Annotated in this window: 48 protein-coding genes, 3 tRNA genes, 1 pseudogene and 1 CRISPR repeat array (2 of these 53 only partly in view); of the genes and pseudogenes, 30 read left to right on the top strand and 22 right to left on the bottom strand. The window is 63.8% G+C overall.

Annotated features, from left to right (window positions below; translation table 11 throughout):
* Positions 1–420: the 3' portion of a c-type cytochrome gene (locus ABS761_RS00770; protein ID WP_350406005.1), read on the top strand. The gene continues 60 nt to the left of window position 1, outside the view; only the last 420 of its 480 coding nucleotides appear in the window; its start codon lies off the left edge, out of view; the stop codon is at positions 418–420.
* Between the two features lie 103 nt (positions 421–523).
* Here the strand turns inward: ABS761_RS00770 and ABS761_RS00765 are convergent, their stop codons facing one another.
* From ABS761_RS00765 to ABS761_RS00725, 9 genes and pseudogenes are all read right to left on the bottom strand, one after another.
* Positions 524–760, bottom strand: coding sequence for a hypothetical protein (locus ABS761_RS00765; RefSeq protein ID WP_350406004.1), 237 nt, complete (start codon positions 758–760; stop codon positions 524–526).
* Between the two features lie 83 nt (positions 761–843).
* Positions 844–1,089, bottom strand: coding sequence for a hypothetical protein (locus ABS761_RS00760; protein WP_350406003.1), 246 nt, complete (start codon positions 1,087–1,089; stop codon positions 844–846).
* Between the two features lie 483 nt (positions 1,090–1,572).
* A CRISPR array of direct repeats spans positions 1,573–4,804; the repeat unit is 32 nt; unit sequence GTTTCAATCCACGCGCCCGCGAAGGGCGCGAC.
* 117 nt (positions 4,805–4,921) lie between these two features.
* Positions 4,922–5,278, bottom strand: coding sequence for a CRISPR-associated endonuclease Cas2 (gene cas2 / locus ABS761_RS00755; RefSeq protein WP_350406001.1), 357 nt, complete (start codon positions 5,276–5,278; stop codon positions 4,922–4,924).
* 9 nt (positions 5,279–5,287) lie between these two features.
* Positions 5,288–6,154 (bottom strand): annotated as a pseudogene (gene cas1c, locus ABS761_RS00750) (type I-C CRISPR-associated endonuclease Cas1c).
* 164 nt (positions 6,155–6,318) lie between these two features.
* The gene (gene cas4 / locus ABS761_RS00745) at positions 6,319–6,948 is read right to left on the bottom strand and encodes a CRISPR-associated protein Cas4 (RefSeq protein ID WP_350405999.1); all 630 of its coding nucleotides are present in this window, start codon (positions 6,946–6,948) and stop codon (positions 6,319–6,321) included.
* 14 nt (positions 6,949–6,962) lie between these two features.
* Entirely contained in the window at positions 6,963–7,814 is an 852-nt protein-coding gene (cas7c, locus tag ABS761_RS00740) for a type I-C CRISPR-associated protein Cas7/Csd2 (protein WP_350405998.1), read from the bottom strand.
* An 18-nt stretch (positions 7,815–7,832) separates the two neighbouring features.
* A complete protein-coding gene (gene cas8c, locus ABS761_RS00735) occupies positions 7,833–9,740 on the bottom strand; it encodes a type I-C CRISPR-associated protein Cas8c/Csd1 (protein WP_350405997.1) in 1,908 nt (635 codons plus the stop codon).
* Positions 9,737–10,459 (bottom strand): type I-C CRISPR-associated protein Cas5c, encoded by a 723-nt coding sequence (cas5c, locus tag ABS761_RS00730; protein WP_350405995.1) that lies wholly within the window; start codon positions 10,457–10,459, stop codon positions 9,737–9,739. The genes cas8c and cas5c overlap by 4 nt, the downstream gene beginning before the upstream one ends.
* Positions 10,453–12,951 carry a CRISPR-associated endonuclease Cas3'' gene (locus ABS761_RS00725; RefSeq protein WP_502881353.1) on the bottom strand — a complete coding sequence of 833 codons (2,499 nt, stop codon included), beginning with the start codon at positions 12,949–12,951 and terminating at the stop codon, positions 10,453–10,455. The genes cas5c and ABS761_RS00725 overlap by 7 nt, the downstream gene beginning before the upstream one ends.
* A gap of 644 nt (positions 12,952–13,595) precedes the next feature.
* On the opposite strand from ABS761_RS00725, the gene mutS reads away from it, so the two are divergent.
* Complete coding sequence (gene mutS / locus ABS761_RS00720; protein WP_350405993.1) at positions 13,596–16,187, top strand: DNA mismatch repair protein MutS; 2,592 nt, start codon at positions 13,596–13,598, stop codon at positions 16,185–16,187.
* Positions 16,188–16,194: 7 nt separating this feature from the next.
* Complete coding sequence (locus tag ABS761_RS00715) at positions 16,195–17,388, top strand: JmjC domain-containing protein (protein ID WP_350405991.1); 1,194 nt, start codon at positions 16,195–16,197, stop codon at positions 17,386–17,388.
* 90 nt (positions 17,389–17,478) lie between these two features.
* Here the strand turns inward: ABS761_RS00715 and ABS761_RS00710 are convergent, their stop codons facing one another.
* Entirely contained in the window at positions 17,479–18,585 is a 1,107-nt protein-coding gene (locus ABS761_RS00710; protein WP_350405990.1) for a substrate-binding domain-containing protein, read from the bottom strand.
* Between the two features lie 193 nt (positions 18,586–18,778).
* Here ABS761_RS00710 and ABS761_RS00705 point away from each other — a divergent pair, with 193 nt between their 5' ends.
* From ABS761_RS00705 to ABS761_RS00685, 5 genes are read left to right on the top strand one after another with little or no spacing between them, the layout of a single operon-like run.
* Positions 18,779–19,261, top strand: a complete 483-nt coding sequence (locus tag ABS761_RS00705; RefSeq protein ID WP_350405988.1) for an NAD(P)H-dependent oxidoreductase subunit E — start codon at positions 18,779–18,781, stop codon at positions 19,259–19,261.
* A gap of 1 nt (position 19,262) precedes the next feature.
* Positions 19,263–20,822 (top strand): formate dehydrogenase beta subunit, encoded by a 1,560-nt coding sequence (locus tag ABS761_RS00700; RefSeq protein WP_350405987.1) that lies wholly within the window; start codon positions 19,263–19,265, stop codon positions 20,820–20,822.
* Positions 20,823–20,831: 9 nt separating this feature from the next.
* Complete coding sequence (gene fdhF / locus ABS761_RS00695; protein ID WP_350405986.1) at positions 20,832–23,705, top strand: formate dehydrogenase subunit alpha; 2,874 nt, start codon at positions 20,832–20,834, stop codon at positions 23,703–23,705.
* 14 nt (positions 23,706–23,719) lie between these two features.
* Positions 23,720–24,577 carry a formate dehydrogenase accessory sulfurtransferase FdhD gene (fdhD, locus tag ABS761_RS00690; protein ID WP_350405985.1) on the top strand — a complete coding sequence of 286 codons (858 nt, stop codon included), beginning with the start codon at positions 23,720–23,722 and terminating at the stop codon, positions 24,575–24,577.
* Positions 24,574–24,834: a formate dehydrogenase subunit delta gene (locus ABS761_RS00685; RefSeq protein WP_350405983.1), complete on the top strand. Its 261-nt coding sequence runs from the start codon at positions 24,574–24,576 to the stop codon at positions 24,832–24,834. The genes fdhD and ABS761_RS00685 overlap by 4 nt, the downstream gene beginning before the upstream one ends.
* A gap of 54 nt (positions 24,835–24,888) precedes the next feature.
* Here ABS761_RS00685 and bamC read toward each other — a convergent pair whose 3' ends face one another.
* The 4 genes from bamC to ABS761_RS00665 form a co-directional block, all read right to left on the bottom strand.
* Entirely contained in the window at positions 24,889–26,025 is a 1,137-nt protein-coding gene (gene bamC, locus ABS761_RS00680; RefSeq protein WP_350405981.1) for an NlpB/DapX family lipoprotein, read from the bottom strand.
* Positions 26,026–26,928, bottom strand: a complete 903-nt coding sequence (gene dapA / locus ABS761_RS00675; RefSeq protein ID WP_350405979.1) for a 4-hydroxy-tetrahydrodipicolinate synthase — start codon at positions 26,926–26,928, stop codon at positions 26,026–26,028.
* Between the two features lie 81 nt (positions 26,929–27,009).
* A complete protein-coding gene (locus ABS761_RS00670; RefSeq protein ID WP_350405977.1) occupies positions 27,010–27,666 on the bottom strand; it encodes a site-2 protease family protein in 657 nt (218 codons plus the stop codon).
* Between the two features lie 58 nt (positions 27,667–27,724).
* Positions 27,725–28,351 (bottom strand): L-threonylcarbamoyladenylate synthase, encoded by a 627-nt coding sequence (locus tag ABS761_RS00665; protein WP_350405976.1) that lies wholly within the window; start codon positions 28,349–28,351, stop codon positions 27,725–27,727.
* A gap of 226 nt (positions 28,352–28,577) precedes the next feature.
* On the opposite strand from ABS761_RS00665, the gene ABS761_RS00660 reads away from it, so the two are divergent.
* The 8 genes from ABS761_RS00660 to ABS761_RS00625 all read left to right on the top strand — a co-directional run bounded on the left by ABS761_RS00660 (position 28,578) and on the right by ABS761_RS00625 (position 35,072).
* A tRNA-His gene (locus ABS761_RS00660) sits at positions 28,578–28,653 on the top strand.
* 150 nt (positions 28,654–28,803) lie between these two features.
* Positions 28,804–29,232, top strand: a complete 429-nt coding sequence (locus ABS761_RS00655) for a multidrug/biocide efflux PACE transporter (RefSeq protein ID WP_350405974.1) — start codon at positions 28,804–28,806, stop codon at positions 29,230–29,232.
* A 55-nt stretch (positions 29,233–29,287) separates the two neighbouring features.
* On the top strand, positions 29,288–29,524 hold the full coding sequence (locus ABS761_RS00650; RefSeq protein WP_350405973.1) for a hypothetical protein: 237 nt from the start codon (positions 29,288–29,290) through the stop codon (positions 29,522–29,524).
* A gap of 8 nt (positions 29,525–29,532) precedes the next feature.
* On the top strand, positions 29,533–30,987 hold the full coding sequence (locus tag ABS761_RS00645) for a phospholipase D-like domain-containing protein (RefSeq protein WP_350405971.1): 1,455 nt from the start codon (positions 29,533–29,535) through the stop codon (positions 30,985–30,987).
* 70 nt (positions 30,988–31,057) lie between these two features.
* Positions 31,058–32,272: a trans-sulfuration enzyme family protein gene (locus tag ABS761_RS00640; RefSeq protein WP_269496071.1), complete on the top strand. Its 1,215-nt coding sequence runs from the start codon at positions 31,058–31,060 to the stop codon at positions 32,270–32,272.
* A 31-nt stretch (positions 32,273–32,303) separates the two neighbouring features.
* Positions 32,304–32,993: a response regulator transcription factor gene (locus tag ABS761_RS00635; RefSeq protein WP_269496070.1), complete on the top strand. Its 690-nt coding sequence runs from the start codon at positions 32,304–32,306 to the stop codon at positions 32,991–32,993.
* Positions 32,960–34,339 (top strand): sensor histidine kinase, encoded by a 1,380-nt coding sequence (locus tag ABS761_RS00630; protein WP_350405969.1) that lies wholly within the window; start codon positions 32,960–32,962, stop codon positions 34,337–34,339. The genes ABS761_RS00635 and ABS761_RS00630 overlap by 34 nt, the downstream gene beginning before the upstream one ends.
* 52 nt (positions 34,340–34,391) lie before the next feature.
* Positions 34,392–35,072, top strand: coding sequence for a methyltransferase family protein (locus tag ABS761_RS00625; protein ID WP_350405967.1), 681 nt, complete (start codon positions 34,392–34,394; stop codon positions 35,070–35,072).
* Between the two features lie 63 nt (positions 35,073–35,135).
* Here ABS761_RS00625 and pcaF read toward each other — a convergent pair whose 3' ends face one another.
* The 3 genes from pcaF to ABS761_RS00610 are packed head-to-tail and all read right to left on the bottom strand — an operon-like array spanning position 35,136 to position 37,711.
* A complete protein-coding gene (gene pcaF / locus ABS761_RS00620; RefSeq protein ID WP_350405966.1) occupies positions 35,136–36,341 on the bottom strand; it encodes a 3-oxoadipyl-CoA thiolase in 1,206 nt (401 codons plus the stop codon).
* Positions 36,342–36,362: 21 nt separating this feature from the next.
* Positions 36,363–37,001 (bottom strand): 3-oxoacid CoA-transferase subunit B, encoded by a 639-nt coding sequence (locus ABS761_RS00615; protein ID WP_350405965.1) that lies wholly within the window; start codon positions 36,999–37,001, stop codon positions 36,363–36,365.
* Complete coding sequence (locus ABS761_RS00610) at positions 36,998–37,711, bottom strand: 3-oxoacid CoA-transferase subunit A (protein ID WP_350405964.1); 714 nt, start codon at positions 37,709–37,711, stop codon at positions 36,998–37,000. The genes ABS761_RS00615 and ABS761_RS00610 overlap by 4 nt, the downstream gene beginning before the upstream one ends.
* Before the next feature lie 167 nt (positions 37,712–37,878).
* On the opposite strand from ABS761_RS00610, the gene ABS761_RS00605 reads away from it, so the two are divergent.
* The 4 genes from ABS761_RS00605 to ABS761_RS00590 all read left to right on the top strand — a co-directional run bounded on the left by ABS761_RS00605 (position 37,879) and on the right by ABS761_RS00590 (position 42,429).
* Positions 37,879–38,691, top strand: coding sequence for an IclR family transcriptional regulator (locus ABS761_RS00605; RefSeq protein ID WP_350405963.1), 813 nt, complete (start codon positions 37,879–37,881; stop codon positions 38,689–38,691).
* Between the two features lie 245 nt (positions 38,692–38,936).
* Positions 38,937–40,508: an aldehyde dehydrogenase family protein gene (locus tag ABS761_RS00600; protein WP_350405961.1), complete on the top strand. Its 1,572-nt coding sequence runs from the start codon at positions 38,937–38,939 to the stop codon at positions 40,506–40,508.
* 33 nt (positions 40,509–40,541) lie between these two features.
* Positions 40,542–41,321, top strand: coding sequence for an enoyl-CoA hydratase/isomerase family protein (locus ABS761_RS00595; protein WP_350405960.1), 780 nt, complete (start codon positions 40,542–40,544; stop codon positions 41,319–41,321).
* Positions 41,322–41,367: 46 nt separating this feature from the next.
* Positions 41,368–42,429: an ABC transporter substrate-binding protein gene (locus ABS761_RS00590; protein WP_350405959.1), complete on the top strand. Its 1,062-nt coding sequence runs from the start codon at positions 41,368–41,370 to the stop codon at positions 42,427–42,429.
* Between the two features lie 39 nt (positions 42,430–42,468).
* On the opposite strand, the gene ABS761_RS00585 is transcribed toward ABS761_RS00590, so the two are convergent.
* Positions 42,469–43,311: an IclR family transcriptional regulator gene (locus ABS761_RS00585; protein ID WP_350405958.1), complete on the bottom strand. Its 843-nt coding sequence runs from the start codon at positions 43,309–43,311 to the stop codon at positions 42,469–42,471.
* Between the two features lie 245 nt (positions 43,312–43,556).
* Between ABS761_RS00585 and ABS761_RS00580 the strand changes: the two genes are divergently transcribed.
* Genes ABS761_RS00580 through ABS761_RS00555 form a run of 6 tightly spaced genes read left to right on the top strand, consistent with a single transcriptional unit; the run spans position 43,557 to position 51,569 of the window.
* The gene (locus ABS761_RS00580) at positions 43,557–44,633 is read left to right on the top strand and encodes an ABC transporter ATP-binding protein (protein WP_502881367.1); all 1,077 of its coding nucleotides are present in this window, start codon (positions 43,557–43,559) and stop codon (positions 44,631–44,633) included.
* A gap of 8 nt (positions 44,634–44,641) precedes the next feature.
* Complete coding sequence (locus ABS761_RS00575; RefSeq protein WP_350405956.1) at positions 44,642–46,387, top strand: ABC transporter permease subunit; 1,746 nt, start codon at positions 44,642–44,644, stop codon at positions 46,385–46,387.
* Positions 46,338–47,957: an AMP-binding protein gene (locus tag ABS761_RS00570; RefSeq protein ID WP_350405954.1), complete on the top strand. Its 1,620-nt coding sequence runs from the start codon at positions 46,338–46,340 to the stop codon at positions 47,955–47,957. Before ABS761_RS00575 ends, ABS761_RS00570 begins: the two co-directional genes overlap by 50 nt.
* A complete protein-coding gene (locus ABS761_RS00565; RefSeq protein ID WP_350405953.1) occupies positions 47,954–49,252 on the top strand; it encodes an NAD(P)/FAD-dependent oxidoreductase in 1,299 nt (432 codons plus the stop codon). Before ABS761_RS00570 ends, ABS761_RS00565 begins: the two co-directional genes overlap by 4 nt.
* A gap of 16 nt (positions 49,253–49,268) precedes the next feature.
* Positions 49,269–50,201, top strand: coding sequence for a hypothetical protein (locus ABS761_RS00560; protein WP_350405951.1), 933 nt, complete (start codon positions 49,269–49,271; stop codon positions 50,199–50,201).
* 45 nt (positions 50,202–50,246) lie between these two features.
* A complete protein-coding gene (locus ABS761_RS00555) occupies positions 50,247–51,569 on the top strand; it encodes an aspartate aminotransferase family protein (RefSeq protein ID WP_350405950.1) in 1,323 nt (440 codons plus the stop codon).
* Between the two features lie 43 nt (positions 51,570–51,612).
* Here the strand turns inward: ABS761_RS00555 and ABS761_RS00550 are convergent.
* A tRNA-Arg gene (locus tag ABS761_RS00550) sits at positions 51,613–51,689 on the bottom strand.
* A gap of 87 nt (positions 51,690–51,776) precedes the next feature.
* Between ABS761_RS00550 and ABS761_RS00545 the strand changes: the two genes are divergently transcribed.
* The 4 genes from ABS761_RS00545 (at position 51,777) to ABS761_RS00530 (ending at position 55,541) form a co-directional block, all read left to right on the top strand.
* The gene (locus ABS761_RS00545; RefSeq protein WP_350405949.1) at positions 51,777–53,009 is read left to right on the top strand and encodes a phospholipase A; all 1,233 of its coding nucleotides are present in this window, start codon (positions 51,777–51,779) and stop codon (positions 53,007–53,009) included.
* A gap of 3 nt (positions 53,010–53,012) precedes the next feature.
* Positions 53,013–54,911 carry an LTA synthase family protein gene (locus tag ABS761_RS00540; protein WP_350405948.1) on the top strand — a complete coding sequence of 633 codons (1,899 nt, stop codon included), beginning with the start codon at positions 53,013–53,015 and terminating at the stop codon, positions 54,909–54,911.
* Between the two features lie 108 nt (positions 54,912–55,019).
* Positions 55,020–55,096 (top strand) — tRNA-Pro (locus tag ABS761_RS00535).
* A gap of 34 nt (positions 55,097–55,130) precedes the next feature.
* Positions 55,131–55,541 (top strand): DoxX family protein, encoded by a 411-nt coding sequence (locus tag ABS761_RS00530; protein WP_350405947.1) that lies wholly within the window; start codon positions 55,131–55,133, stop codon positions 55,539–55,541.
* A gap of 49 nt (positions 55,542–55,590) precedes the next feature.
* Here ABS761_RS00530 and ABS761_RS00525 read toward each other — a convergent pair whose 3' ends face one another.
* The 3 genes in view from ABS761_RS00525 to ABS761_RS00515 are tightly spaced (each overlapping or abutting the next) and all read right to left on the bottom strand, a layout consistent with a single transcriptional unit that may run on beyond the window.
* Entirely contained in the window at positions 55,591–56,970 is a 1,380-nt protein-coding gene (locus tag ABS761_RS00525; RefSeq protein ID WP_350405946.1) for an ATP-binding protein, read from the bottom strand.
* The gene (locus ABS761_RS00520; RefSeq protein WP_350405944.1) at positions 56,967–57,632 is read right to left on the bottom strand and encodes a response regulator; all 666 of its coding nucleotides are present in this window, start codon (positions 57,630–57,632) and stop codon (positions 56,967–56,969) included. Before ABS761_RS00520 ends, ABS761_RS00525 begins: the two co-directional genes overlap by 4 nt.
* Positions 57,629–57,671, bottom strand: the end of a protein-coding gene (locus ABS761_RS00515; protein ID WP_350405943.1) for a PepSY domain-containing protein. Its footprint extends 344 nt past the window's final position; the window shows 43 of its 387 coding nt (coding positions 345–387); its start codon lies off the right edge, out of view — the gene reads right to left on this strand; the stop codon is at positions 57,629–57,631. The genes ABS761_RS00520 and ABS761_RS00515 overlap by 4 nt, the downstream gene beginning before the upstream one ends.

The following is a 57,671-nucleotide window of genomic DNA, read 5'->3' as shown; positions in this document are numbered from 1 at the left end:
ATTCTTATTCTTTACAGCACGATGCGCCCATCGGGCCCGGCATTCATCGACCCTGCGGATCAGTCCCTCGTGATTCAAGGCAAGGCGATCTACGCAAACTCTTGTGCAGCGTGCCACGGCGAGGCATTGCAGGGACAGCCGGACTGGCGTGACCGCATGCCCAACGGCAAGTTACCCGCACCGCCACACGACAAGACGGGCCATACCTGGCATCATCCCGATACGATGTTGATCGATATGGTGAAACACGGTTTGGTTCCTGGAAAGACGGCACCTCCGGGCTACCAAAGCGATATGCCCGCCTATGGCACGGTGCTGACTGACGAGGAAATCGTTGCGGTGCTGGCTTATATCAAGAGCAGTTGGCCACCCAAAGTCTTGCAGGCACAAAAAGAAGTGACCTTGCAACGGCGCGATTAGAGCGGCATACGTCGGCGCCCGGCACCGTCGGTCACCGTGGATCTCGGTGAGTATTCGTGCGCGACCGATGGGAAGGTGGTGAGGTGCGAGAGGAAGTAGATATTTACTCGATTATTTTGCCGTCAATTCTGGCCCAAGCGAGATCGTCGTGATCATACGGGATTCCGATCTCCACCTGCTTTCCTGCTTTTGTGTGGACTTTTATGATCAGGACTCGGGGCGGCGCGGCGAAATCGTCAGAGAAAAGGGTGTGGACGGCAAGCTTGCAGGATTCGCCCAGTTCGTGGAGTGAATATAACTTGTTATCAACGGCAGGCGCATAAACCTCTAGATTCGACATGGATCGTTCCGATTCTGGTTTGGGAAAATTCCACTATACGGGCGTAGTGAAAAAACTCCACTACACAACCCGTTGGGATCGCATCAGGCCGGCCACGTGATCTGATCCAGCCTGCCGCGCCAGTGGTCGGCATCGCCAGGCTGGGCCTGGAAATTGTGGTGGGCGATCTTTTTACCGTCTTGGTTGAGAACAGCCAGCAGCTTCTGACCGTCCAGCTCGGCGCGGTCAACGAGTTCACCAAACGCCGCAAGCGCCGCAGCTTTGGATTCGGTCGCGGTTTTGTCAGTGACGCGCTGGTTCGCGTCGCGCAAATAAATTCGATAGGTCAATAGGAAAACTCCATTACACAATCTTGGGAAAAAAATCCCAGGACACGGCTACCCGGTTCCCTCATACGGCCTGCTGGCTAGGTTACGCACACTCCATGCCCGTCTATTGGCCAGACGGCACTACACCCCCTTCCCGGCCCGCCGCCTCGATGAGGGCGCGGCTGATGGCGGCGGTGGCGGATGACGCGTAGCCAGCAGCCAGTAGGGCGTCCAGAGCCTGGGCAGCGTCCGGTTGCAACGACCCGCCTGGCAGGCGTCGACCGCCCCGGGCGCGTATTGCCGCCTCAGCTTTGCGCACTCGCGTAGTCAAAGGTAAGGGCGCAGATTTATCAGTCTCGGTCATCAGCATGATGATACGAGCCTCCTGTTGTGTGTCAATGAGCATTTGCGTATGCATCCAGCCTGGGCGCATACGCAAATGCTCACCGTAGCGGGCATGGGGGGTTAGATCGAGGCGAGCATTAATCGTATGGCGTAATCTGCGTTTCAATCCACGCGCCCGCGAAGGGCGCGACGGGATGCAGCAGTACAGCGGCAACGGCCGCGACCGGGTTTCAATCCACGCGCCCGCGAAGGGCGCGACCGCTGTGCAGCCTCAGGAATCGCCTGCTTTCCATGTTTCAATCCACGCGCCCGCGAAGGGCGCGACAAGGGATAAGCCTGGACGTACCAGCCGGCGGTGTGCGTTTCAATCCACGCGCCCGCGAAGGGCGCGACGTGATTGACCACGGCGCCGTCGAACCATCCTTCGCAGTTTCAATCCACGCGCCCGCGAAGGGCGCGACGATTGAGAATCTGAGGGTTGTGCCTCGTGTTCTGTTTCAATCCACGCGCCCGCGAAGGGCGCGACGTGCGGGTCAATGCGATGTCGGTGCGGCTGTCGACGTTTCAATCCACGCGCCCGCGAAGGGCGCGACCTGATCTGGATGATCAGGCCATCCAAGACACTCTGGTTTCAATCCACGCGCCCGCGAAGGGCGCGACTCTCGGCGATCGCGCAGGCCAAAGCTCCCGCATGGTTTCAATCCACGCGCCCGCGAAGGGCGCGACGGCCGGGCAGCAGCAGCAGGTCGGCAAGCGCGCCCGTTTCAATCCACGCGCCCGCGAAGGGCGCGACCGAGCATCCCTGACGGCCTGGTCGCCAACTTCATGTTTCAATCCACGCGCCCGCGAAGGGCGCGACGAAACAGCGTCTCGATGTTGGACCACAGGATGTTGTTTCAATCCACGCGCCCGCGAAGGGCGCGACCCTTGTGTATGCTGCGGTCGGAAACACCAGCAGTTTCAATCCACGCGCCCGCGAAGGGCGCGACATCCTCAATGGCCCGCTTGCATTCCTCCAGGCTGGTTTCAATCCACGCGCCCGCGAAGGGCGCGACGCCACCATCGGCGTGATCTCTACTCCTATGCCGGTTTCAATCCACGCGCCCGCGAAGGGCGCGACGATCGCGGGTTGTTGGCGATTCACCTGGGAGATTGTTTCAATCCACGCGCCCGCGAAGGGCGCGACCTGGACCTCATTTGGCAATACCTTGCAGGCGTTCACGACGTTTCAATCCACGCGCCCGCGAAGGGCGCGACTGATAAGGATCCTCAGAAATGATCAACAAGACCAGGTTTCAATCCACGCGCCCGCGAAGGGCGCGACGTGGTGCTGGCCGCAACCGTGAATTCGTCTTGCGAGTTTCAATCCACGCGCCCGCGAAGGGCGCGACTGTTCTGTCATTTCGCGTCAAGTGCAGTCCGGATGTTTCAATCCACGCGCCCGCGAAGGGCGCGACAGGGTCATGTGTCCAACGGACCCTGTGATGTTCTGTTTCAATCCACGCGCCCGCGAAGGGCGCGACCACCGCTGGCCCGGTGTCCAGCTCTTGCGCGGGCTGTTTCAATCCACGCGCCCGCGAAGGGCGCGACGTACGAGTCTCGGCAATGTCGGTGCGGTTGTCCACGTTTCAATCCACGCGCCCGCGAAGGGCGCGACCGCCGACGTGATGCGGTACAGGTCGGCGGGCGCGTAGTTTCAATCCACGCGCCCGCGAAGGGCGCGACGGTGCCGCCCAGCTGCGCCCAGGCGGTCTGCAGGTTTCAATCCACGCGCCCGCGAAGGGCGCGACCAAATCGCATCGACGACCACAGCCTGGAGCAGGGGTTTCAATCCACGCGCCCGCGAAGGGCGCGACGAATCATGCATCCTCCCGATCAATAGCCCAATGCAGTTTCAATCCACGCGCCCGCGAAGGGCGCGACATGGGCTTTTCCCCGGCCTGCGTGCACTGGTCGATGTTTCAATCCACGCGCCCGCGAAGGGCGCGACGCGACCTTGGCGATGGGGTTGCCAAAGTCCACAAAGTTTCAATCCACGCGCCCGCGAAGGGCGCGACCACAGCAACGGGACTTCGTTTCCAGCGATGTCCATGTTTCAATCCACGCGCCCGCGAAGGGCGCGACCTTTAACTCCGAGACGATCCATCTGATCAACACAGTTTCAATCCACGCGCCCGCGAAGGGCGCGACGCGAAAAAAACCTGCATCGCGTGCGGGCTTGATTGTTTCAATCCACGCGCCCGCGAAGGGCGCGACGCTGATCGGCTTGCCGAGGGACCAGAGGAAGCAGCAGTTTCAATCCACGCGCCCGCGAAGGGCGCGACGCAAGTTGAAGCGCGAGTGCCTGGACCTGCCGGAGTTTCAATCCACGCGCCCGCGAAGGGCGCGACTACCGTCCTTGGAGGTCGGAGACGTGCGGTTCTTGTTTCAATCCACGCGCCCGCGAAGGGCGCGACTCGATCTCGGCAGCGCGGCGCTCGATGGGGTCGGGTTTCAATCCACGCGCCCGCGAAGGGCGCGACAATTGGCGCGGCGTCTGGTTCCGCGCAATCAAACAGTTTCAATCCACGCGCCCGCGAAGGGCGCGACGGACGGACTCGGGCCGGGCCGTGATGATCAGGCAGGTTTCAATCCACGCGCCCGCGAAGGGCGCGACCACTCACATCGGCAGGCCATCCAGCCAGCGCAAGTTTCAATCCACGCGCCCGCGAAGGGCGCGACGCTTGATGGTGGGCCGCCCACAGCAAACGACATCCAGTTTCAATCCACGCGCCCGCGAAGGGCGCGACCAAGTCACAAACTCATCGCGATGAGTGCGCGTGTAGTTTCAATCCACGCGCCCGCGAAGGGCGCGACGACGGCTGGTTCGGGGACGCCCAAGAGGGTGAGGTTTCAATCCACGCGCCCGCGAAGGGCGCGACGGCCGGATCCTGCCAGGCGGTGACTGCGTACTTGCCGTTTCAATCCACGCGCCCGCGAAGGGCGCGACGCGTTCCAGATGCTCGACCTGGGATTCGCTGATGTTTCAATCCACGCGCCCGCGAAGGGCGCGACGCTGGCGGTTTCCAGCATCAGAGAGGATCAGGCTATGTTTCAATCCACGCGCCCGCGAAGGGCGCGACTCTCCCGTATCAACCCAAATATGAGTTGTTAGGAGTTTCAATCCACGCGCCCGCGAAGGGCGCGACACAGCGTGATCGTGGCGTTCGTCAGGCTCGTGTCCTGGTTTCAATCCACGCGCCCGCGAAGGGCGCGACGCATTGTAGAGCAGCGCGGATTTACAATCGAGCCAGTTTCAATCCACGCGCCCGCGAAGGGCGCGACGGGACTGAACGTACTATCAACGGGCAAGTGGGGATGTTTCAATCCACGCGCCCGCGAAGGGCGCGACAGGGTCTTTATAACTCAGTGTTTCGGAAGACAAAATCCTCCCTGCCCCGCGAATATAGGCGGCAGCAGTCGAGTACAACCAAAGCTATTGGATGCATTTGAAAGTTCGGCTTATATATCAATCGATTAACAGAGCGCGAACCCGCTCTGGGAGGCATATGCCAGCTTCCGGTTCGCACGACCTTTCAAAGCACCAGAGGCCCATTGAAATCAACTGCCGGTTTAGCGCCAATAGCTCCACACGGGATTGCCAATGCCGTCCCATGTAATAGAACCTCAGGCTATCGATCTCGGGATCAGCAATCGCACAAAGATCGGCCTTCAAGCGCACCCACAGCACGGGGCTGACTTCGATCTCAAACGCCGAGTATTGCACCCGCTGCCCATAATCCTGGCATTTGCGCGCAAGCCGGCGTAATCTGCGTGCCCCGCCACCATCCTGCGTACTGACATCGTAGCTGACAAGCACCATCATGGCTTGACCCTACTTCCAGAGGAATGGCGGATACCCGTCGAGGTCGCCGCGCAAATGCCGCGCCAGCAATTGCGCCTGTATGAACGGCAGCAGGCTAACCATCACCTTTTCTTCGAGAAATGGATGCCAGATCTCGTCCTGCTTCCGTTCCTGATAGGCCGTCAGCACCGTACGGCGTACATCGTCCGTCATGACCACCGCTCCATTGTCCAACATCTGCATGTCCTTGCCTGTGACTTGTCGGCGATTGATCAACGACAATACCAACCGGTATGCCAGCACGGGACGAAACCCTTCCAGCAGATCCAGCGCGAGGCTGGGCCTGCCCGGGCGATCCCGATGGAGAAATCCCACCGAGGGGCCAAGGCCCACGGTCTCCAGAGCACCCCGGCAATCGTGAGTCAACAGCGTGTACAGGAATGACAGTAACGCATCGGGCGTATCCTTGGTCGGACGGCGGCTACGGCCTCGGAACCTCAGAGCAGAATCGGGAACACGGATAAGATGATCGAAGACGTCTAAATACAGGCGCGCCGCATCGCCCTCGAGGCCCAGCAACATGTCCAGCGAGGTCTCCGTCCACAAGCGATCCGTGATGCGCCGCAATCGCTCGATGACCTGTTGCACCGCTGCCTACACTTTCGACGTCATGCGGGCCCCATGATCCCGCAACCCCCGGGCCAAAACCATCCGTTGTCCATGCATCTTGCCATGGAGCACATGCCCGACGATCGCAACACACGCGGCTGTATCGTCTGTGTATTGGTACTGCCGGCGACGCAACAACACGTTGCCCGAAACGGGCCCTTCCACCCGCGCAAGGAAACGCCCATGGCGACTGAAGAAGAGTTGACTCGGATACCTTGCTCCGCACATTAACCCAGCAGTGGAGGCGGCACCAGAACGCGGCCCATGCAGACGAGACTCTCCAGCATATGGGCCGGCACCCACCCCTTGGTCTGCCCCTCGACGTCCATCACCACGTTGGCGCCATCCTTTTGCAGCCAGGCTCGTCACGTACAAGGTATTCAGCGCACGTCTCATGTCTCCTCCTCCAGCTGCGTGCGCAGCCAATCGCGCACTGGCCCGGAGCGGCCCAGCAAGCGCGGCAGGCAGACATCGATCAGCGAACAGGCATCGCAACGCTGGCGCTCGTAGACAGCCGAGGGGGTGCGTCGGGCAGCCAGCAAGCTGCGCACCCAGTCGATGGCCTCCAGCGTCAACGCGCGCAACGCCGGGGCAGGCGGCACCACTTGACGCCGGCGGTTCCGGCCGTAGAACAGGACGCCCTCGGCGATCTCGTGGCCAAACATCGCCTCCAGACAGAGTGCCTGGGCACACAGCTGCACTTCATCGGCCCGGTGTGCCTTGGGTTTGCCGCGCTTGTACTCCACCGGATTTGCGCACTCGCCGCCAGGGCCTGCATGGAACTCCACGACATCGGCCACTCCGGCAAAGCCCAGGCCCGGATGGGTGATCTGCAGGGCGCGCACTGTCCGGACTCCCGCGCGGCTTACGCCGCCAGGCTGATCGACATGCTCGTGCAGCAATCTGCCTTCGGCCGTGAACACGTTTTCCTCCCACTGCTGCTCCAGATGGATCAAGGCACACTGCCGGGGGCAACACAAGTAGTATTGCAGCGCGGACAGGGGGATAGGCGTGTCTTCCATGCCTCAGGCCGCCATCAGAAGCCGTCGAGGATTTCAGGTTCCAAGCCGGGCAAGGCGGTCTTCAGGGCGGCCTCGTCAAACGATCCGTCGGCTTGCAGCAAGTCCCGAAGAGAGGCATGCACTTTGGCCGAGGAGTATTGCCCTGCCTTGGATTGATGCCGCCACCAGACGACCTTGAGCACCCGCATGCTGCCGTCGGGCCTGGCGGAAGAGGCATCATTTTCGAACAGGCGCGGGAATACCCGTTGAATGACTTGTGCATCGTCATCGCTGAAGCCCGTGCGCTCCGCCAGTTGCGGATTGATACTTCCATAGGTGTGGTAGATTCCGTGATCCACGCGATGCTTCATCCCCATGGTGTCCGAGCCCCGCTTGCTGCCATCGCCCTCGCTGCTCACGCTCTTGGTGATCTGCGTGCTGGTGACCGTCACCGGCTCCAGGCTGAAGGCGGACTGCAGGGTGACTGGTCCACGGATCGGGATGGACACCCCGCTGGCGTCGCCCCCCTTGCCAAAGGCGAACACCTGGCCGAAGGCGCGGACATCGAGCCAGGCCGCGCAGGCCTTGCGCGCCGTCTCGTCGCGGTTCGCGGTCTTGCCGAACGCGGCCTTCCCCAGCACACGCTCGGCCCGGTTGCGCAGGCTCACCTCGCCGTCTGTCTTGCGATCATCGGACTGCACGAAAATGGCATGCCCGCTTTCCGCCAGCCGATCGCGCAGCTTGCGCTTGAGGGAGACGTCGGTCATTTCTCCGATCCCCTGATAATCCACACGCGGCCGATTGCCATTGAGCGGGTCGCCATTCGGATTGGCATGATCCACTGCAAAAACAATCGCAAAGTCGATCTTGTTCTGAATCGAGGTCATGAGAATTCCTTGGAGAGGTCAGAGTGTGGAGGATTCATCGCCGCCCGCGGCGGTCTCGTCCGTCATGGCGTCCGATGCCGCCTTGCTGGTCAGCGCGCTGCGCTGGCAGTGAAAGCCCAGCAGAAATTCGCCGCTCAAGGGCTCGTCGTTGAATGCCTGGGGATCGAACAAATCGCAGATCTCATGGATCTCGCGCTCACGCGCCCCGAGAAAGCGGGGTGCGCGCGCCATCAGGCGGCGGCGATATGGCGCCAACTGTTCGCTGTCCAGCCGCCTCCAGGTCGCCAGCGGATGGTTGGCGAACTGAGCCATGTAGCGGGCCGCATTGGTTTCGCGGCGCTCGCCCCCAAGGCCCAGAGCGAAATTTTCCAGGTTGTCGGCAACGGCCAGTAGCCGGCCAAACAGGTAGTCCCGGCTGTCCCGGGTACGATCCAAGGCCATGGTGTAGTTCCTCTCCAGATGAGTGCCCTTGTACAGGGCGCAGGCAATGCCCAAAGTCCTTTCCCACTCCCACCAGTCCAGCCCCACGCGATTGGCGGCGCGCTGGCACGCCCTCAGCACTAGATCCCGGGGGAAGAGGGTTCCGTCCACGATACAGGGCAGGAGGCGCGCTCGCGTGGTTGATTCCAGCTTGTCATCAACGCGCGCACCGTAAGCGGCTTGGGCGATATCAATGGGCGCGGGCGCACCCACGAAGCGTTGAGCCCTGCCGTAATGCTGCGGCCAGGCGAACGCCAGGTACCAGTCTTCCAGCCGCTGCAGGAATTCGGACCCTGGCAAGCGGCGGTGATAGACGATCGCCATGCGCCCCGGCGTCGCGGAATCCAGCGCCATGACGTTCACGCCCTCGGCGTCGCTGAGCCGGGCCCGATAGCCCTCCAGCGCGTGGCGCAGGCGCTGGGCATAGGCCTCGCCCACGTCCGCATCATCGGTGGGCGCATCGTCGAGATCGTCGCCAAACAGGCTATGGCTGCCGGCATCCGGATTGGGCACGAGAATGGTGTGCTGTGCCCAGCTGATGATCACCAGATCACCACGGCGGGAGCCGCGACGCTCAATCAGCCAGCGCAGGGCGTTATGGGCCTTCTGGGTGACTTCGAACCCGACACTGGCGGCCTGGCCGGCCTCCAGAAACCGGCCCCGGAAAGTGAAGCCGCTGGTATCGTTGCTGGAAATCAGCTTGGCTTTGTCGGCCGCATGGCGCAACTTGGCCGGATGCTGCTCGGCCAGAGTTGCTTCAATGCCCTGCACCATGCAAAAGCCCGTCTCGGTCTGCAAGCCGGCATAATGCGCCACCCAGGCGTCAATCAGTGCGTCATCCTCCCAGCAGCCGTGCTGCAGGCCGCCGGTATCCACGCGCCAGCGCACCACGGCATCCTGCGGCCGCCCACTGGCTGGCAAAACCTTGAAAATCTCCGGCATGTCTTCCTTGGCGCCTTGCCACTCGCCCAGCAAGCGGCCCTGCGGATCCACGGGCAGCACACCGGCGGCCACCAAGTCGGCTACCACCCTGCCCCGCTGGACATAGGCCAGAATCGCACGCAGCTTAGGATGCGTGTGCTCCGATGCCACCCAGCCAGACAGCAACTGAACATACAGGCGGTGCGGCTCTTCGGGGTCGCGCGCAAAGCCCGAGGTGGCAATCCCGCCATACGCGGAAAAGTCCGCTGCCACGTATTGCAGCTTGTCGCAGAGCGGATGCGCCGTGGGCCTGCTGCCGGCGCGCCCGCCCGAGGCCTCGGTACAGGGAATCAGGGTCGCGGCCCTTTCCCTGGGAACGAGCTCTGCGCGCAGCCAGTTCCCCTCGTCATCCAGCACGATCTCCACATGCGCCTGTTGGCTGGTATGCGCAATCGGTTGCGGACGATCCGCTCCCCGTTCGTGGGTACGCTCATAGACGTCGTACAGTTCGCTCAACCAGCTCATGCAGGCACCCCAGCACTGCCGGACTCGTCCGCCACGGCTTTGAGGTTGCCGCCCAACCCGAAGGCCTTGGATGTCATGGCTCGAATGAACTTACGGTCGGTGCAGGCTTCGGGCCGGGGAAAAGCCAGCCGCCCATCGCGCAGCACGGGCCGCCAGAAGCGCGCGTACAGATTCGGGCATCCGGTTTCATCGGGATAGTCGAATCCATGGAACATGAGTCCGAAGCCAAGTTCCCCGTCATCATCCAGGTCCCCGGCACCGGAGCCAAATTCACAAGGCTCGACATACGCCTGGCAATCGCGAGTCCCCAGGAAAACGTCCTGGCGCCCACCGCGCTCGAGCATGCGCTGGGCCATGGCATAGTGCTTTCCGTCGACCCGGTCCCCCGCGAGCTCGGGCCTGTGCTCGTTCCATTCGAAATGCGCTCGCACCTGATATTCGATGTCCGTCAGATAGGTGTACAGGGCCAGGGTATTGCCCCCGCCATATTCCAGCGGCTTGACGCCCTTGGCCTGTGTGCGAACGCGCCGCAGCACGCGCAGCTCGTCGATCAGCCAGACCAATGTGGGCTTCCAGTAAATAGACTTGACGATACCCTTCAGCGCCTCGTAGGTGGGAATATGATAGGAACACTTTTCCCCACCGACGCGGGTCAGGGGATCGGTGAATAGCGCATATTTTCCCCAGACCCGGAATTCGATCGTGTTTTTACTCACCATATCTGCACCTCCTGCGGCCCGACGGTCTCCACCGCCAGGCCAAAATTTGCATCGTAGAACTGTGCATCCAGGCAATACAGGCTGCTGTCGCCCAGCAGGGTCACCGCCCGCTGCGCCTGCAGCTTGCGCAACACTTGAGGGTAGAGATTGACCGTGTACTGCTGCGCCTGGCGCATCAAGACGATCGCTGCGGCCGGATCCCGAGGCCCGGCCCCGTGTCCATCGAACTGCGCAAAGAGATCCAGCACCAGCCGCCGGCCCGCATCCCCATACGGCACGATCACGGACTCGGTCTGCGCGTCGATTGCGCGAAATTCACGCGCGGCGGACTGGAACGCCTGGCGGATCTCGTGGGGGGGCTGTCCCGCGTGCTGGCGGCGATATGTCTTGCACGCACTTGGCTGGTCCGCCAGTAAGTCCAGCAGCGTAGCGCCATAGAATCGTGTACACGGCAGCGGATAGTCCATATCCGATTGGCGCTGGAAAAAATAATGCCGGTAGTAGTCATGCATTGCCTGGCGCCCCAGGAGGTCATCGTCATATTGGCCAGGATCCCGGCGGAAGCGATCCAGGATCGCCTGGGCTTGGTCCCTGCCTACCGCAATATCGGGCAACATGGACAGGTTTTCGTCCACGGGATTGACGATATACACTAGGCCGGGGCTGGGGCCACCATGGCGATTGCAGCGGCCCGCCGCCTGGGCGATCGAGTCCAGCCCCGCCAGGAAGCGCACCACGGTGCGGAAGCTGACATCGACCCCCGCCTCGATCAATTGCGTGCTGATGCACAACACCCGCTGATGCGCTGCCAAACGGACCTTCACGGCCTCCAGAACCGCACGGCGGTGTGCCGGGCACATGTCGGTGCTCAGGTGGAAGATTTCATCTGATGCCAATTGCGCGGCGGCGCGCTGATACAGGTCCCGCGCCCAGCGCTTGGTATTGACGACTACCAGGCAATCACCCCGCGTGTCGACCGACTCGACTGCAAGGGCCGTCAACTCATCGGCGTTCCAGGCGGGGGACTTGCGCCGGTCCCGCACCTTCACCCGCTGCAGTGCCTGAAACAGGTCATCGGCGTCGGGCATCAGCTCGGCCCGAGGCGCCAGGGCCAATGCCCCTTTGCGCGCATCCACCTGATGCAGCAAGGGCTGCGTGGCCGTGCACAACACCACCGTGCTGTGCGTCATCTGGATCAGAAAGTTGATGGCATGGTTGAACACATGGACGCAGCGGATCGGCAGCGTCTGGATCTCGTCGAACACCAGGACGGCATTGGCCATCTGATGCATGCGACGCACCCCCCGTGTCCCCGCGCCGAACAACACGTCCAGGAATTGCACCAGCGTCGTGAAGACCACCGGCGCATCCCAGTCGTCACACAGCAGCTTGTCGGCGTAGGTCTGCCGCTCGGCGCCGAGGTTGCTGTGATGCTCCAGCACGATGCGGCGCCCCCCGCCAATCGGTTCGCCCGATTCCAGGACCTCGCGCACGACTTCCGCATTCTGCTCGATGATGGAAATGAACGGCGTCACGTAGATGATGCGGTCATGGCGGTGCAGCGCGGCGTGATGCAGCGCAAAGCGCAAGCTGGCCAGGGTCTTGCCGCCACCTGTGGGCACGCTTAGCGTGTAGGCCCCGGTTGGACGCGACGCGGCCTCGCGGCAAGCGTCGGAGATCGAACGGCGCAGGCCATCGATCGGATGGCGGCTGGGAAAGGCCGCCAGATGCTGCTCCAGGCGATCGATCAACTGTGGCCAGTGGCGGTACGGCCCGCCTTGCCGCCATCGGACACCCGCGGGATCGCAAAAGTGGGCGGTGTCGATCCGGTCACCTGCCACGAGGCAGCTGAAGAGCAGGCGCACGGCCAGCCCCAGGCGCATGCGGCGGGCTCGCTCGCCCTCGCCCCGGCCTCCCACGGTGCAAATGTTCTCGATGAACTGTTCGACTTCGGCTTTCAGGGCGGGAGACCCGGCCAGGCGCTCGATACGAGTCCGGATCTTCACATCCGCAGCGCTCCAGGCCTCGACTCCATGCGTATCGGAATCGTCCTTACTAAGACGAAGGGAAAGCTGGTCCGTCCCCTCGGGGCTGAGGCAATCGATCAAGCCCGAGTGATGCGAAGCCACACATAAAGCAAGACATTGCGCAGCAAAACCCAGCACCGGATCCCCTGCTGCGGTCAATGTCCACCAGACCCACTGAGCACCTGCCGTGGAGTGATCGACAGATCCCCGGTGGCCCGATCCTGGCACTTTGTCTTCATCAGGATCACCCGAGCCAACGGCCGACGCCAGATAGTGTTGAAACGCCCAGCTGTATTTGCCGAGGTCATGAAGCAGCCCCATCAACTTACCCATGCTAGCCAGGCCGATCTTCCGAGCGAAGCGCCGGGTCAAAATCCCCGTACCGCGCAAATGCTGTTCCAAGGTGTGCCACTGCTGATCAGATGGGCGATAGTGAGCAACCGCTACGCACGAATCGGCCACCATCCGCTTATTTGGCTGCAATAAGGAAAGACACCCTTCATCAGATACATTGCCTTGCTGGTCCATACACAGCCTATTGACCCATCCTAATAAAACAAGCGATCGATCTAGCCATATAATTTATTAAAGTTCTCTGGTTTTGCTCTTGAGTACTCTCTCACTGTACCCCTGACAATGAGCGCAACGTAATGCGGAATTTCCCTTACCGCCCCGGAAGCGCTGATTTCTGATGACCCCAAGCAACCGAAAAACATGTCAGTATGAAAAATAAGACACGCCATAGCTCCTACCCCGTCAAAATCAGTGAAAATAGCCTCTCGCAGCGCAGGGTAATAGCAAGCTCACGCGGCGTGGATTGAAACTCTGGATTTGCTCTTCGGAGTAATGATTGCGGCACCCGACACCGGGTGCCGCAATACGCAAAGCTCAAAGCAATCCGGCATGACGATCTAGGGCGTGGTACAGAATGGCAAGCTGTTTGATCGAGAGCAACGGGTACTGCCAGATGCGGTGAATGAGTAGATCAGCCTAGTGGGAACAGAGGTGACTCTGACCGGGGCTCAATAATTCCCCCTCATACCCCCGCCTCCACCACGAACGATAATACCCCTCTGCCCCTCCCAACCCAAGCGGATCAATTACCCAGCATGTCCACCCCCGACCTCTCCAATCACACCCCCATGATGCAGCAATATTTAACGCTGAAGGCCCAGGCGGGCTCGCATCTGCTGTTCTACCGCATGGGCGATTTCTACGAGATGTTCTACGAGGACGCTGAACGCGGGGCGCGGCTGCTCAATCTCACACTGACCAAGCGCGGCACCTCGAACGGCGCACCCATTCCGATGGCAGGCGTGCCTTTCCACGCCATGGAGGGCTATCTGGCGCGCCTGGTGGCGCTGGGCGAATCGATTGCGATCTGCGAGCAGATCGGCGATCCCGCCACTAGCAAGGGTCCGGTCGAGCGCCAGATCGTGCGCGTGGTGACGCCGGGCACGCTGACCGACGACGCGCTGCTGCCCGCCAAATCCGACCGCATCATCGCCGCCCTGGTGGCGGGCCAGGGGCGCCAGCGCGATGTCCTCGGGCTGGCGTGGATGAACCTGGCAAACGGGGAGTTCAAGGTCTGCGAATGCGCGCCGGCCATGCTCGATACCGAACTGGGGCGCATTGCGCCGGCGGAGCTGCTGTGCGTGGAGCGCGCCGAGGTGCCCGCCGAGGCCGCCGGGATGACGGTCAGCCGTGCACCGGACTGGCATTTCGAACTGGACGGCGCGCGTGAAACACTGTTGACGCATTTCGGCGTGGATATCCTGGGCGGGTTCGGCCTCGACCCCCTGCCTCTGGCCACGCGCGCGGCGGGCGCGCTGCTGCGCTATGTGGGCGCCACGCAGGCGCAGGCGCTCAACCACGTGCAGACGCTGTCGGTGGATGCGGGCGGGGATTACGTCGTGCTGGACCCAGCAACCCGCCGCAATCTCGAGCTGACCGAGTCGCTGGGCGACGGCGAGGGCCCGACGCTGTTCTCCACGCTCGACCACTGCCGCACCCCGATGGGCAGCCGTCAGTTGCGCCGCTGGCTGCAGGCGCCGCTGCGCGACAATCCCAAGGCGCAGGCCCGCCAGGATGCCATCACCTGCCTGCTCGCCGCGCGCGGCGGAGACGCCGCAACCGCGCTGCGCGAACTGTCGCAGGCCCTGAACGAGCTGCCCGATCTCGAGCGCATGGCGACGCGCCTGGCGCTGCGCACGATCCGGCCGCGCGAGCTTGCGGGCCTGCGCGAAGCCCTGTGCCGCCTGCCCGCGATCATGGCGCTCGCCGAGGAGCGCTTCGAGGCTGGCGGCATGCTGCTGGAGGATGTGCGCGGCATTCCGGTCGACGCGGCGCTGCACGCCCTGCTCTCGCGGGCAATCGCCGCCGAGCCTGCCCTGATGATCCGCGAGGGCGGCGTGATCGCCGACGGCTACGACGAGGAGCTGGACGCGCTGCGAAAACTCGCCGGCGACAACGGCGAGTTCCTCCTCGAGATCGAGGCGCGCGAGCGCGAACGCACCGGCATCGCCAACCTGCGAGTCGAGTACAACCGCGTCCACGGCTTCTATATCGAGGTCTCGCGCGGCCAGGCCGACAAGGTCCCGACGGACTACCGGCGCCGCCAGACGCTGAAGAACGCCGAGCGCTACATCACGCCCGAGCTCAAGACCTGGGAGGACAAGATCCTGTCCGCGCGCGAGCGCGGCCTGGCCCGCGAAAAACTCCTGTTCGAAGAAATCCTCGATCAAGCGGCTGCGCACGCCGCAGCCCTCGCGCGCAGCGCGGCGGCCCTCGCGCGGATCGACGCGCTTGCCGGCTTGGCGCGGCATGCCCTGGACAACGGCTGGGCGGCGCCGGTGCTGTGCGAGGACTCCCGGATACTGATCGAGGCCGGCCGCCATCCGGTGGTCGAGAATCGGATCGAGGTCTTTACGCCCAACGATTGCGCCATCGACGCCGAGCGGCGCATGTTGCTGATCACCGGCCCCAATATGGGCGGAAAATCGACCTATATGCGCCAGGTGGCCCTGATTGCGCTGCTGGCGCGCATGGGCAGCTATGTGCCCGCGCGCGCCGCCACCGTCGGCCCGATCGACCGGATCTTTACCCGCATCGGCGCAGCCGACGATCTGGCGGGCGGGCGCTCGACCTTCATGATGGAGATGATGGAAGCCGGCGCCATCCTGGCCGCGAGCACGCCGCACAGCCTGGTGTTGATGGACGAGATCGGGCGCGGCACCTCGACCTATGACGGCCTGGCGCTGGCCTGGGCCATCGCCCACCGGATGCTGACCCACAACCGCGCTCTGGTGCTGTTCGCCACGCATTATTTCGAGATGACGCGCCTGCCGGAAAAAACCCATGGCGCGGCCAACGTGCACTTGGCCGCGGCCGACTCGGCGGACGGCGTGGTGTTCCTGCATGAGGTGCGCAATGGGCCGGCCAGCCAGAGCTACGGCCTGCATGTGGCCCAGCGTGCGGGGATCCCGCAAGTCGTCATCCGCCACGCGCGGCGCGAGCTGGCCGAGCTCGAGGCGCGCAATCGCGCCGAGTCGCAACTCGCTCTCTTTATCCAAGAGACCGAGGACGAGGACCAGGCGCCCGATGCGCCGCTCAAGGCGGCCCTGCAGGCGCTGGATCCCGACACACTCAGTCCGCGCGAGGCGCTGGACCTGCTCTACCAGCTTCGGCGCGACTTCCTGTGAGGCCCTCATGACGACGGACGCTATCGACATCGACCAACCCATGGCCCTGCTGGGCGGGCTCACGCCGCAGGCATTCATGCGGGATTACTGGCAACGCAAGCCTCTGCTGATCCCCCAGGCCATCCCCGGTTTCACGCCATCGCTGTCGATCGCCGACATCAAGACCCTGGCCCGGCGCGAGGAAGCCGAATCCCGCCTGGTCACGCACGGCGAACGGGGCTGGACGATGAAGCGCGGCCCCTTCAAGCGCCTGCCCGCCGCCTCGCAGCCGAACTGGACCCTGCTGGTGCAGGGCGTGGATCTGCACGATGACGCCACCGCCGAGCTGATGCGCCGGTTCCGCTTCATTTCCGATGCGCGCCTGGACGATGCCATGATCAGCATCGCCACCGATGGTGGCGGCGTGGGGCCGCACGACGACAGCTATGACGTGTTTCTGCTGCAGGCGCACGGCCGGCGGCGATGGCGCGTCAGCCAGCAGGCCGACCGCGCGCTGGTGCCCGGCCTGCCCTTGAAAATCCTCGATGATTTCCGGCCAGAGCAGGAATTCACCCTCGAGCCCGGCGACATGCTGTACCTGCCGCCGCACGCGTGCCACGACGGAGTGGCCATCGGCGATTGCATGACGATCTCTATCGGTTTCCGCGTCCCCAGCCGCGCCGTCCTGGCGCGCGGCCTGCTCGAGGCGGCGGCCGACCAGGTCTCTGCGCAATTCCTCGACGACCCTGGCCTCTACGGCCAGCCCTGCCTGCCGGGCGCAGACCTCTCGGGCCTGTACGAGGACGCTGGCACCTCGGCCACCCGCCAGCCGGCCGCCTTGCCCGAAGCCCTGATCGCCAGCACGCTGGACACCCTGCGCCAGGTCCGGCTGGATCAGGCGGTGGCGGCCCGCTTTCTGGGCCAGTGGCTGACCAACCTGCCCGACAGCGCACTGTTCGATCCGGCCGATGAGGCCATCTTGCTGGCGGAATCGGTACCGGTGGACGGGCGGCTGGTGCTGGACCGCTGCACGCGGCTCATGTACGGGGGCGGCCAATTGTTCATCAACGGCGAGGTTGCGCCGGCCGCCATGCAGGCGACCCTCGAAACGCTGGCCGACCGGCGCTGGCTGCCGGCCGAGGCGGTGCGCACGCTGCCGCCGGACGCCCTGTCCATGCTGGACGAATGGCTGGAGGAGGGCTGGGCGCATTGGCGGGACTGAGCCCGCCGGCCACCGCGTGCATCCAGACCCGAGAGCTGCCCGCAACGCCTCGCACCGAAACGTCGCCGAAGCCCCTCCTGCCGGGCACCCCTAATGCAGCGCCTGGGAAAAATCCTTGCCGAAGGCCTGCTCCAGCGTCTGTACCCGACCCAGCAACCGGCAGTCGTAGCCCACCAGATCCTTGACGTAGGACTGGTACACGGTGCCGTTCATCAAGTCGAGCAGGCGCTGCAGGGAATGGCTGCCCACCAGATCCTTGTTGATCCCGAAGAAGTACCGTTCCTTGGCCAAGGGGACGAAGGACAAGCCGCAGCGCCAGGCCGCCGTCTCTACACCGATGCCGGTGTCGGCCATGCCGCTGGCGATATGGGCGGCGATGGCCATGTGCGTGAACTCGCTGGTATCGAAACCCCGCACATCGTTCGGGTCGATGTCCAGTTCCTCAAGCATCAGATGCACCAGAAAACGCGTGCTCGATCCGAGTTGACGATTGACGAAGCGCACGTCGGACCGCACGAGATCGGCGACCGAGCGGATGTTCTTTGGATTGCCAGGCTGCACGAACAGGCCGGTGTTGCGCTCGGCCAGATGCAGCAGCAGCATGCGATCGGGATCGAGCCAGCGAGCATATCGCTGGAGTATGGGTTCCTCGTAGGCGGCGCCCGGCACCTGAAAGCCCGCGAGATCGCATTCGCGGCTGTCCAGCGAGGCCAGCGCCTCGATTCCCGTGCGATAGCGCAGATCGAGCGGCATCATGCCCTGGCCGTTGGCCAGCCGCATCAGGCCCTCGACGGCAAAGCCGTGACTCGCGTGCAGCCTCAGCACCGAGAGCTCTTCGGAGTAGAGTCGCTGCAGCTCGTCCCGGAGCTCGGAGGCGATGCTCTCGAAGGTCGGCGCGAGGCGTGCGTCGATGCGGCGGTTGGCCCACAGCAAGTGCTGGGCGAAGCTCGTCAGGCGCGAGCCGCGCCGCCGCGAGGTTTCGATCAAGGCCGTCTGGAACTCTCCCTCGGCCTTGCGCAGGATGCCCCAAGCGTGGCGGTATGACATGCCCCGCGCCCGGCAGGCACCGGCGATGTGGCCGCATTCGTCCACCGCGGCGAGCAGCCTCAGCACCTCGCCCATAGCGAGGACCTCGCCGCTCTGCTTTTCCAGCAGCCACTCGGAGCGGATTTTCGGCTTGAATCGATAAACGGCCACGCCGCCTCCAAAAAACCAATAATAGGATGTAAATTACATATAAGAGAATACCCACCCTTATATATGCACTTTTTATCTTATTGAATCCAAACCGTTTTCAATAGTAGAGTAGCTCTACAATACGTACGGTATTAAGTAATATAGAGCATATTTAGGCACACCGGCCGCCGGCCGAGCGCCAGGAGACGGCCCGATGGATGCACCTCGCAACGCGGCTGCGGCTCAGCCGCAGGACCCTACCCACATCGTGCGCGACATTTTGCTGCGGCACGCCGGGCAAGAAGGCTCGTTGCTGCCCATCCTGCATGATGTCCAGGACGCGATCGGCCATATCTCCGACCAGACCGTCGTCCAGATCGCCGAGGCGATCCAGCGATCCCGCGCCGAGGTCCATGGGGTCGTCCAGTTCTATAGTCATTTCCGCCGCGAGGCGCCCGCGCCGGTGCGCCTCGAGGTCTGTCGCGCCGAATCCTGTCAGGCCTGCGGCGGGCAGGCCTTGTACGACCATGCCCGCTCGCGGCTGGACGCGGGCGCGGCGGACACGGTTTCGCTGGATCCGGTCTATTGCCTCGGACTGTGCGCCCAATCGCCCGCCGTCATGATCAATGGCCGGCCCCACGCCCGCATGACTCCAGAGAAACTCGACGCCCTGCTGGCACAGTCTCCGGAGGCCTGACATGACGACGCTATACATCCCCCTGGACACATCGGCCATCGCCATGGGGGCCGATGCGCTCGCCGATGCCTTTCACGACGAGGCGGCCCGACGCGGGATCGAGCTGCGCATCGTACGCAACGGCTCTCGCGGCATGCACTGGCTTGAGCCCCTGGTCGAGGTCCAGACGCCCGCGGGGCGCGTGGCCTACGGCCCAGTGAGCCTGGCCGACGTGCCCTCGGTGCTAGAGGCCGCTCATGGAAACGGCGGTCAACACCCCTTGTGCCACGGACCGACCGAGGACATCCCTTTTCTGCACCGCCAAGAGCGCCTGACCTTCGCCCGGGTGGGCGTGATCGACCCTCTCGACCTCGCCGACTACGAGGCGCACGAAGGCTTCAGTGGCTTGCGCAAGGCACTGGCCATGGCCCCCGCCGACATCGTGTCCGAGGTCACCGATTCCGGCCTGCGGGGCCGGGGCGGTGCCGCCTTCCCCACCGGCATCAAGTGGCGCACCGTGCTGGACACACCGGCGCCGCGCAAGTTCATCGTCTGCAATGCCGACGAAGGGGACTCCGGCACATTCTCCGACCGCATGCTGATGGAGGGCGACCCCCTGTCGCTGATCGAGGGGATGGCGATCGCGGGGATCGCGGTGGGCGCGACCCGCGGCTATCTCTACGTGCGCTCAGAGTATCCCCAGGCCGAGGCCGTGCTGTCCCGCGCCCTGGCGCTGGCCCGCGAGGCCGGCTGGCTGGGCGAGGACATCCAGGGCTCGGGCCAGTCCTTCGATATCGAACTGCGCCGCGGCGCGGGTGCCTATATCTGCGGCGAGGAAACCGCTCTGCTGGAAAGTCTGGAGGGGCGCCGCGGCATGGTGCGCGCCAAGCCGCCGCTGCCCGCCATACGGGGGCTGTTCGGATGCCCGACCGTCATCAATAACGTCATTTCCCTCGCCACGATACCCGTCATCCTGGCCCGGGGCGCCGATCATTACCGCGATTTCGGCATGGGCAAGTCCCGGGGCACCCTGCCCTTCCAGATCGCCGGCAACATCCGCCAAGGTGGCCTGGTGGAAAAGGCCTTCGGCACGACCCTGCGGGAACTGCTGATCGACTACGGCGGCGGCAGCGCATCGGGCCGGCCGTTGCGCGCGGTGCAGGTGGGCGGGCCGCTGGGCGCCTATCTGCCCGAGTCCCAATGGGATACGCCGCTCGACTACGAGGCTTTCATGGGGATTTCCGCCATGCTCGGGCACGGCGGAATCGTGGCTTTCGACGATACCGTCGACATGGCGGCCATGGCCGAGTACGCGATGGAATTCTGTGCCATCGAATCCTGCGGCAAGTGCACGCCCTGCCGCATCGGTTCAGTGCGAGGCACCGAGGTCATTCAGAAAATCCGCCGCAACGAGGCGCGCGAGGACCAGGCCGGGCTGCTGCGCGAGCTGTGCGACACCATGCTCGCCGGATCGCTGTGCGCGCTGGGCGGCATGACGCCCTACCCGGTGCTGTCGGCCCTGGAACACTTCCCCGAGGACTTCGGCCTCGCCCGCGCCCCCACCGCCCCGCAAACTGCCTAGGAGCCCGCCATGCTGGAAACCGTCGTCAAACGCGACCGCGACCTGGGAACCCCCGAATCCCTCTCGACCGAGCTCGTCCAGCTCACCATTGACGGTGCCGCCGTCACCGTCCCGGCGGGCACCTCGGTGATGCGCGCCGCGGCGCTCTCCGGCATCAATATCCCCAAGCTGTGCGCCTCCGACAACCTCGAGGCCTTCGGCTCCTGTCGCCTGTGCCTGGTCCAGATCGAGGGCCGGCGCGGCTATCCGGCCTCCTGTACCACGCCGGTCGAGGAAGGCATGGTGGTGACGACGGAAACCACCAAGCTCCACGAGCTGCGCCGCAACGTCATGGAACTCTACATTTCCGACCACCCCCTGGACTGCCTGACCTGTCCGGCCAACGGCGATTGCGAATTGCAGGACATGGCCGGCGTGGTGGGCCTGCGCAATGTCCGCTACGGCTTCGAGGGCGCCAATCACCTCAACGATGGCCCGGACACCTCGAACCCCTACTTCACCTACGACCCCTCGAAATGCATCGTCTGCAGCCGCTGCGTGCGGGCCTGCGACGACGTCCAGGGCACCTACGCGCTGACGATTGACGGCCGGGGCTTCGACTCACGCATCATCGCGGGCCAGAACGACGGTTTCCTCGACAGCGATTGCGTCTCTTGCGGCGCCTGCGTTCAGGCCTGCCCGACCTCGTCGCTGACCGAAAACACGGTCATCGAGCTGGGCCAGGCCGAGCACGCCGTGATCACCACCTGTGCCTATTGCGGCGTGGGCTGCGGCTTCAAGGCCGAAATGAAGGGCGAGCAGGTCATCCGCATGACCCCCTGGAAGGACGGCAAGGCCAATCGCGGGCACTCCTGCGTCAAGGGCCGCTTCGCATGGGGCTATGCCACCCACGCCGACCGCCTGACCAAGCCCATGATCCGGGAAAAGATCACCGATCCCTGGCGCGAGGTCTCCTGGGACGAAGCCATCGGACACGCCGCCTCCGAGCTGCGGCGCATCCAGGCCAAGTACGGCGTGGACTCGATCGGCGGCATCACTTCGTCGCGCTGCACGAACGAGGAAACCTACCTGGTGCAAAAACTCGTGCGCGCGGCCATGGGCAACAACAACGTCGATACCTGCGGACGCGTATGCCACTCGCCCACCGGCTACGGCCTCAAAACCACGATTGGGGAATCCGCCGGCACACAGACCTTCGACTCGGTGATGCACATGGACGTGGCCATCGTCCTGGGCGCGAACCCCAGCGCGGCCCACCCGGTCTTCGCCTCGCGGCTCAAGCGCCGCCTGCGCGAGGGCGCGCGCCTGATCGTGATCGATCCGCGCCGCATCGAGCTGGTCGACGGGCCCCACGTCAAGGCCGACTATCACCTGCCCGTGCGCCCCGGCACCAATGTCGCCGTCCTCAACGCCCTGGCCCACGTCATCGTCACTGAGGATCTGGTCGACCACGCCTTCGTCCGGGCGCGCTGCGAGCCCGAGGCCTTCGAGCAGTGGATGCAATTCGTCAGCCTCCCGGAAAACGCCCCCGAGGCCACCGAATCGATCACCGGTGTGCCGGCCGCCGACCTGCGCGGCGCGGCGCGCCTGTATGCCACCGGCGGCAACGCCGCCATCTACTATGGCCTGGGCGTCACCGAGCACAGCCAGGGCTCCACCGCGATCATGGCGATCGCCAACCTCGCGATGGTCACCGGCAACATCGGCCGCGAAGGGGTGGGCATCAACCCCCTGCGCGGCCAGAACAACGTCCAGGGCTCCTGCGACATGGGCTCGTTCCCGCACGAGTTCCCCGGCTACCGCCATGTCTCGGACGACAAGGTTCGCGGTCAGTTCGAAACCGCCTGGGGCGTGACCCTGCAGCCCGAGCCGGGCCTGCGCCTGCCGAACATGTTCGACGCCGCGCACAGCGGCTCGTTCAAGGGCCTGTACTGCCAGGGCGAGGACGTCGCTCAATCCGACCCCAACACCCAGCACGTCGCCGGCGCCCTCGAGGCCATGGAGTGCGTGATCGTGCAGGACATGTTCCTCAACGAGACCGCCAAGTACGCCCACGTGTTCCTGCCGGGCTCGTCCTTCCTGGAAAAGGACGGGACCTTCACCAACGCCGAGCGGCGCATCTCGCGCGTGCGGCAGGTCATGCGGCCCCAGGCGGGCCTGGCCGACTGGGAGGTCACCTGCGCCCTGTCCAACGCCATGGGCTATCCGATGGACTACGCCCATCCCGGCGAGATCCTGGACGAAATCGCACGTCTGACACCCACGTTCTCGGGGGTGTCCTTCGGCCGCATCGCGGCGCTGGGCGGCAGCGTCCAGTGGCCCTGCAACGACGAGGCGCCCGAGGGCACGCCCATCATGCACGTGGATGAGTTCGTGCGCGGCAAGGGCCGCTTCATGATTACCAGCTACGTGCCCACCGAAGAGCGTTCCACCCGAAAATTCCCGCTGCTCATGACTACCGGCCGCATCCTGGCGCAGTACAACGCCGGGGTGCAGACCCGGCGCACCGCCAACAACGCCTGGCACAGCGAGGACGTACTCGAAATTCATCCGCACGACGCCGAGGACCGAGGGATCGTCGAGGGCGACCGGGTCTCCATCCAAAGCCGGGCGGGAGAGACCGTACTCAAAGCCACGGTCACCGACCGCATCCAACCCGGCGTGGTCTACACGACCTTCCACTTTCCGGAATGCGGCTCGAACGTCCTGACGACGGACAACACCGACTGGGCCACCGATTGCCCCGAGTACAAGGTGACCGCCGTCCAGGTCCGCAAGGTGACCGCCCCTTCCCCGTGGCAGCAAGACTGGGAGGCTTTCGAACAAAAGCAGGACCGGCTGCTGCGCGACCGGGCGGAGGCGCCCGCCGCCTTGCAGCCATAGCCCGGGGCCCGTCCATGCATCCGGCCGACTACGACCCCCTGTCCGCGCACCCCGAAAGCGCAGCCGGCCACTCGGTCGCCCAGGTGCTGCGCGCGGACGCCGCCGGCGCCCGCGCCGGGCAGGACGCCATCGCCCGCGAACAGGCGGTCGCCCTGGAATACAATGGCATCGCCCATGCCGCGCTGCTCGCCTCGCCGCTGCACATCGAGGAGCTCGCGCTGGGGTTTTCCTTTACCGAGGGCATCATCGAATCGGCGGACGAGCTGCGGGACATCACCGTCCGCGTCACGCCTGAGGGCGTGGTGGCCGACATGCGGATCGCCGCGGCCCGACTGCATGCGCTCAAGCTGCGCCACCGAAAACTCGCCGGCAGCACGGGTTGCGGCCTGTGCGGCGTCGAGAGCCTGGCGCAGATCCGCCGCGACCTGGCGCCCTTGTCCGCACCCGAACGGCCTTGGCCGGCCCGCGCCATCGAACAGGCGCTGGGCGAGCTGCACCGGCGCCAGCCTCTGCACAACCTCACGGGCGCAACCCACGCAGCGGCCTGGGCCGATGCACAAGGCCAACTCATCTGGCTGTACGAGGACGTCGGACGGCATAATGCGCTCGACAAGCTCATCGGCCGGCTGCTGCGCGAGCCGGTGGACCGCGGCCTGGGCTTCGTCGTGGTCTCGAGCCGCGCAAGCTTCGAGATGGTGCAAAAAACTCACTCGGCCGGCATCCGCGCGCTGGTCGCGGTCTCGGCCCCTACCTCAATGGCGATTCAACTCGCCGACGAGGCGCGGATGATGCTGGCCGGCTTCGCCCGCGAAAATAGATACACAATATATACGCATCCGGAATATCTGCGCCTGGACGGGGACGCTTCATGACCAATATCGAACATCTCATCCGCCTGGCCAATCGCATCGGCCATTTCTTCGAGGCCATGCCGGACAGGGCCGAGGGCGTCGACGGCATCGCCGATCACATCCGCCGGTACTGGGAACCACGCATGCGCCGCGCCCTGCTCGACTACCTCGCGGCACACCCCGAGGGGCGTTCGGGCGAGGCCATGCTGAGCGAGATCTGCCAAGAGGCCATCGCCCTGCACCACACGCGCCTGTACCCGCAAGCCCGGCCAGCCTGAGCCGGGGGCGGACCCTTCCAACGTATCATCGGACGAGCCCCCGCACCGGCCTCTCTAGCGGGTCTCGTTCAAGTGCTTTGAGAGCACCGTGATGATGCGCTGCGCGGTGGCGTCGGTCTTGGGCTGGCCCGCGTCATCGAGCACCGACACCGCAGTGCCGCCGCCGTCCTGCGCGACGTGGACGCGCAGCTTCAGCGGCTCGGCGGTGTTGCGCGATCCGAACAGGCGACCGAACATGTTTTGCTGCTCGATCTTTTCGCCCGTGTCTGTATCCAGGTAGCGGATGTAGTAGTCGCCCTGGGCGCGGTTGCGGTCCTCGACGGTGAAGCGCGCCGAGTCGATGGCCACGCCCACGCGCCGCCAGGCCCGGTCGAAGGGTTCGTTCAAGCGCAGCGAGGCCGCGCCGGCCCCGATCTGGGCCAGGGCCATCGCGCTGTTGTCCTTTTCGGCGGCGCTGAGCTTGGCCTGGGCCTGCTGCTCGCTGGTGCCCAGATACACCATCAGGCGCGCCAGCATGGCGGCGTTGAGACCCGGGTCCTCCTTGCCGTATAGCCACTTGAAGGCCGCGCCGTCATTGGTGGGCGTTTCCTCCATGTGCTGGTGGCTGATATAGATTTCGGTCTTGCCGTTGGCGCGTTCCATGCGGGTCGTGAAGCGATCACGCTCGCCGCTGTCGAACACCTGATCAATGACATTGCCCAGGGCGCTGCGTAGCCAGCCCTCGGGAATCTTGGCGCGGTTTTCCGCCCAGTCGGTCTGTATGAGCCCCGCGCGCGGATCCTGGGACTGAATCGTGAAGCCCTGCTCGCCCCAGAACTCGATCACCCTGGGGAACAGCGTCTCGGCCGCCTGGTCGACGACCAGCCAGCGCAGCGTACCATCGCGCATGACCTGAATGCCGGATTGCTGTGGCAGGACCCGGTCGGCCGGCGAGAGATCCGCCTGGGCCTGGCGGCTGGCGGCGTAATCGCTCAGGCGGGCCGTGCCTTCGGGCGCCTGATAATGGGGGCTCTGGTTGGCTTTGGTCAGATCCGGCGGAATGACCAGCGGATCGCCCGAGACCGTGCTCTTGTACTCGATCGACTCGGTTGCTCCGGTCAGTTGCCCGAACGACGAGCAACCGGCCAGCGTCAGCAGGCTCAGGGCGAGTGCCGTCGGGACCCATGGGGTCGGCTTGCGTTTAATTTTCATTCAGAGTGAACCTGCGTCAGTCAGGGCTTGGCGCACGGCGGCGCGATACTGGGAGTCCAGAGGCGTCAAGGGCAGGCGGCAGCCGAGCGGGATCAGGCCCATTTCGGCCACCGCCCACTTGACGGGGATGGGATTGGCTTCGAGGAACAGCACGTGGTTGAGCTCGCTCAGCCGCGCATTGAGGCGGCGCGTCTCGGGCACATCCCCGCGCAGCGCGGCGGCGCACATCTCGTGCATGAGGCGCGGGGCGACGTTGGCGGTCACCGAGATGTTGCCGCGCCCACCCAGCAGGATGAGGGCGGCCGCGGTCGGATCGTCGCCGCTGATCACATGGAAATCCGCAGGGGCCGCCGCGATGAGCCGCGCGCCCCGGGCGATATTTCCGGTGGCGTCCTTGACGCCGATGATGCCGGGCACCTGGGCGAGCCTGAGGATGGTGTCGTTGCTCATGTCGGCCACCGTCCGGCCCGGGACGTTGTACAGGATGCACGGCAGGTCAACCGCCTCGGCCACGCTGCGGAAATGCCGGTACAGGCCTTCCTGGGTAGGCTTGTTGTAATACGGCACCACCGAGAGGCCGGCCGCCGCCCCGGAGGCCTTTGCATGGCGCGAGAGCTCGATCGCCTCGGCGGTGGAGTTGCCCCCGGTGCCGGCGATCACGGGAATCCTGCCGGCGGCATGGCGCACCGCGAGCGCAATCAGCTCGGCCTGCTCGTCGACCGTCACGGTGGGCGATTCGCCCGAGGTCCCGACCACCACCAGGGCGTCGGTGCCTTGTTCGACGTGCCAGTCGATGAGTTTTCGGAAGGCATCGAGGTCCAGTCGCCCGTCGGGGTGCATGGGCGTCACGAGAGCGACCATGCTGCCCTGGAAAGTGGGGGTGGATGAATCCGAGCTGGCCATGATGAGCGCTGCCTCCTGAGCATCTGGGGATACGAGGCCCCGATTATAAAGCCGCCAGTGTACCGGATGAAGTCCCCAGGCTCACAAGAACGCGTTGACAATTAATTGCCCAAAGGCCAATAGCGGCCGCAGGATCACCCACAGGGCGCCGGTGAACATCAGCACGACCAATATCAGCAGGCCGTAGGGTTCGATCCGCGAATACTGCCAGGCCAGGCGCGGCGGCAGCAGGCTGAAGACGATGCGGCCGCCGTCCAGGGGCGGCAGCGGCACCAGGTTCAGGGCCATCAGAATCAGATTGACCTGCACGCCGGCGATGGCCATGCGGACCCAGAAATCGCCCTGGCCGGCGACCATCCCCGTCTCTGCCAGCAGGCGCAGGGAGATGGCCCAGAGGATGGCCATGACCAGGTTCGAGGCGGGGCCGGCAAGAGCCACCCAGAGCATGTCGCGCTTGGGGTGGCGCAGGCGGCCCCAATCCACGGGCACTGGCTTGGCCCAGCCAAACAGCAGGCCGCCGCCACCCATGAGCTTGGAGGCGAACAGCAACACGACGGGCACGACGATCGTGCCCATCGGGTCGACGTGCCTCAAGGGATTGAGGCTGATCCGCCCGGCCTGCCAGGCCGTCGGATCGCCAAACATGCGCGCCACATAGCCGTGCGCCGCCTCGTGCAGGGTGATGCCGAACAGGACCGGCAAGGCGTAGACGGCGATTGTCTGGATCAGGGATTCCATGATGCTCCATGCGAAACAGCCGCCGGAACCCGATCCGCCAGCCCTGAATTCACGAATGTCAAGCCAGGCCCAGGGCCGCTGGATCGCCGCGCCCCCGACGCACCACCTCGGGAGCGGCGCCGGTCAGATCGATGACCGTGGTCGCCTCGAAGGCGCACGGCCCGCCATCGACGACGGCGGCGAGCTGGTGCTCGTAGCGGGCGAAGATTTCCTGCGCGTCGTTCAAGGGGAGATCCTCGTCCTGGGGAATCAAGGTCGTGGACATGAGCGGCGAGCCGGCCGCCTCGATCAGCGCCAGCGCGACGCGATGGTCCGGTACCCGGATGCCGATGGTCTTGCGCGAAGGATGGGATACCCGGCGAGGCACCTCGCGCGAGGCCTCGAGGATGAAGGTCCAGGGGCCTGGTGTGGCCATTTTCAGCAAGCGGTACTGGGTATTGTCGACGCGCGCGAAATGGCTGATCTCGGCCAGGTCGCGGCACAGCAGCGTCAGATGGTGGCGATCATCGAGGCCGCGCAACCGGCGCAGGCCATCGGCGGCCGCCTTGTCGTCCAGCCGCGCCACCACGGCATAGCTGGAGTCGGTCGGCACGGCCACCAGGCCGCCCTCGGCAAGGAGCTCGCCCGCCTGCCGCAGCAGCCGGGATTGCGGGTTCTCGGGGTGTACGACGAATATTTGTGCCATGAGCGGATTCCTGTGTGGCTGGCGCCGAGACCCGCCAGCGGGGCGCGGCACCCGGTTTGCGGAAATCCCGGCATCGCCCGCGCGGCGATGGGATCAACCATAACATGACGGAAAACCCGCCGGCGATCAAGAGCCGCTCCGGATCATACAAAATCGCCCGGGTTCATGCTAGAATCCTCGTTCTTTCGGTCTTACGGGGTGCTGTCCTCGTTTTTCCGAGCCGGCGGTGACCGTAGCTCAGTTGGTAGAGTCCCGGATTGTGATTCCGGTTGTCGTGGGTTCGAGCCCCATCGGTCACCCCAATAAATTCAATGGTTTTCATATCGCCAGCCCGGATCCCCGCCATTGTGGATCCCGGCGCCCTGGCGACAGAGGCCGGTCCGGCCTCGCAAGCGTGGACGGCCCCGCTTGATGCGCGAGTTCGCGGTGACGGCACCGCCACCCGACCTCCCATGCAGATCCACAAACGCAGCCCCTCGGAACGCCTCCTTCACGCCCTGCTGTTCGAAATCCTCGCCATCCTGATCTCGGCGCCGCTCGCGGCCTGGATCACGGGCGAATCGATATTCGACATGGGTGTGCTGACCGCCGTCATCGCCACCATGGCGGTGTTCTGGAACATGCTCTACAACTGGCTCTTTGACCGCCTGCAGGCCCGGTTGAGGTTCGAGCGCGGCTATCTGGTGCGCATCGCGCACTCCTTCGGCTTCGAGTTCGGCCTGATCCTCATCGCCATTCCCTTTGTGGCCTGGTGGCTCGAAGTCTCGATCTGGCACGCATTGGCGCTGGACATCGGCTTCGTGCTGTTCTACCTGCCCTATGGCTTCCTGTTCAATCTGGGCTACGACAAGATTCGGCAAAATTTAATGCGGGCCGGGTAAACTGCGGGAATCCCGAAGGCCGCGCCGTAGGCCCTCACAGCACCGAAGGATCGCCATGAAGGAAACGCCACCCGCCCTCGACTGGTCCGCGGCCCCAGAGGGCTGGGACTGGGCCGCCCAGGACGCGGACGGTCGCTGGTTCTGGTATCGGACGCGCCCCGTCCCCGGCATCGGCGGTGGCGTCTGGCGGGCGCACTCGAGCGCGCAGACCCTTGCCTGCCAGGGTGCGCCGAACGCCGACTGGTTCGATACCCTGCGCGAGCGACCCCGCTCGCCGCGGGACGCCGCCTGAACGCCGCGATGGACACGCTGACCGCCTTCCTTGCCGACTACTGGCCGCACATCACCGCACTGGCGTCCCTGGGCATCGGCGCCGTGGCGGCGATCCACGCCGCCATGAACAAATCCGACGTGCGCGCCGCCATCGCCTGGGTCGGAGTGATCCTGATGTCGCCGCTCATCGGGCCCTTCCTCTACCTCGTGGCGGGCATCAACCGCATCCGCCATGACCAGCTCTCGACGCAGCGCAGCCGCAGCATCAAGGACTACGTCAATCACGCGCGCGAACCCTTTACTGGTGTGGGTGCGCTCGCCGGCCCGCAATTCGCCTCGCTGCGCGTGCTCGGCGACCGCATCAGCCGCTTCCCCCTGCACGATGGCAACCGGATCACGCTGCTGGACGGCGGCGACGAGGCATACCCGGCGATGATCGAAGCCATCGAGGGCGCGCAGCACAGCATCGCCCTCCAGACCTATATCTTCGATCACGACCGCATCGGCCTGCGTTTCGTCCAGGCGCTCGAGGCCGCCCGCCGGCGCGGGGTGAGGATCCGGGTCCTGATCGACGCCATCGGCTCCAAGTACTCACACCCGCCGATCATCCGTCTGCTGCTGCGCAGCGGCATCCGCGCCGAGCTGTTCATGAGCAACCCCCTGGGCCTGCGCATGCCCTATGCCAATCTGCGCAGTCACCGCAAGATCCTGTTCGTGGACGGGCACCTGGGCTTCACGGGCGGCATGAACATCCGCGAGGGCTTCATGTCGTCGCTCGCGGGCAGCCACATGTCGCACGACACGCACTTTCGCATCGAGGGTCCGGTCGCCACCCAGTTGTTCGCCGTCTTCGCCAATGATTGGGAATTCACCACGCGCGAACGCCTGCCCATCGAGGAGTGGTGCGTGATCGCCCCGCAAGCGCCGATGCCGCACGTGCCGGCCCGCTGCGTGCGCTCGAGCCCCGATCGCTTTATCGCCGCCACCCACAACGTCCTGCTCGGCGCCCTCGCCGTCGCCCAGCGCCACGTCCGCATCCAGTCCCCCTATTTCCTGCCCGACCAGACCCTGATGGGGGCGCTCAATACCGCGGCGCGGCGCGGCATCCAGGTCGATATCGTCATTCCGGGCCGCAACAACCTGCGCCTGGTGAACTACGCCATGACCGCGCAGCTCGATCAAGTGCTCGCGGGCGGATGCCGCATCTGGCGCTGCCGCTCGAACTTCAACCACTCCAAGCTCCTGACCATCGACGGCGGCTGGTCCTACGTCGGATCCTCGAACCTCGATCCCCGCAGCCTGCGCCTGAACTTCGAACTCGATCTGGAGATCTACGATCCGCACCTGGCCGGCCAGATCGAGGCGCGCATCGACCGCGAAATCGCCAACGCCGAGGCGGTCACCCGCGAGTCGCTGGCGGCGATCCCCTTCCTCAAGCAGCTGCGCAACCGCGTCATCTGGCTCGCCAGCCCCTACCTCTGAGGGCGCTTGGCCCGCCGACGGCGGGCGTATGATGGACGCTATTCCATCCACCGCAAGACAGGAGCCCTCCATGAATGCCCCCCGGCGCGATTGCGCGAACCTTCCCGACTGGCATCGGGAAACCACGGTGCTGCACGGCGATGCCGCATTCGCCACGGATGCCGCGGTCGTCGCCCCCATCCACTACAGCGCCACGTTTCGCGCCGATACCGCGGAACAGTTCGCGGAGATCTCCACCACGCCCCGGCCGGCCAATTTCTACACCCGCCATGGCAATCCCGTGCACAAGCGCGTCGAGGCCATCCTCGCCGAGCTCGAAGGCACCGAGACCGCGCTGCTGACCGGCTCGGGCATGGGCGCGATCTGCACCACCGTCCTGGCCCTGCTCAAGGCGGGCGACCACGTCGTGGCCCAGCAGCGCCACTACATGAGCACGTCGAAACTGTTTTCCGACGTCCTGACCCGCTATGGCGTCGAGGTCAGTTTTTTTGATCAGACCGACCTGGACGGGCTGCGCGCCGCACTGCGCCCGGACACACGGCTGATCATGCTGGAAACCCCCGTCAATCCGTCCCTGTCGATCACCGACCTGGCGGCGGTCGCCGCGCTGGCGCGCGAACGCGGCATTCTGACCATCGCCGACAACACCTTCGCCTCGCCGCTGAACCAGCGCCCGCACGACCTGGGGATCGACATCGTGGTGCACAGCGCGACGAAGTACCTGGGCGGCCACCACGACCTGATGGCGGGGGCGATCTGCTGCAGCGAGGCCCTGGCCGAGCAGATCTGGCACATGCATGTCACGCTGGGCGCGGTGCTCTCGCCCATGGACGCCTGGCTGCTGCTGCGCGGCTTGCGCACACTGCCGCTGCGCATGGAGCGCATCAACGCCAACGCGCTGGCCCTGGCGCAATGGCTCGAGTCGAGGCCGGAGATTGAAAAGGTCTATTATCCGGGCCTGGCCAGCCATCCGCAGCATGCGCTGGCCGCGCGCCAGATGACAGGCTACGGCGCGGTGGTGGCGTATTCGCTGCGTGGGGGGTTCGATGCCACCCAGCGCTTCGTCTCGGCCCTGCGTCTGGCGACGCAGGCCGTCAGCCTGGGCGGGGTCGAGACCCTGGCCGTGCACACCGCCTCGATGTGGGCCAGCTCGATGACCGAGGCCGACATGCGGGCCGCCGGCATCGAACCCAATTTCGTGCGCATGTCGGTGGGCGTGGAACACGTCGACGACCTGAAGGCGGATCTGGCGCAGGCGCTGCAGCAGGCCGCGCGGGTCTCCTGACCCGACAGGCGGCCGAGCCGGATCGCCCCCGATGCCCAGCGCACGCATCCTGATCGTCGAGGACGACCCCACGATCGCCGCGAATCTCTACGGCTACCTCGAACGCCAGGGCTACACGCCGGATGCGGCCTATGACGGCCAGGGGGCGCTGGCCATGCTGAGCGCAGCGGGCTTCGAGGCAATGGTGCTGGACCTGGGCCTGCCGGGAATGAGCGGCATGGACCTGCTGCGCGCCATGCAGCGCGACGAACGCTTGCGCTGCCCGACGCTGGTTCTGACCGCAAGGGATCGCATGGAGGACAAGCTGCTCGCCTTCGAGCACGGCGCCGAGGACTATCTGATCAAGCCCTTCGCATTGGCCGAAGTCGTCGCGCGCCTGCGGGTGCTGCTGCGCCGCGGACGCGGGCACGAACCCGAGGTCGCGGTATTCGGAGACCTCGGCTACGACCCCCGCACGCACGCGGCCACCGTCGGGGACAAGGCCCTGCCGCTGCCGCGCAAATCGGTGCTGTTGCTGGAGCTGCTGCTGGGCACGCCGGGCCGCCCGGTGTCCCAGGCGCGGCTGAAGGACACGCTGTGGCCGGACGGGCCGCCGTCCGAGCGCGCCCTGCACGATCAAGTGCATCTGCTGCGCCGGCGCCTGCGCGAGGCCGGCGGGCCGGATATCGTCGTCGTCCCGGGGCAGGGATGGCGACTGGCCAGCAGCCGCCAACCGGACTGAGCGCCGTGCGGCCGATGTCCCTCGCCAATCGTGTGACCTGGGCCTTGACCGGCTCGGTCGCGCTATTCCTGCTCGTCATCTGCCTGCTCGCCTATGAGGCGTTCGCCCAGATGGAGGACGACCTGGTCGACGAGGTGCTGGCCGGCCAGGTCCAGGCGCTGCGCGACGACCTGCGGGCCCAGCGAAATCCATCCACCGTCCTGTCGGCCCGGGCCAGCGATGGCGGCAGGATCCAGGCCTGGGTCCTGCCGGCCGACGCGCGCCCGCCCGAGGACGATCTGTTCGACCAGGCCGCGGGCGCCCGCGAGCTGCATCGTGACGGCCGCACCTGGCATACCTGGGTCGAGGCGGTTCCCCAGGGCCGGCTCTACGTCCTTTACGACGCCACGGCCCATGAAGACCGCGTGCGGGCGTTTGGCGGGGTGCTGGCGGCGGGGGCCGTGGCGGCCCTGATATGCGCGTGGCTGCTGGCGCGTCGTCTGGCGCGCCGCGTCGTGGCCCCCATCGGCATCGTCTCCGAGCGTCTGTCCGCCTGGAGCCGCGGCGGCGCGCCCGCGCCCGCGCCACGCGGAGACGAAGCCGCTCAACTGATCGAGGCCTTCAACTGCCTTCAGGATCACGTCGACCGCTCGATGGCGTTCGAGCGTCAATTCGCCGCCAATCTGAGCCACGAGCTGCGTACACCCCTGGCGGCGCTGCGCACGGACGTCGAAATGGCCCTGCTGGAAACAGCGTCCGACTCACCGCTGTGCGAGCGGCTGCAACGCATGCTGACCCAGATCGATGCGGCGGCCGCCAGCCTGTCGGAGGCCGTCGCGATGAACAGCATCGATCCTGCCCGCATCCAGTCCGTGGATCTGGCCGGCGCTCTGGACGAGGCCTGGTTCGCCATGCAGCCCACGGCCCAGGCCCGGGGACTCACACTGCTGAATCGGGTCCCGCCCGGCAGCGTCTGCCGGCTCGATCCCTACGCGCTGCTCATCGTGCTGCGCAATCTGCTGCGCAACGCGATCGAGCACGCCGCCCCCGCCACCCTGACCGTCGGCCTCGCACAACCGGCGACGCTGCGATTCCACGATGACGGCCCCGGCATCCCCGCCGAGCGGCTCGCCAGGCTTCGAGAGTGGCGCGATGGCCGGACCGACCTGAAGTCCAGCAGCCCGACCGAGACCGGCGGCCTGGGGCTGGCGATCGCGCAACGCGTCTGTGAGCTGCAGGGCTGGGAGCTAGCCATCACCTCATCGCATGCCGACACGCCAAGCTGGACAGAGGTCCGCCTGATTTTGCCTCCCGATGCGCCTCGTCGCCCAGAGGTATTTTCAGCATCCCGTCAGCAGAATTCGTAAGTTTTTCGGGACGATGGCGCTAAGGTGGCTCCGTCACTCAACGGAGGCCTCCATGTCGAATCCTGTTTTTTTCTCCAAGCCCTCGGAAATACGAGGAGCGGGCCCCGGCCTCGATGTCGTCTGGGCGCGCCTGGCACAGGCCCAGGTCCTGCGTCGCCACGCGCTCACCCTCTTGGGCGTCGCGGCCGTCCTCGCATCGCCATGGATCGCGTCGGCCTGGCCGCAGGCCGGCTGGGTCAACCAGGGCCTCGAATGGCTGGGATTGGGCTTGATGCTCCTCGCCCTGCTCGGCCGCTGCGCCTGCATGCTGTACCTGGGCGGACGCAAAGGGGCGGAATTGATCGCCGACGGCCCCTATTCGGTCAGCCGCAACCCGCTGTACGTCTTTTCCGTCCTGGCGGTGCTGGGCATCGGCCTGCAGACGGGCAGCCTGGTGGTGGGGCTGGCGCTGGCCCTGGCGGCGTTCGCGGTGTTCCGCTGGATCGTGGCCGAGGAGGAGCACCTGCTGCACACGGCCTTTGGTGCCGGCTACGATGCCTATTGCGCGCGCGTCCCGCGCTTTGGGCCGCGCCCGAGCCTCTGGCGCACGCCGCAACGGGTCACCGTGGATTTGCCGGGGGTCTGGAAAACCGTGCGTGACGCCCTGCCCTACTTTCTGTCCATCCCGCTGTTCGAAGCCATCGAGGCGGCCCAGGATACGGGCTGGGTGCATGTCCGGCTGTGGCTGTTCTGAACTGGCCCGCCCTGCAGGATTCGAACGTATGGCCTGCCGCCAATATGTCGCGCTGCAACAGGATCAACAACGCTCGAGAACCACAGCAATGCCTTGACCCACACCGATGCACATCGTGCACAAGGCATAGCGGCCACCAGTCCGATGCAGTTGATTGACCGCCGTCATGGCCAGCCGTGCGCCGCTGGCCCCCAGGGGGTGGCCCAAAGCGATGGCGCCGCCATTGGGATTCACGCGGGCATCGTCGTCCGCCAAACCCAGATCACGCAACACTGCCAGACCCTGTGCGGCAAAGGCCTCATTCAATTCGATCACGTCCATCTGATCCAGCGTCAGACCAGTCTGAGCCAGCACCTTGCGTGTGGCCGGAGCAGGACCCATGCCCATGATGCGGGGTGGCACCCCTGCGGTTGCCATCCCGACCACCCGTGCACGCGGCGTCAGTCCCTGCCGATTGGCCTCGGCCTCACTTGCCACCAACAAGGCGCAAGCACCGTCATTGACACCAGAGGCATTGCCCGCCGTCACCGTACCGCCGGCACGGACCACAGGTTTCAGTCTTGCCAAAGCCTCGAGACTGGTTTCACGAGGATGCTCATCCCGGCTGAAAACCATCGGATCCCCTTTCTTCTGAGGGATGGCAACCGATGTGATCTCGGCAGAAAAAAAGCCCGCCTTCTGCGCAGCGGCAGCCTTCAACTGACTGGCATAGGCCATGCGATCCTGGTCTTCACGGCTGATCTTGTAGTCAGCCGCGACATACTCGGCAGTTTCCGGCATGGTGTCCACGCCATGCTGCTGCTTCAGCAGTGTGTTGACGAAACGCCACCCAATGGTGGTGTCATAGATCTGAGCATCGCGCGAGAAAGCATTCTCAGCCTTGCCCATCACGAAGGGCGCACGACTCATGCTTTCCACACCGCCCGCCAGCATCAGGGATGCTTCGCCGGATTTGATCGCCCTGGCGGCGATACCCAGTGCGTCCAACCCTGAACCACACAGCCGATTGATGGTGGCACCCGGCAGGTCGACCGGCAAGCCGGCCAGCAGCGTGGCCATGCGCGCCACATTACGATTGTCCTCACCTGCTTGATTGGCGCATCCTAGGATGACATCGGTGACGGCATGCCAGTCGACCTGGGGCTGGCGCGCCATCAACGCCCTGAGCGCAATGGCGGCCAGATCATCCGCACGCACCGATGACAAGGCGCCGCCATAGCGTCCAAAAGGGGTGCGGATCGCATCACAAATAAAGGCTTGCTGAATCATGCTGAGGACTCTTGTTTTTATTTAAGCGTGGTGCAAGGGCACGTCGCAGAGATGCTGTAATTCATCAAAGGACAGCCCATCCACCAAATCGTACGCATGAACACCATCCCCCCGAATATCAAATACCGCCACATCGGTATAGATGCGGCTTACACAACGAATACCCGTCAAAGGGTAGGAACAGGATCTGACCAATTTGCTGTCGCCTTTTTTGGTCAGCAGTTCCATCATGACAAATACGTCTTTCGCGCCACTCGCCAAGTCCATTGCCCCGCCAACAGCCGGGATGGCATCCTGTGCGCCGGTGTGCCAGTTGGCCAAGTCACCCTGGACTGAGACCTGAAAGGCCCCCAACACGCAGATATCGAGATGTCCGCCACGCATCATGGCGAACGAATCAGCATGGTGAAAGAAGGCCGCTCCCGGCAAAGCAGTCACAGGCTGCTTGCCAGCGTTGATGAGTTCCCAATCCTCCTCACCCTTGGCAGGCGCCGGCCCCATCCCCAGCAAACCGTTTTCGGTGTGCAACAGCACCTCTCGCTCTACTGGCAAATGATTGGCGACCAAGGTAGGCAAGCCGATTCCAAGATTCACATAGGCGCCTTCGGGAATGTCCCGCGCAACACGCTTGGCGATTTGATCACGATTCAATTTATTCATGTCCGACTCGTCACGTCGCGCTTTTGCACGGTTTTCGCACGAACTGCAACCCCAAGCGCCACCATCCGCTGCACGAAAATGCCAGGCGTCACCACGCATTCGGGATTCAGCTCGCCCAATTCCACAGCCTGATTGACCTGTGCCACCGTCACCTTGGCGGCCGTTGCCATGATGGGGCCGAAATTGCGGGCGGTTTTGCGGTAGACGAGATTGCCCCAGCGATCCCCGCTCTCGGCTTTGATCAAGGCGTAGTCGGCATGCAGCGGATACTCCAGCACGTACTGGCGGCCATTGATTTCGCGGGTTTCCTTGCCTTCGGCCAGCAGGGTGCCATAGCCGGTCGGGGTGAAGAAGGCGCCGATTCCTGCGCCGGCCGCGCGAATGCGTTCTGCCAGATTGCCCTGAGGAACCAGCTCGAGTTCAACTTTGCCGCTACGGTACAGGCCATCGAAGACCTGTGAATCAAGCTGTCGGGGAAACGAGCAGATGACCTTGCGTACCCGATGGGCCTTCAACAGCGCAGCCAGGCCAACCTCACCATTACCCGCGTTGTTGTTGACGATGACCAAGTCTTTGGCACCCTGTTCGAGCAGCGCATCAATCAGGTCCACCGGCTGCCCGGCCGTGCCGAAGCCACCGATCATGACAGTCGCGCCATCCTGCACATCCGCAACGGCCGCGGCGGCGCTAGATACGAATTTGGAGATCATGGGTATTTTTGGAAATCCAACCGTGTTATCCGGATAATGATCTTAGTATTTGTTCTATATACGAACATTTGTTCGTATAATGAATATGATTTCATAGGACCGGCCCTGTGTCAACATAACGACCGCCACCCCTCTCCTAATCACTGCGCGCATGCACAGGAGCAGTCATGATCGAAGACAGTCCTGATCAGAACGATGCCTCATCCGGCAAGACCCCCTCGCCCGGCGATAGTTACGTGCAATCATTCGCGCGGGGCCTGTCGGTCATTCGCGCCTTCGGTCCGCATCGGCCCAGCATGACGCTGTCCGAAGTTGCTGCGGCGACAAACCTGACACGCGCGGGGGCACGCCGCATTCTGCTCACACTGGAATACCTGGGCTATGTCACCACCGACGAGCGCCGCTTCAGCTTGACGCCACGCATTCTCGAACTGGGATACGCCTATCTTTCCGCCACGCCGCTATGGGGCCTGGCGCAGCCCTATATGGAAACAGTCGCCGCCAACACACACGAGTCGTGCTCCGTATCGGTGCTCGATGGCATCGATATTGTTTACATCCTGCGCGTGGCCACCCACAGGATCATGGCCATCAACCTGGCCGTTGGAAGCCGGCTGCCAGCCTGGGTCACCTCCATGGGCCGCGTGCTGCTGGCGGGCCTGCCCGAAGACGAACAGGATCGCGTGCTGGCCGCCAGCGACATCCGCGCCTACACCCCTGACACAGTCACCGATCCGGTCCAACTGAAACGCATGCTGGCCAAGATCCGCAATGACGGCTATGCGTGTGTGGCACAAGAGCTGGAGCCGGGGCTGCAATCCGTAGCAGTCCCTCTGATCGATCGCGGCGGCCGGGTGATCGCTGCGATGAACGTCAGCGGCCATGCCAGCCGCTATTCGCGCGAAGCCATGCTCGACACCTTTCTGCCACCGCTACGCGAAGCAGCGCGGGAAATCAACCAAGCCTTGCGACAGCGTTGAGGCGCATCCACGCCTTTCACTGATTGCTGATGGACGGGAAGGCGCCCACCCCCCAGACCCTACATGCGCACGGTTTGCCAGGAGGCTGATACGCCTCCTGGCTTTTTCACGTACAGACTCGCTCAAGGCCTTATCCGGGTAAATACTAGGCCAAAATCGTATTACATAGAAATACATTGTTCTTTAAAAATTGACTAGAGAATTTCTATGTGTCATCTTTAACCCAAAATCAAAGGAGGACACTTATGAAAGACACGCGCCCTCGCGTCACGTACTCGAATATCACCGCCGATTTCTCGAGCGTTCATGAATTGCTGGGTCAGCGGATCGACGCTGTGACGCAAGCGCTGGGGAAATTCCATCCGAACGTCATTGGAGGACAACCTAGCGGCGACGGACAACGCTATGAGGCACACAGTCCCATCGATCATCGGATGCTGCTGGGCTCATTCATCAGCACTGACAAAACGGGCGTCCATGCTGCCGTTCAGGCCGCCCGCAGCGCGTCTGAAGCCTGGGCCAAGAAACCCTGGCAACAGCGGATCGCCACACTGCGCAACGTCGCCAAAGCGATAGAGCGCGAGAAATATGACCTCGCGGCAGTCTGCCTGCTGGAAGTTGGAAAGTCGCGCATGGAGGCCATGGGAGAAGTCGAGGAAGCCATCGACCTGATCGGCTATTACTGCGATGAAATGGAAGCCAACAACGGCTATGTGCGACCGCTGCGACGCGCCCTCGAGCAAGAGTCCACCCTGGATATCCTGCGTCCGGTTGGCGTCTTTGGCGTAATCGTGCCATTCAATTTCCCGGTGGCTCTGGCCATTGGCATGCTGACCGGTGCGTTGCTCGGCGGAAACACCGTGGTGTTCAAGCCCAGCCCGCTGGCAGGTCTGACAGGAAGTCACATCGCCCGCCTATTCCAGCAGGGCGGCATCCCGGATGGCGCCCTGAATCTGGTGTGCGGCGATGCCGGCACAGGACAGGCCATGCTGGATCACGCCGGCATCGATGGATTTGCCTTTATCGGCTCGCATGCTGTCGGGATGCATATCCTGCGCAGCGTTGCTGCTGGCCGCTACAACCGACCAGTCATCATAGAGATGGGCGGCAAGAATCCCTCTTACGTCACCCGCCATGCGGATTTGGACACAGCAGCTGAAGGCGTGATGCGGTCCGCCTTCGGCTTGCAAGGTCAAAAGTGTTCCTCGGGGTCCAAGGTCTATGTGCAAGACAGCGTTTTCGATGCATTCATGCAATTGCTGTTGGACAAGTCAAAGGCGCTGCATATCGGCAACCCGGCGGATCAACAGGTATTCATGGGGCCGGTCATCAATGAAAAGGCGGGCGAGCGCTTCGTTCGCGCATGCGAGGATGCACGTCGGGAGGGCAATATCGTGCTCGGCGGCGCACGCCTGAGCGGTGGGCTGTTTGACCATGGCGTCTATGTGCAACCCACGATCGTAACCGGACTGCCCGCAGCACACCGGCTGCACAAGGAAGAACTATTCCTGCCGTTCTTGTGCGCCCAACCCTTCGATACGCTGGCTGCAGCCATCCGCGACGGTAATGACATCGACTATGGACTGACGGCAGGAGTCTACACCACGGACGCCAGCGAGTTGGACTACTTCCTGGCACACGCCGAAGCCGGTGCCCTATATGCCAACCGCGCCAGCGGTGCAACGACAGGGGCATGGCCCGGCGTGCAGACATTCTGCGGCTGGAAAGGCTCCGGCACGACGAGTAAAGGAGGACTTGGTCCCTACTATGTCCCGCAGTTCATGCGGGAACAAAGCCATACCTTGATGAACGCCTGATCACCTGGCAAGACACCCCATAACGGACACGACATGACGACCGCGCCCATCCTGACACGCCTTGACAGCAACGTCTGCGTGATCACCTTGAACAAACCTGAAAAGCTGAACGCATGGGACCGTCCGATGCGTACCCAATTACTGACTGCGCTGCAACAGTGCGAAGCGGACCCCGACATCAAGGCCATTGTGCTGACAGGCGCGGGCGACCGTGCGTTCTGCGCCGGCCAGGACTTGAGTGAAACCAAGACGTTCGACGGCAACGATGGTGCCGCCTGGATCGCTGAATGGGACCAACTCTACTCATGCATCCGCTCACTGACAAAGCCCTTTATCGCCGCGCTCAACGGCGTGGCGGCCGGGTCCGCCTTCCAGCTTTCCCTGCTGACGGACATTCGTGTCGGCCATCCCGGCGTACGCATGGGTCAACCCGAAATCAATTCCGGCATCGCCAGCACGCTCGGCCCCTGGATCATGCGGGAAATGCTCGGCTTGAGCAGGACGATCGAACTGACCCTGACGGGACGGATGATGAACGCCGATGAATGCCAGCGCATCGGCCTGATCCATCATCTGGTCGCCGCGGAGGACGTCCTGCCAACCGCCGTCGCAACGGCCAGACAACTGGCCGGCAAGCCGCCTATCGCCATGCGGTTGAACAAGCAAAGGTTCCAGGAAATCACGGAACCGGGCTTTCGAGATGCCCTGAGAGCGGGGATTGCCATGCAACAGGAATCCTACGCTTCAGGTGAACCCTCCCGCATGATGGAAGAATTCTTCCGCGTCCGTCGTGCTCGCAAATCCGGGAACTAATGCGGAAGTACCCACACCCATAACGATCATTTAAAAGGGGACATCAATGTCTTTCTCTCAATCTCGACGCAACATCCTGCGGGCTGGTGCGGGTGTTGCCCTGGCCAGCACACTGCCCCTGTCCATGACGGCGCGTGCGCAGTCGGTCAAGCAGATCACCGTGGCCGATCCCGGCGGCGCCTATCAGGCAGCTTTCCGCAAAGCCTTCTATGACCCATTCGAACAAGCAACCGGCATCCGGGTGGTCAGCGCTGCGCGCCAGGCTGAACCCACCGCCCAGATCAAATCGATGATCGCCACCGGCTCGTATACATGGGACGCATCAATCCTGACTCAGTCGGCCCGGGACATCCTGCTCGCGCAGGATTTGCTGGAACCGCTCAATCTCCCGGCCGGCACGACACAGGACTATCTGCCTGACGCACATACACCCGTATGGATGGGTACAGATGTTTATGCAACGATCTTCGCCTATCGCACCGACACCTATAAGAACGCAGCGCCGCAAAGCTGGAAAGATTTCTGGGATGTAGAAAAATTCCCCGGTCGACGCGGCATGAGCAAGAGTCCCATCGACTCGCTGGAACAGGCCTTGCTGGCAGACGGGGTGCCGCCCGAACAACTCTATCCTCTCGATATGGATCGCGCCTTCAAAAGCCTGGATCGCATCAAGCCCCACGTGGCCGTCTGGTGGGCCGGCGGCGCCCAGTCCGCCCAAATCATTGAAAGCGGCGAAGTCGACATGGTGGCCATCTGGAATGGCCGTGCTCAGGCCGTCATCGACGCGGGAGCACCGGTCGCGCTGGTCTGGAACCAAGGCCTCTACGCTATCGAAGGATGGGGCATTCTCAAGGGCGGCCCCCGCGTGGACGCAGTGCGTCAATTCATTGCCTTCTGCGCAGACCCGAAACGTCAGGCGGCGTACACGGAAAACCTGTCCTACGGCCCCCCAAACAAGGCGGCCTACCAGTACATCCCGAAGGAACGAGCGGCGATCCTGCCGTCAAGCGAACAGAATATCGCAGGGATGATTCCGGCAAACGCAGACTGGTGGGCGGCGAACCGGGCCAAGGCGGTAGAGCGGTTCAACACCTGGCTGATCGGCTAAACCTCGAGCCAAAGGGCCGCCGCGCGCCCGCAGCCTGGGTCAGCGGCGGCGCGTACCCGGGCTTGGCATGCCGTGGCCCGATTGCGAAATCGCCCGGGCCGCCGCAATGACCTGCGGAGCGAATCGCTCCTCGGCCTCCTGGGGCGTATAGCGAGAGCGGGAAACGGACAGCGTCAGCGCGGCGGCCGGATTTCGCCTGGTATCGAATATGGGCGCTGAAATAGACAGATCATCATGGTAATACTCTTCAAAGGCGGTCGCGTAGCCACGTGCCATCGACTCGTCGAGCTTTTTCTCGAGGTCTGGCAGGCGCCACGTCGTATGGGGCGTAATGGGCCGGCAATCACAGCGGCTCAGCACGTCCAACGCGTCGGCGCGCGTCATCTGCGCAAGCATGGCAATGCCGGGCGCGGTGCAATACACCGGCATGCGAGTGCCGATCGTGACGTCCGTATTGAACAAATGCCGGCTCATGAACCGCGAGACAAACACGATTTCAGTGTCGTCCCGCACGGTGATGTTGATGGTTTCCTCGGTTTCCCGGCTCAGGTGTATCAGATAGGGCATGGCGCGTGTCAGCAAGTCGTGCGTACGCAGATAGCCGTAGCTGAAATTCAAGGCCTTGACAGTGAGACTCATCCGTCGCGTTTCGGGATCCTTGCTGAGGTAGCCCAGCCGTTCCAACGTGTACGTAAACCGTTGCGTAGTGCTTTTGTCCAGCCCCAGCATGGTACCCAGGTCTCGCAAACTCATGGGTGTAGGCGAGGAACCGAACGCTTCGAGCACATTGAGCGCCTTTTCCACCGAACGCACCATGAGCGTGTCTGCCGACGTTCGTTTTTTCGGGGTTTCGGTCGGTTCCGTTTCAACCTGCGTCTTCAATTCATCCCTCCGAGAGATCGCGTGCGAACCGCAGCAGAAAGACTCTCACAGGCTCGCCCATCGTATCGAAATAACTAATTATATATTTTATAACAATGACTAGTATTTCTATAAAATATTCTAGAGGATTCCCCATGTCATATCAATCGAACTCGAAAGGGGAACTCCCACACCTCAAGACAAGTACTGCAGCACCTCTGCAGTCTCGGCGGAGCGTGAGTACAAGCGATCGCGTTGCGCCCGACATGGGGGGGGCCATACCTGGACAGGACGGTCGCAGGCTCAAGTTGTCGGTACGAGGCCTATCAAAACGATACGGCGATGCGCTGGCCCTGGAGGCTACGAATTTGACCGTCGAGGAGGGGGAATTCCTGACTTTGCTCGGGCCCTCCGGCTCTGGCAAGACCACCCTGCTGCAAATGATTTGTGGCCTGGTGACACCGACCAGCGGCCAAATCATCATTGATGACATAGACCATACCAAAACGCCTGTGCACAAACGTGACATCGGCCTGGTCTTTCAACACTACGCCCTCTTCCCCCACCTGACCGTTGAAGAAAACGTTGCATTTCCATTGCAAATGCGTGGCATATCACCCCGGGAACTGCGCCAGAAGGTGCAGGCCGCGCTCGACATGGTCCAGCTCGGCCATTTGGCGCGCAGGCTTCCCAAGGAACTGTCGGGCGGACAGCAACAGCGGGTAGCGCTCGCCCGATGCTTCATCTACGAGCCCTCCATCATCCTCATGGATGAGCCTCTGGGCGCGCTCGACAAGAAGCTGCGTGAACACCTGCAGATGGAAATCCGCCAGCTGCACCAACAAACCCGGGCGACCATCATTTACGTCACGCACGACCAGGAGGAAGCCCTGGCACTGTCAGACCGCATCTGCCTCATGAACCAAGCCCGCATCGAGCAGATCGGCACGCCCCGTGACATTTACGCGCGACCAGTCTCGGCGTTTGCCGCCGATTTCATTGGCACATCCAATATTTTCTTCGGCCAGGTCAATAGCGACCAACATTCTGTGCGCTGCAACACGCTGGATGCTCCAATCCTGATGCCGGACCACACTTTTTCCAACGGTGACGACGTGGCCGTGGTCGTGCGCCCCGAGCAGATGCAGTTGAACGGAGATGGCGCGAACCGGCTCGATGGCACTGTCATGGATTGCGTCTATGCGGGTTCTGAGTCCCGCATCATCGTCAAGGTGGGCCGGGACACACAAATCACCGTGCGCACAGGCCTCGACACGCCATCAAAAGGTTCGCGGGTCACCGTGTCCTGGGACGCCGCGCAATCCGTTGTGGTGTGCCCATGAATGCGCCCATGAGCATCGCACCGCCGGCCCGAAAATCGCGTCGGTTCACCATCACGCGCAATCACTGGCTGCTGATTCCAGCCATGGCTCTGCTGGCGGTTTTCTTCATTGTGCCCGTTGGCCGGCTACTGGCACTGAGTTTCCAGGATGATGCCAGCGGGTTACTGACCCTGCACCATTTCACCCGCATGCTGACGCAGGATGTCTACACCCGGGTTCTGCTGACGACATTGCGCATCTCGATCCTGACAGCCTTGCTGTCCATTCTGTTCGGCTATCCGCTGGCCTATTGGTTGGCCAAGATGCCCGCGCGGCGGCGCGCCATATACCTGCTGCTGGTCATGCTGCCATTCTGGACCAGCTACCTCGTCAAGACATTCGCCTGGGTCATCGTGCTGGGCCGCAATGGGGTGATCAATCAGCTGTTGATGGGTATTGGCATCCCCCGTCTTTCGATGCTGCAAAGCGAATTCGCCGTCTTGCTGGGCATGGTTCAGGGCCTGTTGCCCATTGCGGTGCTGAGCATGCTCCCGGTCATGCTGGCCATCGACCGGCGACTGGTGCAGGCCGCCGAGACAATGGGGGCCCATCCCGCACGCGCCTTCTGGCTGGTGTATTTCAAATTGTCCGTGCCAGGCATCGCCGCAGGCGGCCTGATGACTTTTCTAACCGCATTGGGATTCTTCATCGTGCCAGCCCTCATGGGCAGCCCCCAGGAAACCTTGCTGGCGCAGTTGATCATCGTCCAAGTTCAGCAGGTCCTGGACTGGGGCTTTGCAGGAGCATTGTCCGTATTCCTGCTGATTGCGACGGTCGTGACCTGCCTGGCGTATGACCGGGTGTTCGGCCTGTCGTCGTTATCGGGAGAGGAACGGCAAATCACCCAGCACGGTTATCTGAGCCGCTGCGGGACCATCCTACTTTCCTGGACCGCACGCATTGCGCAGCACATCGATGAAGCGGCGCACCGCATCCTGCCCTCCGCCATTACATCCAGGCTGTTGGGTTGTCACAGCCTATTCGTGCTGTTTGTGCTGGCCGCACCGACACTGGTCGTGATCCCCATTGCATTCACGAGCTCGAGGTCACTGGATTTCCCGCCAAAGGGCTACAGCCTGCAGTGGATGGAGCAATACTTCACCACGGGGGTTTGGTGGGAGGCCACGATACGGTCCTTTGGCGTCGCATTTGCGACGGCACTGGCGGCCACCATCATCGGCGGTATGGCTGCACTCGCACTGACACGCGGCAAGACCCGATTCAGCGGCATCCTGTTCAATGCGTTTCTTGCACCGATGATCGTGCCGCGCATTGTTCTGGCAACGGGCCTGATGTATCTCTTTGGGCAAATTGGCTTGATCGGCACAAACCTTGGGCTGGTTATTGGCCATACCGTCATTGCGCTGCCCTTTGCAATCATCACATTGCTTGCCATGTTGAAGGGGTATGACGTCCGCCTGGATCACGCCGCTGCCACGCTGGGGGCCTCACCCCTCAGAACCTTGCGCAGGATCACGATTCCCTTGCTCAAAGAGGGGCTGATCGCTGCCTTCCTGTTTGCCTTCATCACCTCATTTGATGAGCTGACGATCGCCCTGTTCGTCACAGGTGGAACGACCGCGACGCTGCCCAAGCTGATGTGGGACGAGATGTTCCTCCAGCTCAGCCCCATGATCGCGTCCGCTTCCGTGGTCGTGCTGTTGGTTGCTGTTGTGCTGCTCACCCTGTCGGAAAAGCTCAGAGCAGACCGTTAATCATCAAAATCGAAATCACATCATGCAGCCGAATTACCAAGGATTTGTCACACTATTTCTCGAATGCGCGCGTCATCGCCCCTCGGCTGTGTTCGCGACCTACGGAACCCAGACCGTCACGCTCTCTGACATGGAACGCCGCTCCCGTGCATTTGCGGTGAATACCCGCAAGCTCGGGTTGAGACCAGGAGACCGGGTAGCCATCATGCTGCCGAACTCACCCGCCGTCATGGCTTGCCTGTACGGCATGGCACGCAGCGGGCTGGTATGGATCCCGGTCAACCCGGAACAACGGGGCACCAACCTGGCTTATCTGCTGGAGCACAGCGCGCCGTCGATGATCATCGCTTCGCGCCACGACATCGACGAATTGAAACAACTTGGACATTTGACCCAGGGAATCCACCTGATCTCTGTCGATGACAACGAGCAGGAGCTCGAGGCGCTGCTGGACGGCGATGCATCATACGACGAATCGGTACCGACCCCGGATTCCATCTTTTCAATCATGTACACCTCCGGCACGACCGGTCGCCCCAAAGGCGTACTGATCACCCACCAGATGATGCGCTATGCCGCGGAAGCGGCCATCATGCTAGCCGATGCGCGGGATGACGATGTATTGTTCATGTGGGAGCCGCTCTACCACATTGGCGGGGCACAGGTCCTGCTAATGCCGCTCCTGCGCAAACTGCATCTGGTGCTCGTGCGGCGGTTCAGCGCCTCGCGCTTCTGGGATCAGGTGCGCGAATGCGGTGCGACACATATCCACTATCTGGGTGGGGTACTGCAGATTCTGATGACGCAGCCGCCCAACGCGATGGATCGCATGCACAAGGTCCGCGTGGCCTGGGGTGCGGGCTGTCAGCCCGATACCTGGAATCTGTTTCGCGACCGCTTTGGAGTCGAGTTGCGCGAAGCCTACGGCATGACTGAAACCGCCAGCATCACCACGATCAATGGCAATGGTCAGGCAGGGTCCATGGGTTATCCCGTCCCATGGTTCGACATCGACATCAGGGATCCTCAGGGAAATTCCGTGCCCCGAGGCACGCGTGGCGAGATCGTCGTACTGCCCAAGCGCGATGACTGCATATTCCCCGGCTACTATCGCAACCCCGAGGCCAGTGCCCGCATCGTGCGCAATGGAATCGTCCACACTCAGGACATCGGCTCGATCAATGACAAAGGGGCATTGATATTCCACGGCCGCATGACCGACAGCATCCGCTGCAAAGGCGAAAACGTGTCTGCCTGGGAGGTGGAACACGTCCTGAGAATGCATGAGGCCGTTGAGGACTGCGCGGTCATCGGCGTCAAGGCCGACATCGGCGAGCAGGATATCAAACTATTCGTTCAGTTGAAGCTGGATCATTGTGCCCAGCCGGCCGAACTATCCGCCTGGTTGTCCTTGCGGTTGGCCCCCTTCCAAAATCCACGATATATCACCTTCGTGGACTCATTCACCCGCACGCCGAGCCAACGCATCATGAAGCATATGCTGTCCACCGATATCGAATACTGCTGGGATCGCATGGCGCGGCACCCCATCGAGGAAAGCAAATCATGAGTCGCGTCCTGACTGACGATTTTTCCACCGAGCCATTCTGGGTGACAGGCCTGCCATCGTTCCAGGCGTCCCACACCTGGAACGATACGCGCGCCGACACGCTGATTGTCGGCGCAGGCTATGCCGGGCTGTCTGCCGCGCTGACACTGGCCAGAGCAGGCCAGCGCGTGCTGGTCTGCGACGCCGGCCGCGTCGGATCGGGTGCTTCATCCAGTTCAGCGGGCTCTCTGGGCAATGTGCCAAAAGCCAAGTTTGATGACCTGTTGCAGCACTATGGTGAGAATGTGGCGCGCCGTGTCTACCAGGAAGCACGACTCGCCCGCGAATACGTTGAACAACTCATTCAACAGCAGGGGATCGCTTGTGACTTGCGATGCGAAGGCCGTTTCATCGCGGCACATAGTGCAAAGGCTTTCACACGCTTGCGCAATACGCTGCCCGCTTTGCGCGCAGCGTGGGGCGACGTGAGGCTGGTGGACCGGTCCGAGCAACAGTCGCAGATTGGATCGAACGCATTTTTTGGCGGCGTTAGGTTGGCGGACTCATCCACATTGCAACCCGCCGGCCTGCATATGGGCCTGGCCCAGGCGGCGGATGCCGCGGGCGCCGTGATTCTTCAAGAAACTCGCGTGACCGCCATTGAGCCCGCCCCACAGGGTTACACCGTCACCGCCGGCGGGCACACGTTCGAGGCAAAGGAAGTGATACTGGCCACCAATGCGGAGACTGGCGGCGATACCCCCCACACCCGTAGGCTGCGCAAGGGGCTGACCATCGTTCCGGCCTTTGCATTGACCACCGAGCCACTGTCCGACGCTCTGCTGGCAAACGTGTTGCCTCAAGGCGGCTCGTTCAGCAACACCTGCAAGATCATCCATTACATGGCTATCGCAGGGGGCTCCCGGCGACTTGTGATGAGCGGTCGGGCAGGCCGCAGCGACGGCGGGCTGGAACACAAGGCCGAATACATCTTCGACTACTTCCGCCAGCGATTTCCCGCCCTGTCGGACGCCCGTGTATCGCATTGCTGGTCCGGGCGTTTCGCCATCACGGGCGACTGGTTGCCGCATATCGGCCAGCAGAACGGCGTGCATTACGTACTTGGATGCTGTGGCGCGGGAATTCCCATGTCCACATACCTGGGCCACAAGGTGGCGCTCCGCATACTGGGAAACCCGGAAGGCGTAACGGTATTCAACCGTCCCCTGAAATCCATTCCCTACTGGCCCGCCAATAATTTATTCCTCCCCATGGCGGTCCGTGCCTTCGATTGGCGCGACCGCTGGTTTCATTAATCGGAGCTTCTCTGCCATGCAATGCATTTCGAATGATCAGATCACCAGCCTCAACCTCGATATTCCACAGATCGCCGAGGCGCTGGATGTCGCGTTCAGAGCCAGTGCCGAAGGCGCCATTCAATGGAAGCCAAAGTCCATGGTTGGACAGCAGGACGGATCCTTTCTCATGTCCACCTTCGCCTCCTGGCCAGATGCCGGATATGGAATCTTCCACATGCTGGGTGGTGCCTCGGCCGATCATGCCAGTGCGGGCAACCCTGCTTACCACAGCATGCAACTGCTGACGGACGCCAGGTCCGGAACTCCTTTGGCCCTTTTTACCGCAGCTTTCACTTCGATGATTCTGCCGGCGGGCATTACACGCCTGATGACGCCACGGCTGGCCTGCTCCCGCACTCGCGTCGCGGCAATTATTGGTGCCGGCACGCAAGCCAGGGTCAACCTCGAAGCCCTGGATGGCATCTTGCCCATCGAGGAGGTCCGTATTGCCAGCCGGTCGCGGGCATCGGCAGAAAAATTTGCTGATCATGTGCGCGAACGTGGGCAACGGGCGCTTGTGATGGAACCCGGAGTCGAGATGTTCCAGGGTACGGACATCATCATTACGACCGTGCCCGCCAGCCCCGGCTTGAAACCGATGCTGGACCCTGCCTGGGTCGGCCCTGGAACATTCGTGAATGCCGTGGATCTTGGCCGCAGCTGGATGCAAGGCTTTGACAAGTTCAACCGCTGCGTGGTGGATGACAAGCGACAGGCGGAACAACAGTATCGGGAAGCACGCCTGCCTCATGCCGGACCGTTCGACAGCGAACTCGCAGAGATCCTGGTAGGAACCAAACCGGGACGGCGTACCGATGACGAACGCATCGTGCTGATACATCCCGGCAACGTCGTGGGCATTCTGGCGATTACCGCCCTGCTCCATCGGCGCCTGAAATCCGAGTGAACGCCATTGCCGACCTTCCTCTGAAAGCCAAAAGGACACATAAACATGCAGTATCCCGATGAGCACTCGCGATCCCGGGCATTGTTCGAGCGCGCGCAGCAATATCTGCCCGGCGGCAACACCCGTACAACGGTCTATATGAAACCCTATCCCATTTATGCCGCCCGAGGCGAAGGCTGCCGGGTTTGGGATGTCGATGGCGTAGCGCGCATCGATTGCATCAACAATTTCACCTCGCAGATCCACGGCTATGCACATCCAGCCATTCTTTCCGCCATCCTGGAGCAGGCGGCAGCCGGAACGGCCTTCGGGTTGCCGACCTCCTCGGAAATCGACTTGGCGCAATTGATTTGCGAACGCATCGACTCAATCGAGACGCTGCGGTTCATGAATTCGGGCACCGAAGCGGTGATGATGGCCCTGAAAGCTGCGCGGGCATATACCGGCCGGCCCAAGATTGCCAAAGTGGAGGGCGCCTACCACGGATCCTATGATTATTCGGAGGTCAGTCTGGATCCAACACCCGCCAATTGGGGGGATCGGCAACCCGCGTCTGTTGCCTATGCTGCAGGGACTCCCCACGGTGTGACAAACGATGTGATCGTGTTGCCGTTCAATGATCCGGAAGCGGCACGCACCATGATCGAGGCTCATGGCCCGGAACTGGCCGGCGTCCTGGTCGACCCCATGCCGAACCGCGCAGGCTTGGTGCCCGCAACGAACGAATACATGACTGCATTGAGGAGCGCCTGCAACAAGACAGGGGCACTGCTCATCATGGATGAAATCATCGTCTTTCGGCTGGGCATGCACGGCGCGCAACCCGACTGGGGAGTTCGTGCGGACCTGACGACTCTGGGCAAAATCATCGGCGGCGGTTTTCCAGTGGGCGCCGTCGGTGGCCGGCGGGATGTCATGGAGGTGTTCAATCCGACGAGAGGCAAGCCGGCGCTCCCGCATGGCGGTACGTTTTCTGCAAATCCCATGACGATGCGCGCTGGGCTGGCGGCCATGGAACTGCTCAACTCGCCGACCTTCGAGCGACTGGACCACATGGGCGACATCGTGCGCCAGGGAATCCGGGCCGCCCTCAAACGTCACGATGTCGCGGGCACGGTAGTGGGCCGCGGTTCATTGCTGAAAGTGCACTTCACCCCTAGGGCGGTGCAGGACTATCGCAGTGCATTTCCGACAGCGGATGAAGCACGTCGGCTGGCGCTGTTCAACAGGGGGTTGCTGAATCGCGGCATTCTGGCGGCTGGTTACGGACTGATGGCACTTTCGACCCCCATGACCGATGCAGACATCGCGGAGATCGTGCATGCAGCCGATCAATCTATCGCCGATGTGGCGGCAGCGATGGATTGAAGGATCAAGGAATCCGCCCAAGATGACGGATGACCAAGGCCCATGGCCCGCCCTGCAGGATTCGAACCTGCGGCCTACGGCTTAGAAGGCCGTTGCTCTATCCAACTGAGCTAAGGGCGGCGCTTGCCGGCGTGCTGTCACACCGGGAAACGGGCATTTTAGCGCGCAAGTGCTAAAGTTCCGTGCAGTATCCCCTCACGGCCCAGCATGCCGCCCCTGTCTATGCTCCACGCCCTGCTTCACACCCTGCTCCGGCGTCTGCCGCCCCTCTGGCTGGCCGCTGCTCTGATCCCCTCGGCGCATGCCGGCATCGTATACCGCCTGACGCAGCCCAGCGTCCAGGCCGGACAAGCGATCGAGCTGCAAGGCGTGATCTTCAACGATACGGGCAGCGCCCTGACGGTCACGCCGCCGGCCACTCTCGAGGCCGGCTTGCAAGACTCCACGGGCCGCGCCCACAGCCTGCGCTTCAAGCTGTCCAGCCCGCCCGACACGATTATTCTGCCGGCCAACACGTTCGCACAGATCGCCTGGCGCGCAACGGCACCCGAGGCCACCCATGGCCTGCAGCGCCTGCGCATCGAAGGCCAGCCGGACTCGGCGCTGGCCCTGGACGTCGTCGACGACGGGGGCGGCCAGGGCCGGCCTCCACTGCTGGCGAGCACGATCGCCCCGGCGACACCCGGCATCGATGCCGCGGCTCCGGCGGAGCCATCGCCGTTCGACAAGTTCCGCAATGCGATCTCGCCCTACGAGCCAATCTATTTCATCATGGGCAACCGCGACGGCGCGGATGCGCGATTCCAGCTCAGCTTCAAGTACCGCCTGCTCAGCCCCGAGGATCCGGCGCGTGCGGGCTTCATGGATCACTGGTACTTCGGCTATACACAGACCGCGCTCTGGGACCTGCACTCGGACTCCATTCCCTTTGTCGACACCACCTACAACCCCAGCCTGTTCTGGAATCGGGATATCCTCTGGAAATCCCGGTCGCTCGACTGGTCGATCGGCCTGAACGCCGGGCTCGAGCACCGGTCAAATGGCAAGAACGACGATGACTCGCGCTCGCTCAACGACCTGTACGTGCAACCCGCGCTCAACTACCGGTTTGGGGGCGGCAGCACGCTGAGCTTCATGCCCCGATTCAAGTACTATGTCGCGACCGACCGGGACATGCGCTACCCCGACTACCTGAGCCGCATCGACTGGAAACTGCGCTGGGCGCAGGATGACGGCCTGGCGCTCTCGGGCCTCTACCGCCAAGGCTCCGAAGGCCGCAATGCCGTGCAGCTCGAGGCTGCCTGGCCGCTGCGACGCACCTTTCTGCACATGAACGGCTATCTGTACGCGCAATACTTCCGTGGATACGGCGAAACCTTGCTCGGCTACCGGGAAAAGGCCGATCCGGTGGTCCGTTTCGGCATCGCCCTGGTACCCTGAGCCATGAGTACCCAGATCCTCCATTTCGCCCTCGCCGCGCTGATTCTGCTGACGCTCAGCAGGGTCTTGCTGATCGCCTGGCTCTGGCCGCGCGTACACGCGGCGGGCGGCCCCCGCAAGATCCTCGCCTGGGGCCTGCGCATCGACCTCAACCAGATCGCCATGTGGGCCGGCATCCCCGCCCTGCTCGCCCCCTGGGTGGGCGACCAGCCGCTGGCGATCGCCCTCACCGGCGCCTGGCTGCTGGCGGCCTGGACCCTGATGGTGCTGCTGGAGGTCTCGACCCCGCAATTCATCCTCGAGTACGACAGCCGGCCCAACCGCCTCTACATCGAATACCTCAAATACCCCAAAGAGGTCTTCGGCATGCTGTGGAAAGGCTACAAGCTCGTCCTGCTGGCCGCCTTCCTCGTGCTCGCACTGGCGATCGGCCTCGGATGGGCCGGGTTCGGCCGCGCCGCGCCCGATACGCTGCCGGGATTCTGGTGGCGCGCAGGCCTCACCCTGGTGATCGCCGCGGCCATCGTGCTGGCGATCCGCGGCACGCTGGGACACCGCCCCATCAATCCCGCCTCGGTCGCCTGGTGCGGCGACAGCCTGCTCAACACCCTGCCCCTGAACTCCCTGTACAACGTCCTGTTCGCGCTCTACGCCCTCAAGAACGAGCGCTCGGCCGCCGACGTGTACGGGGACATGCCCGACGAGGACATGCACGCCCTGATCCACGAACAGGCGGGCTTCCCGCCCTCAGGCACCGACATCCCCTCGCTGCACGCCCAGCAGGCCAGCCGCAGCCTGCCGCGCCCGATGAACCTGGTGCTGATCGTCGAGGAAAGCCTGGGCGCGCAGTACGTCGGCAACCTCGGCGGCGCGGGCCTGACACCCTGCCTCGACGCGCTGGCGACACAAGGTTGGAACTTCACGCGCGCATACGCCACCGGCACGCGGTCCGTGCGCGGCCTGGAGGCGGTGACGGCCGGCTTTCCACCCACCGTATCGGACGCCGCCCTGCGCCTGACCAATGCCCAGAGCCGCTTCTTCACGCTGGCGCAGCTGCTGCGGCGACACGGATACCGCTCGCGCTTCATCTACGGCGGCGAAGCGCATTTCGACAATATGAAGAGCTTCTTCCTGGGCAACGGCTTCGACGAGTTGCACGACCTGCCCACCTTTGAGTCTCCGGCGTTCGTCGGCACCTGGGGTGCGAGCGACGAGGACATGTTCAACAAGCTGCACGCGCTGCTCGACGCGGACGGCGAGCAGCCGACACTGACGCTGGCATTCTCGGTCAGCAACCATACGCCATGGGAATATCCGGCCGGGCGCTTCCCGGTCGAGGGCAATCCGGCCACCGTCGAAAATTCCGTGCGCTATGCCGACTGGGCGATTGGCCGGTTCTTCGAGCAGGCGCGCCGCTCGGACTACTGGGACCACACCGTGTTCCTGATCGTCGCCGACCACGACTCGCGCGTCGGCGGCGCCCAACTCGTGCCCTTGCGGCATTTCCACATCCCCGCCCTGATCCTCGGCGGCGGGATCGCCCCACGGCGCGACGATCGCATCGTCAGCCAGATCGACCTGCCCCCCACCCTGCTGTCGCTGATCGGCGTGAGCGACAGCCACCCCATGATCGGCCACGATCTGACACGCGGCGGCGGCGGGCGCGCCATGATGCAGTTCGAGGACAACTACGGCTATCTCAGCGGCGACACGCTGGTGGTCCTCGAACCGCAGCAGGCCGCGCGCGCCTACCGCTATGCCGCACCCGACGGTTACGAGCCCCTGCCCGAGGATCCAGTGCTCGCGCGCACCGCCCTGGCTCACGCCCTGTGGCCCGCCTGGGCCTACCGCAACCAGGCCTACACCCTGCCGGAGCTCAAGCTCAAGACGCTTGCCGGATGACGGGCCGATGCGCACGCCCCATCCACCATCGGATGCCCCACCCCGCGCGGCCGGGCCCGGCCAGCGCATGCGGCGGCGTGGGGCCATGCTAGAATCAGCCCCTCAAGTCGGGGCGTAGCGCAGCCTGGTAGCGCATCTGCTTTGGGAGCAGAGGGTCGCACGTTCGAATCGTGTCGCCCCGACCACTGACACATCAACAGGCCCCAAAAGGACCCTCACATGTCTTCGACCGCTCTGGACGACCTGGGCAAACTGATACTGCGCCTGAACCTGGGCGTCCTGCTCCTGCTGCACGGTATCTCTAAACTGGACAGCGGCGTCGCCCGCATCGGCAACGCGCTCGCCGGGCACGGCCTGCCCCCCTTCATCGCCTACGGCGCCTACCTCGGGGAAATCCTTGCGCCGATGCTGCTGATTCTGGGCGTGTACACCCGCCTGGGAGGCCTGCTCGCCCTGGTGAACATGCTGTTCGCCATAGGCCTGGTCCACAAGCACCAACTGTTCACCCTTGGCCAGTCGGGCGGCTGGGGCCTCGAGCTGCAGGGATTTTTCCTGTTCAGCAGTCTGGCCGTGATCCTGCTGGGCGCCGGCAGCCACAGCCTGGGAGGGCGCAACGGCCGCTGGAACTGAGGGCGGCGCAGACGCCGAATGTGAGTACGGGCATTAACCGTACAGGACACTAGGCGCGCGGCAGAATCAGCACCAGGCACGCGCCGCCGAGCTCCGAGCCATCCTCGAACCGGGCTTCGCCGCCGTACAGGCCCGCCAGATCCCTGACGATCGACAGACCCAACCCCGTTCCGGGCGCATGCTCGTCGGCCCGTCGGCCGCGCTGGAACACCACCTCGGCCTGGCCGGGCGCGAGGCCCGGCCCGTCGTCCTCGATCATCAGCCGCAGACGGTCCGGACCCAGGGGCGAGGCGCGCACCCGCACGCGCCGCCGCGCCCATTTCCCCGCATTGTCCAGCACGTTGCCGAGCATCTCCTGAAAATCCTGCGCCTCGCCGCGAAACGCCAGGCTCTCGGGAATGGCCTCGAGCTCGAACACCACGCCGCGCTGCGCATGGACGCGACGCATGACCTGGACCAGCCCGTGCAGCAACGGCAGGACTGGACTGCGCATGCCGGTCCTGCGGATTGCGGCGGCCGCGCGCGCCTGCGCCAGGTGATAGTCGACCTGACGTCTGGCCGCGGCCACCTGCTCGCCCACTAGCGCGGGCAGACGGGGATCGCCGGCATCGGCGGCATTGGCGATCACCGTCAGCGGCGTCTTGAGCGCGTGCGCGAGGTTGCCGGCCTGGGTGCGCGCGCGCTCGACCGCCTCGGCATTGCTTCGCAGGACCCGGTTGAAATCCTCGACCAGGGGCTGGATCTCGGAAGGGAATTCACCCTCGATGTGCTGCGTCCGCCCCTCGCGCACCGCGCCGAGGGCCAAACGCAGGCGTTCCAGGGGGCGCAGACCGACCCAGACCTGCATCAGCACCGCCAGCACCAGCCCGAGGGCCAGCACGCCGAGCGCCGCACCCAGCATGGCGTTGAAGCGGCCGATCGGCTCGGCGAGCAAGGCCTGGTCCGCTGCCACCCGCAGGGCCAGCACGGGCCATGGGCCCTCGGCGGGCTCCACCTGGCGGGCGAGGACCAGGAGCGCCTGCCCCTGGGGGCCCCGCAGCGAGTAAGCGTGGTCGCCCTCCACGGGGCCGGCCGGCGCCGCAGGCCCGGGCAATTCGGTATCCCAAAGCGACCTCGATCGCAGCAGGCGCGGTGCGCCCGGCGCGTCGGACGGTGCCTCCACCTGCCAATACAGCCCCGAAAACGGCTGGCTGAACCGCGGATCGGCGGGCGGCGCGGACAGCGACAGGCCCCCGTGGGGATCGACCTGTATGGTGGCTGTGAGCTGATCCAGATGGATGACCAGTTCCGACCGGAGCTGCGCCTCGATATGCTGGCGAAACAGCGTCTGGATGCCCCACCCCGCGGCCAGCACCGAGACGAGCACCCAGGCGAGCGTGCCTGCCAGCAGGCGCGTGCGCAGAGAGGAATATCCGGCCGCGAGCCTCATGGGGAGGCGGGCTCCAGCCGATAGCCCAGGCCGCGGACGGTCTGGATCATGCCCTCGGGAATCTTGCGCCTGAGTCGGGCGATGAAGACCTCGATGGTGTTCGAATCGCGGTCGAAGTCCTGGGCGTAGATGTGCTCGACGAGCCGGCCCCGCGACACCACCTGGCCCTGGTGCATCATGAGGTAGGCCAGGACCTTGTACTCGTGACTGGTGAGCCCGAGCGCATCGCCGTCGAGCAGAATACGCGCCCGGGCGGTATCCAGGACCAGGGGACCGCAATGAATCTCGGCGCTGGCGTGTCCGCCCGCCCGCCGGATCAGCGCGCGGACACGGGCCAGCAGTTCCTCCATGTGGAAGGGCTTGGCCAGATAATCGTCCGCGCCCGCGTCGATGCCAGCCACTTTCTCGTGCCAGGCGCCGCGCGCGGTCAGGATGAGGACCGGCATCGCGCGCTCGGCGCTGCGCCAGCGGCGCAGGACGGACAAACCGTCCAGGCCCGGCAGACCCAGGTCCAGAACGGCCAGATCGTAATCCCCGGTCATGCCCAGGTGACAGGCGTCGATTCCGTCGGCCGCCGGATCGACCGCATAAGCGGCCTTTTCAAGGGCGGCGCTCAGTTGAGCGCGCAACAGAGGTTCGTCCTCGACGAGCAGGATTTTCATGAATGGTCCGCCCGCTCCGAATGGCGCGCGCGGCGCTTG

The organism is Castellaniella sp. GW247-6E4 (genome assembly GCF_040276065.1).
Classification (GTDB): domain Bacteria; phylum Pseudomonadota; class Gammaproteobacteria; order Burkholderiales; family Burkholderiaceae_B; genus Castellaniella.
This window is presented reverse-complemented; position numbering and strand designations above follow the sequence as displayed.

Bases quoted from the DNA above. Each gene is read 5' to 3' on its own strand.
- dapA (WP_350405979.1), bottom strand. From the start codon at position 26,928: ATGGCCAGCTCGGATTCATCCACCCCCACTTTCCAGGGCAGCATGGTC.
- ABS761_RS00725 (WP_502881353.1), bottom strand. From the start codon at position 12,951: ATGGTGGCCGATTCGTGCGTAGCGGTTGCTCACTATCGCCCATCTGAT.
- ABS761_RS00575 (WP_350405956.1), top strand. From the start codon at position 44,642: ATGAGCATCGCACCGCCGGCCCGAAAATCGCGTCGGTTCACCATCACG.
- ABS761_RS00655 (WP_350405974.1), top strand. From the start codon at position 28,804: ATGCAGATCCACAAACGCAGCCCCTCGGAACGCCTCCTTCACGCCCTG.
- mutS (WP_350405993.1), top strand. From the start codon at position 13,596: ATGTCCACCCCCGACCTCTCCAATCACACCCCCATGATGCAGCAATAT.
- cas4 (WP_350405999.1), bottom strand. From the start codon at position 6,948: ATGGAAGACACGCCTATCCCCCTGTCCGCGCTGCAATACTACTTGTGT.
- ABS761_RS00715 (WP_350405991.1), top strand. From the start codon at position 16,195: ATGACGACGGACGCTATCGACATCGACCAACCCATGGCCCTGCTGGGC.
- cas8c (WP_350405997.1), bottom strand. From the start codon at position 9,740: ATGAGCTGGTTGAGCGAACTGTACGACGTCTATGAGCGTACCCACGAA.
- ABS761_RS00530 (WP_350405947.1), top strand. From the start codon at position 55,131: ATGTCTTCGACCGCTCTGGACGACCTGGGCAAACTGATACTGCGCCTG.
- ABS761_RS00635 (WP_269496070.1), top strand. From the start codon at position 32,304: ATGCCCAGCGCACGCATCCTGATCGTCGAGGACGACCCCACGATCGCC.
- ABS761_RS00565 (WP_350405953.1), top strand. From the start codon at position 47,954: ATGAGTCGCGTCCTGACTGACGATTTTTCCACCGAGCCATTCTGGGTG.
- ABS761_RS00610 (WP_350405964.1), bottom strand. From the start codon at position 37,711: ATGATCTCCAAATTCGTATCTAGCGCCGCCGCGGCCGTTGCGGATGTG.
- ABS761_RS00670 (WP_350405977.1), bottom strand. From the start codon at position 27,666: ATGGAATCCCTGATCCAGACAATCGCCGTCTACGCCTTGCCGGTCCTG.
- ABS761_RS00600 (WP_350405961.1), top strand. From the start codon at position 38,937: ATGAAAGACACGCGCCCTCGCGTCACGTACTCGAATATCACCGCCGAT.
- cas7c (WP_350405998.1), bottom strand. From the start codon at position 7,814: ATGACCTCGATTCAGAACAAGATCGACTTTGCGATTGTTTTTGCAGTG.
- ABS761_RS00700 (WP_350405987.1), top strand. From the start codon at position 19,263: ATGACGACGCTATACATCCCCCTGGACACATCGGCCATCGCCATGGGG.
- ABS761_RS00705 (WP_350405988.1), top strand. From the start codon at position 18,779: ATGGATGCACCTCGCAACGCGGCTGCGGCTCAGCCGCAGGACCCTACC.
- ABS761_RS00580 (WP_502881367.1), top strand. From the start codon at position 43,557: ATGGGGGGGGCCATACCTGGACAGGACGGTCGCAGGCTCAAGTTGTCG.
- ABS761_RS00645 (WP_350405971.1), top strand. From the start codon at position 29,533: ATGGACACGCTGACCGCCTTCCTTGCCGACTACTGGCCGCACATCACC.
- ABS761_RS00615 (WP_350405965.1), bottom strand. From the start codon at position 37,001: ATGAATAAATTGAATCGTGATCAAATCGCCAAGCGTGTTGCGCGGGAC.
- ABS761_RS00590 (WP_350405959.1), top strand. From the start codon at position 41,368: ATGTCTTTCTCTCAATCTCGACGCAACATCCTGCGGGCTGGTGCGGGT.
- ABS761_RS00765 (WP_350406004.1), bottom strand. From the start codon at position 760: ATGTCGAATCTAGAGGTTTATGCGCCTGCCGTTGATAACAAGTTATAT.
- ABS761_RS00560 (WP_350405951.1), top strand. From the start codon at position 49,269: ATGCAATGCATTTCGAATGATCAGATCACCAGCCTCAACCTCGATATT.
- ABS761_RS00640 (WP_269496071.1), top strand. From the start codon at position 31,058: ATGAATGCCCCCCGGCGCGATTGCGCGAACCTTCCCGACTGGCATCGG.
- ABS761_RS00540 (WP_350405948.1), top strand. From the start codon at position 53,013: ATGAGTACCCAGATCCTCCATTTCGCCCTCGCCGCGCTGATTCTGCTG.
- bamC (WP_350405981.1), bottom strand. From the start codon at position 26,025: ATGAAAATTAAACGCAAGCCGACCCCATGGGTCCCGACGGCACTCGCC.
- ABS761_RS00625 (WP_350405967.1), top strand. From the start codon at position 34,392: ATGTCGAATCCTGTTTTTTTCTCCAAGCCCTCGGAAATACGAGGAGCG.
- fdhD (WP_350405985.1), top strand. From the start codon at position 23,720: ATGCATCCGGCCGACTACGACCCCCTGTCCGCGCACCCCGAAAGCGCA.
- ABS761_RS00685 (WP_350405983.1), top strand. From the start codon at position 24,574: ATGACCAATATCGAACATCTCATCCGCCTGGCCAATCGCATCGGCCAT.
- ABS761_RS00555 (WP_350405950.1), top strand. From the start codon at position 50,247: ATGCAGTATCCCGATGAGCACTCGCGATCCCGGGCATTGTTCGAGCGC.
- pcaF (WP_350405966.1), bottom strand. From the start codon at position 36,341: ATGATTCAGCAAGCCTTTATTTGTGATGCGATCCGCACCCCTTTTGGA.
- ABS761_RS00520 (WP_350405944.1), bottom strand. From the start codon at position 57,632: ATGAAAATCCTGCTCGTCGAGGACGAACCTCTGTTGCGCGCTCAACTG.
- ABS761_RS00650 (WP_350405973.1), top strand. From the start codon at position 29,288: ATGAAGGAAACGCCACCCGCCCTCGACTGGTCCGCGGCCCCAGAGGGC.
- ABS761_RS00595 (WP_350405960.1), top strand. From the start codon at position 40,542: ATGACGACCGCGCCCATCCTGACACGCCTTGACAGCAACGTCTGCGTG.
- cas5c (WP_350405995.1), bottom strand. From the start codon at position 10,459: ATGGTGAGTAAAAACACGATCGAATTCCGGGTCTGGGGAAAATATGCG.
- ABS761_RS00665 (WP_350405976.1), bottom strand. From the start codon at position 28,351: ATGGCACAAATATTCGTCGTACACCCCGAGAACCCGCAATCCCGGCTG.
- ABS761_RS00605 (WP_350405963.1), top strand. From the start codon at position 37,879: ATGATCGAAGACAGTCCTGATCAGAACGATGCCTCATCCGGCAAGACC.
- ABS761_RS00545 (WP_350405949.1), top strand. From the start codon at position 51,777: ATGCCGCCCCTGTCTATGCTCCACGCCCTGCTTCACACCCTGCTCCGG.
- ABS761_RS00525 (WP_350405946.1), bottom strand. From the start codon at position 56,970: ATGAGGCTCGCGGCCGGATATTCCTCTCTGCGCACGCGCCTGCTGGCA.
- fdhF (WP_350405986.1), top strand. From the start codon at position 20,832: ATGCTGGAAACCGTCGTCAAACGCGACCGCGACCTGGGAACCCCCGAA.
- ABS761_RS00630 (WP_350405969.1), top strand. From the start codon at position 32,960: ATGGCGACTGGCCAGCAGCCGCCAACCGGACTGAGCGCCGTGCGGCCG.
- cas2 (WP_350406001.1), bottom strand. From the start codon at position 5,278: ATGATGGTGCTTGTCAGCTACGATGTCAGTACGCAGGATGGTGGCGGG.